At 66.0% G+C, this 57,671-nt stretch carries 53 protein-coding genes and 1 tRNA gene (2 of these 54 only partly in view); 5 read left to right on the top strand and 49 right to left on the bottom strand.

The window, feature by feature from the left end:
• From AUCHE_RS08180 to AUCHE_RS08110, 15 genes are all read right to left on the bottom strand, one after another.
• Positions 1–1,202 carry the 5' portion of an NADH-quinone oxidoreductase subunit M gene (locus AUCHE_RS08180; protein ID WP_006502813.1) on the bottom strand. It extends 388 nt beyond the left edge of the window, so only the first 1,202 of its 1,590 coding nucleotides appear in the window; the start codon lies at positions 1,200–1,202; the stop codon falls past the left edge of the window.
• Positions 1,202–3,154: an NADH-quinone oxidoreductase subunit L gene (nuoL, locus tag AUCHE_RS08175; RefSeq protein WP_006502812.1), complete on the bottom strand. Its 1,953-nt coding sequence runs from the start codon at positions 3,152–3,154 to the stop codon at positions 1,202–1,204. Before nuoL ends, AUCHE_RS08180 begins: the two co-directional genes overlap by 1 nt.
• A gap of 13 nt (positions 3,155–3,167) precedes the next feature.
• Positions 3,168–3,467, bottom strand: a complete 300-nt coding sequence (gene nuoK / locus AUCHE_RS08170; protein WP_006502811.1) for an NADH-quinone oxidoreductase subunit NuoK — start codon at positions 3,465–3,467, stop codon at positions 3,168–3,170.
• Positions 3,464–4,249 (bottom strand): NADH-quinone oxidoreductase subunit J, encoded by a 786-nt coding sequence (locus AUCHE_RS08165; protein WP_006502810.1) that lies wholly within the window; start codon positions 4,247–4,249, stop codon positions 3,464–3,466. The genes nuoK and AUCHE_RS08165 overlap by 4 nt, the downstream gene beginning before the upstream one ends.
• Positions 4,246–4,836, bottom strand: coding sequence for an NADH-quinone oxidoreductase subunit NuoI (gene nuoI, locus AUCHE_RS08160; protein ID WP_081578194.1), 591 nt, complete (start codon positions 4,834–4,836; stop codon positions 4,246–4,248). Before nuoI ends, AUCHE_RS08165 begins: the two co-directional genes overlap by 4 nt.
• Positions 4,837–4,889: 53 nt before the next feature.
• Complete coding sequence (nuoH, locus tag AUCHE_RS08155) at positions 4,890–6,290, bottom strand: NADH-quinone oxidoreductase subunit NuoH (protein WP_052024869.1); 1,401 nt, start codon at positions 6,288–6,290, stop codon at positions 4,890–4,892.
• An 8-nt stretch (positions 6,291–6,298) separates the two neighbouring features.
• Positions 6,299–8,770 (bottom strand): NADH-quinone oxidoreductase subunit G, encoded by a 2,472-nt coding sequence (locus AUCHE_RS08150; RefSeq protein WP_006502807.1) that lies wholly within the window; start codon positions 8,768–8,770, stop codon positions 6,299–6,301.
• Positions 8,767–10,080: an NADH-quinone oxidoreductase subunit NuoF gene (gene nuoF, locus AUCHE_RS08145; protein ID WP_040321843.1), complete on the bottom strand. Its 1,314-nt coding sequence runs from the start codon at positions 10,078–10,080 to the stop codon at positions 8,767–8,769. The genes AUCHE_RS08150 and nuoF overlap by 4 nt, the downstream gene beginning before the upstream one ends.
• Positions 10,077–10,934, bottom strand: coding sequence for an NADH-quinone oxidoreductase subunit NuoE (gene nuoE, locus AUCHE_RS08140; protein WP_006502805.1), 858 nt, complete (start codon positions 10,932–10,934; stop codon positions 10,077–10,079). The genes nuoF and nuoE overlap by 4 nt, the downstream gene beginning before the upstream one ends.
• Entirely contained in the window at positions 10,934–12,289 is a 1,356-nt protein-coding gene (locus AUCHE_RS08135) for an NADH-quinone oxidoreductase subunit D (RefSeq protein ID WP_006502804.1), read from the bottom strand. The genes nuoE and AUCHE_RS08135 overlap by 1 nt, the downstream gene beginning before the upstream one ends.
• On the bottom strand, positions 12,289–13,038 hold the full coding sequence (locus AUCHE_RS08130) for an NADH-quinone oxidoreductase subunit C (protein ID WP_006502803.1): 750 nt from the start codon (positions 13,036–13,038) through the stop codon (positions 12,289–12,291). The genes AUCHE_RS08135 and AUCHE_RS08130 overlap by 1 nt, the downstream gene beginning before the upstream one ends.
• Entirely contained in the window at positions 13,035–13,592 is a 558-nt protein-coding gene (locus tag AUCHE_RS08125; protein WP_006502802.1) for an NADH-quinone oxidoreductase subunit B, read from the bottom strand. Before AUCHE_RS08125 ends, AUCHE_RS08130 begins: the two co-directional genes overlap by 4 nt.
• A 1-nt stretch (position 13,593) precedes the next feature.
• Complete coding sequence (locus tag AUCHE_RS08120) at positions 13,594–13,956, bottom strand: NADH-quinone oxidoreductase subunit A (RefSeq protein ID WP_006502801.1); 363 nt, start codon at positions 13,954–13,956, stop codon at positions 13,594–13,596.
• Positions 13,957–14,100: 144 nt separating this feature from the next.
• Positions 14,101–15,456 carry a geranylgeranyl reductase family protein gene (locus AUCHE_RS08115; RefSeq protein WP_006502800.1) on the bottom strand — a complete coding sequence of 452 codons (1,356 nt, stop codon included), beginning with the start codon at positions 15,454–15,456 and terminating at the stop codon, positions 14,101–14,103.
• 168 nt (positions 15,457–15,624) lie between these two features.
• Positions 15,625–16,317, bottom strand: coding sequence for a demethylmenaquinone methyltransferase (locus tag AUCHE_RS08110; RefSeq protein WP_006502799.1), 693 nt, complete (start codon positions 16,315–16,317; stop codon positions 15,625–15,627).
• 124 nt (positions 16,318–16,441) lie between these two features.
• Here AUCHE_RS08110 and AUCHE_RS08105 point away from each other — a divergent pair, with 124 nt between their 5' ends.
• Positions 16,442–17,821 (top strand): isochorismate synthase, encoded by a 1,380-nt coding sequence (locus AUCHE_RS08105; protein ID WP_006502798.1) that lies wholly within the window; start codon positions 16,442–16,444, stop codon positions 17,819–17,821.
• Positions 17,822–17,864: 43 nt separating this feature from the next.
• Here the strand turns inward: AUCHE_RS08105 and menD are convergent, their stop codons facing one another.
• The 11 genes from menD to glmS form a co-directional block, all read right to left on the bottom strand.
• On the bottom strand, positions 17,865–19,610 hold the full coding sequence (gene menD / locus AUCHE_RS08100; RefSeq protein ID WP_006502797.1) for a 2-succinyl-5-enolpyruvyl-6-hydroxy-3-cyclohexene-1-carboxylic-acid synthase: 1,746 nt from the start codon (positions 19,608–19,610) through the stop codon (positions 17,865–17,867).
• Complete coding sequence (locus tag AUCHE_RS08095) at positions 19,607–20,578, bottom strand: PfkB family carbohydrate kinase (protein WP_074788421.1); 972 nt, start codon at positions 20,576–20,578, stop codon at positions 19,607–19,609. Before AUCHE_RS08095 ends, menD begins: the two co-directional genes overlap by 4 nt.
• A gap of 51 nt (positions 20,579–20,629) precedes the next feature.
• A complete protein-coding gene (gene tsaD, locus AUCHE_RS08090; protein ID WP_006502795.1) occupies positions 20,630–21,715 on the bottom strand; it encodes a tRNA (adenosine(37)-N6)-threonylcarbamoyltransferase complex transferase subunit TsaD in 1,086 nt (361 codons plus the stop codon).
• Entirely contained in the window at positions 21,705–22,226 is a 522-nt protein-coding gene (rimI, locus tag AUCHE_RS08085; protein ID WP_006502794.1) for a ribosomal protein S18-alanine N-acetyltransferase, read from the bottom strand. The genes tsaD and rimI overlap by 11 nt, the downstream gene beginning before the upstream one ends.
• Positions 22,223–22,906 carry a tRNA (adenosine(37)-N6)-threonylcarbamoyltransferase complex dimerization subunit type 1 TsaB gene (gene tsaB, locus AUCHE_RS08080; RefSeq protein ID WP_006502793.1) on the bottom strand — a complete coding sequence of 228 codons (684 nt, stop codon included), beginning with the start codon at positions 22,904–22,906 and terminating at the stop codon, positions 22,223–22,225. Before tsaB ends, rimI begins: the two co-directional genes overlap by 4 nt.
• 65 nt (positions 22,907–22,971) lie before the next feature.
• Entirely contained in the window at positions 22,972–23,496 is a 525-nt protein-coding gene (tsaE, locus tag AUCHE_RS08075) for a tRNA (adenosine(37)-N6)-threonylcarbamoyltransferase complex ATPase subunit type 1 TsaE (RefSeq protein WP_006502792.1), read from the bottom strand.
• Between the two features lie 111 nt (positions 23,497–23,607).
• On the bottom strand, positions 23,608–24,837 hold the full coding sequence (locus AUCHE_RS08070) for an alpha/beta fold hydrolase (RefSeq protein WP_006502791.1): 1,230 nt from the start codon (positions 24,835–24,837) through the stop codon (positions 23,608–23,610).
• Positions 24,834–26,033, bottom strand: a complete 1,200-nt coding sequence (alr, locus tag AUCHE_RS08065) for an alanine racemase (RefSeq protein WP_006502790.1) — start codon at positions 26,031–26,033, stop codon at positions 24,834–24,836. The genes AUCHE_RS08070 and alr overlap by 4 nt, the downstream gene beginning before the upstream one ends.
• A gap of 75 nt (positions 26,034–26,108) precedes the next feature.
• Positions 26,109–27,629, bottom strand: coding sequence for a bifunctional ADP-dependent NAD(P)H-hydrate dehydratase/NAD(P)H-hydrate epimerase (locus AUCHE_RS08060; protein ID WP_006502789.1), 1,521 nt, complete (start codon positions 27,627–27,629; stop codon positions 26,109–26,111).
• A gap of 38 nt (positions 27,630–27,667) precedes the next feature.
• Positions 27,668–28,018, bottom strand: a complete 351-nt coding sequence (locus tag AUCHE_RS08055) for a holo-ACP synthase (RefSeq protein WP_006502788.1) — start codon at positions 28,016–28,018, stop codon at positions 27,668–27,670.
• 106 nt (positions 28,019–28,124) lie between these two features.
• Positions 28,125–29,978 (bottom strand): glutamine--fructose-6-phosphate transaminase (isomerizing), encoded by a 1,854-nt coding sequence (glmS, locus tag AUCHE_RS08050; protein ID WP_006502787.1) that lies wholly within the window; start codon positions 29,976–29,978, stop codon positions 28,125–28,127.
• Between the two features lie 76 nt (positions 29,979–30,054).
• Here glmS and coaA point away from each other — a divergent pair, with 76 nt between their 5' ends.
• The gene (coaA, locus tag AUCHE_RS08045; RefSeq protein ID WP_006502786.1) at positions 30,055–31,008 is read left to right on the top strand and encodes a type I pantothenate kinase; all 954 of its coding nucleotides are present in this window, start codon (positions 30,055–30,057) and stop codon (positions 31,006–31,008) included.
• A gap of 164 nt (positions 31,009–31,172) precedes the next feature.
• Here the strand turns inward: coaA and AUCHE_RS17490 are convergent, their stop codons facing one another.
• The 6 genes from AUCHE_RS17490 to mca form a co-directional block, all read right to left on the bottom strand.
• On the bottom strand, positions 31,173–31,916 hold the full coding sequence (locus AUCHE_RS17490) for an aggregation-promoting factor C-terminal-like domain-containing protein (protein ID WP_006502785.1): 744 nt from the start codon (positions 31,914–31,916) through the stop codon (positions 31,173–31,175).
• Between the two features lie 174 nt (positions 31,917–32,090).
• Positions 32,091–33,404 (bottom strand): PhoH family protein, encoded by a 1,314-nt coding sequence (locus AUCHE_RS08035; protein WP_006502784.1) that lies wholly within the window; start codon positions 33,402–33,404, stop codon positions 32,091–32,093.
• A gap of 179 nt (positions 33,405–33,583) precedes the next feature.
• Positions 33,584–35,245 carry a polyprenol phosphomannose-dependent alpha 1,6 mannosyltransferase MptB gene (gene mptB, locus AUCHE_RS08030; RefSeq protein ID WP_143114784.1) on the bottom strand — a complete coding sequence of 554 codons (1,662 nt, stop codon included), beginning with the start codon at positions 35,243–35,245 and terminating at the stop codon, positions 33,584–33,586.
• Between the two features lie 96 nt (positions 35,246–35,341).
• Complete coding sequence (locus AUCHE_RS08025) at positions 35,342–36,103, bottom strand: isoprenyl transferase (protein WP_006502782.1); 762 nt, start codon at positions 36,101–36,103, stop codon at positions 35,342–35,344.
• 13 nt (positions 36,104–36,116) lie between these two features.
• Positions 36,117–36,404: a hypothetical protein gene (locus AUCHE_RS08020; RefSeq protein ID WP_006502781.1), complete on the bottom strand. Its 288-nt coding sequence runs from the start codon at positions 36,402–36,404 to the stop codon at positions 36,117–36,119.
• Positions 36,401–37,324, bottom strand: a complete 924-nt coding sequence (gene mca / locus AUCHE_RS08015) for a mycothiol conjugate amidase Mca (protein ID WP_040321983.1) — start codon at positions 37,322–37,324, stop codon at positions 36,401–36,403. Before mca ends, AUCHE_RS08020 begins: the two co-directional genes overlap by 4 nt.
• Positions 37,325–37,642: 318 nt before the next feature.
• Here mca and AUCHE_RS08010 point away from each other — a divergent pair, with 318 nt between their 5' ends.
• Entirely contained in the window at positions 37,643–38,017 is a 375-nt protein-coding gene (locus AUCHE_RS08010) for a DUF4307 domain-containing protein (RefSeq protein ID WP_006502779.1), read from the top strand.
• 278 nt (positions 38,018–38,295) lie between these two features.
• On the top strand, positions 38,296–38,787 hold the full coding sequence (gene greA, locus AUCHE_RS08005) for a transcription elongation factor GreA (RefSeq protein ID WP_006502778.1): 492 nt from the start codon (positions 38,296–38,298) through the stop codon (positions 38,785–38,787).
• Positions 38,788–38,789: 2 nt separating this feature from the next.
• Here greA and AUCHE_RS16595 read toward each other — a convergent pair whose 3' ends face one another.
• On the bottom strand, positions 38,790–38,942 hold the full coding sequence (locus tag AUCHE_RS16595; protein ID WP_155889046.1) for a hypothetical protein: 153 nt from the start codon (positions 38,940–38,942) through the stop codon (positions 38,790–38,792).
• On the opposite strand from AUCHE_RS16595, the gene msrA reads away from it, so the two are divergent.
• Positions 38,941–39,633 (top strand): peptide-methionine (S)-S-oxide reductase MsrA, encoded by a 693-nt coding sequence (msrA, locus tag AUCHE_RS08000; RefSeq protein ID WP_006502777.1) that lies wholly within the window; start codon positions 38,941–38,943, stop codon positions 39,631–39,633. The two genes, AUCHE_RS16595 and msrA, sit on opposite strands and share 2 nt — an antisense overlap.
• 43 nt (positions 39,634–39,676) lie before the next feature.
• Here msrA and AUCHE_RS07995 read toward each other — a convergent pair whose 3' ends face one another.
• The 16 genes from AUCHE_RS07995 to AUCHE_RS07920 all read right to left on the bottom strand — a co-directional run.
• Complete coding sequence (locus AUCHE_RS07995) at positions 39,677–40,429, bottom strand: hypothetical protein (protein WP_162137233.1); 753 nt, start codon at positions 40,427–40,429, stop codon at positions 39,677–39,679.
• The gene (locus tag AUCHE_RS07990) at positions 40,426–42,276 is read right to left on the bottom strand and encodes a FlgK family flagellar hook-associated protein (protein WP_006502775.1); all 1,851 of its coding nucleotides are present in this window, start codon (positions 42,274–42,276) and stop codon (positions 40,426–40,428) included. The genes AUCHE_RS07995 and AUCHE_RS07990 overlap by 4 nt, the downstream gene beginning before the upstream one ends.
• 230 nt (positions 42,277–42,506) lie before the next feature.
• Positions 42,507–44,036 (bottom strand): amino acid permease, encoded by a 1,530-nt coding sequence (locus AUCHE_RS07985; RefSeq protein WP_006502774.1) that lies wholly within the window; start codon positions 44,034–44,036, stop codon positions 42,507–42,509.
• Between the two features lie 199 nt (positions 44,037–44,235).
• Positions 44,236–44,601 (bottom strand): hypothetical protein, encoded by a 366-nt coding sequence (locus tag AUCHE_RS07980; RefSeq protein WP_006502773.1) that lies wholly within the window; start codon positions 44,599–44,601, stop codon positions 44,236–44,238.
• Between the two features lie 31 nt (positions 44,602–44,632).
• A complete protein-coding gene (locus AUCHE_RS07975; RefSeq protein WP_006502772.1) occupies positions 44,633–45,472 on the bottom strand; it encodes a Bax inhibitor-1/YccA family protein in 840 nt (279 codons plus the stop codon).
• Between the two features lie 171 nt (positions 45,473–45,643).
• Positions 45,644–45,717: transfer RNA gene (locus AUCHE_RS07970), tRNA-Leu, on the bottom strand.
• A 10-nt stretch (positions 45,718–45,727) separates the two neighbouring features.
• The gene (locus AUCHE_RS07965) at positions 45,728–46,780 is read right to left on the bottom strand and encodes a Ppx/GppA phosphatase family protein (protein WP_006502771.1); all 1,053 of its coding nucleotides are present in this window, start codon (positions 46,778–46,780) and stop codon (positions 45,728–45,730) included.
• Positions 46,777–47,307 (bottom strand): DUF501 domain-containing protein, encoded by a 531-nt coding sequence (locus AUCHE_RS07960; RefSeq protein WP_006502770.1) that lies wholly within the window; start codon positions 47,305–47,307, stop codon positions 46,777–46,779. Before AUCHE_RS07960 ends, AUCHE_RS07965 begins: the two co-directional genes overlap by 4 nt.
• 46 nt (positions 47,308–47,353) lie before the next feature.
• Positions 47,354–48,016 carry an FtsB family cell division protein gene (locus AUCHE_RS15625; RefSeq protein ID WP_006502769.1) on the bottom strand — a complete coding sequence of 221 codons (663 nt, stop codon included), beginning with the start codon at positions 48,014–48,016 and terminating at the stop codon, positions 47,354–47,356.
• Positions 48,017–48,162: 146 nt separating this feature from the next.
• Entirely contained in the window at positions 48,163–49,452 is a 1,290-nt protein-coding gene (gene eno, locus AUCHE_RS07950; RefSeq protein ID WP_006502768.1) for a phosphopyruvate hydratase, read from the bottom strand.
• Positions 49,453–49,661: 209 nt separating this feature from the next.
• A complete protein-coding gene (locus AUCHE_RS07945) occupies positions 49,662–50,309 on the bottom strand; it encodes a MazG family protein (RefSeq protein WP_245706782.1) in 648 nt (215 codons plus the stop codon).
• Positions 50,306–51,025, bottom strand: a complete 720-nt coding sequence (locus tag AUCHE_RS07940; RefSeq protein ID WP_217994359.1) for a hypothetical protein — start codon at positions 51,023–51,025, stop codon at positions 50,306–50,308. The genes AUCHE_RS07945 and AUCHE_RS07940 overlap by 4 nt, the downstream gene beginning before the upstream one ends.
• Positions 51,026–51,239: 214 nt before the next feature.
• Complete coding sequence (locus tag AUCHE_RS07935; protein WP_006502765.1) at positions 51,240–52,250, bottom strand: SDR family NAD(P)-dependent oxidoreductase; 1,011 nt, start codon at positions 52,248–52,250, stop codon at positions 51,240–51,242.
• Positions 52,251–52,307: 57 nt separating this feature from the next.
• Complete coding sequence (gene mfd, locus AUCHE_RS07930; RefSeq protein ID WP_006502764.1) at positions 52,308–55,925, bottom strand: transcription-repair coupling factor; 3,618 nt, start codon at positions 55,923–55,925, stop codon at positions 52,308–52,310.
• 48 nt (positions 55,926–55,973) lie between these two features.
• Positions 55,974–57,161, bottom strand: coding sequence for a glycosyltransferase (locus AUCHE_RS07925; protein WP_040321840.1), 1,188 nt, complete (start codon positions 57,159–57,161; stop codon positions 55,974–55,976).
• Between the two features lie 109 nt (positions 57,162–57,270).
• A protein-coding gene (locus tag AUCHE_RS07920) for a sugar transferase (protein ID WP_407639824.1) crosses the window boundary here: on the bottom strand, positions 57,271–57,671 show its 3' end. Its footprint extends 916 nt past the window's final position; 401 of the gene's 1,317 nt are visible here — the last part of the coding sequence; its start codon lies off the right edge, out of view; its stop codon occupies positions 57,271–57,273.

The raw sequence follows: 57,671 nt of genomic DNA, 5'->3' as shown, positions 1-57,671 counted from the left end.
AAGCTCGACAGACCTGGCAACGCCAAGCCCGACAGCCCAGCCACCAGGAAACATCCGGCAAGGACAGGAGTGACCCGCTGCCAGCCGCCGTAGTCCCGGATCAACGCGCTGCCATGACGTTTCACGAGCATCCCGGCCACCAGGAAAAGCGCCGCCGTGGAGAAGCCGTGATTGAGCATGTACAGGACCGACCCCTGCCCCGCCATCCGGGTGAAGGCGAAGATGCCCAACACGATGAAACCGAAGTGGCTCACCGACGTGAAAGCGACCAGGCGCATCATGTGCTGCTGCCCGATCGCGGCAATCCCACCGTAGATGATCGACAGCAATGCCAAACCGATGACGACCGGGGTCGCCCACTGGCTCGCGTTCGGGAAGAACTGAAGGCAGAAACGGATCATGCCGAAGGTGCCGACCTTGTCGAGGACCCCGACCAACAGGGTGCTGGTCGCCGGGGTCGCCGCCTCAGCTGCGTCGGGCAGCCAGGTGTGCACCGGAACCATCGGCGCCTTGATCGCGAAAGCGATGAAGAAACCGAGGAAGAGCAACCGCTCAGTGTTCGTGTCCATCTGGAGTCCGGTCAGGGAGGACACCAGGAAACCGGTACTGCCTCCCTTGCCCTGCACGTAGAGCCCGATCAACGCTGCCAGCATCACCAGACCGCCGGCCAGCGAGAACAGCAGGAACTTCAACGCCGCCCGACGCCGATCCGCACCCACACCGTAGGAAGCGATGAGGAAGTAGACCGGGATCAGCATGCCTTCGAAGAAGACGTAGAAGAGGAAGACGTCCACGGCCGAGAAGACACCGATCATGAAGGTCTCCAACACCAGGATCCAGGCGAAATAGCCATTGTCCCGGCTACCGTCCTCCGGCATGTCGTCCCAGGCGGCAAGAAGGCAGATCGGAACCAGCAGAGCCGACATCACGATCATGGCCAAGGCCATCCCGTCAGCACCCACCGCATAGCTGACGCCCCACTGCGGGATCCACTCATGTGTCGCCCGCATCTGGAACTGCTCAGAGGAACCCAGATCGTAGGAGCTCGCCGTGGCCACCCCGGAAAGGACCAGGACCAGCAAGGAAATCGCCAAGGACACCGGCCGAGCCAAACGCCGGCCACCCCGAGGAAGGAACGCCACGATGAGCGCACCCACCAGGGGGACGACCATCATGACGGTCAACCAGTCAACGTTCTTCATCACTGCACCACCCAGACGGCACCGAGGAGGACGACGATGCCGACCAGCATCGTCAGGGCGTAGGAACGGACAAACCCGTTCTGGAGTTTGCGCAGGCCGCTACTCGCCGCCAGGACAGCGGCGCCCAGACCCGTCATCGAACGATCGACACCACCGGTGTCCGTGAGCACCGTGGCCCGCACCAGCAGATTGCCCGGCTGCACCAGCGCGACATCGTTGACATCGTCCTGGAAGAAATCGTTCCGGGCGATCTTTGCCGCGAGATGCTCAGCAGGAGCGCCCACCCGTTTCTTCGCGTACTGCATCCACGCGACAGCTGCGCCGGCGAGCACCACCGCGAGAGTTCCGACCTGGATGGCGACCTCAGGGATGACCGGATGCGGGTGTTCGTGGTGTCCCGCCAGCCCCAATGCCGGGCTCAACCAGTCGACAAAACCCAACAAGGACAACGCCAGCCCCAGGAAGGCCGAGCCGAAGGCCAAGACGACCATGGGCACCGTCATCGTCGCAGGAGACTCGTGCGGGTGGTCGTCCTTGGTCCAGCGACGCTCACCGTGGAAAGTCATGAAGAACAGGCGCGACATGTAGAAAGCGGTCAGCCCGGCGACCAACATGGTCAGGCCACCGAAGACCCACGGACGCCACCCCTCGCCGACGAAGGCCGCCTCGATGATCTTGTCCTTGCTCCAGAAGCCGGCGAAGGGCGGAACACCCAGGATGGCCAGCCAGCCGAGCATGAACGTTCCCCAGGTCACCTTCATGACCGTCCGCAACCCGCCGAAGGTCCGCATGTCCACCCGGTTGTTCATCCCGTGCATGACCGAACCTGCGCCGAGGAACATCCCCGCCTTGAAGAAACCGTGAGTGATCAGGTGGAAGATCGCGAAGGCATATCCGACCGGACCGAGCCCCGCCGCCAACATCATGTAACCGATCTGGCTCATCGTGGAGGCCGCCAGCGCCTTCTTGATGTCATCCTTCGCGCAACCGATGATCGCACCCATGGTCAACGTGATGGCTCCGACGACGGTGACCGCCAATTGTGCCTGGGGGGCCAGGTTGTAGATGGAGTGGCTACGCACGACCAGGTAGACGCCCGCAGTGACCATGGTCGCCGCGTGGATCAGCGCCGAGACCGGAGTCGGGCCGGCCATGGCGTCGCCCAACCAGCTCTGCAGCGGGAACTGTGCGGATTTACCACAGGCCGCCAGCAGCAGGAAGAGCCCGATCGCGGTCAACGTCTTCTCATCGGCCTGCGCCGCAGCGCCATGGACCCCAGCGAAATCGACCCGACCGAAGGTGAAGAACATCAGCATGATCGCCAAGCCCAGGCCGAAGTCGCCCACCCGGTTCGCGATGAACGCCTTGTTCGCTGCAGAAGCGTACGGCGGATTCCAGTTCCAGAAGCCGATCAGCAAGTACGACGCCAAGCCGACCCCTTCCCATCCCACGTACAACATGAGATAGGAATCCGCCAGGACCAGCGTCAACATCGCGGCGACGAAGAGGTTCAGATAGGCGAAGAAACGCCGCCTGTCCGGATCGTGTTCCATGTATCCCAGGGAATACACGTGGATCAACGAACCTACGAAGGTCACCAACAGGACGAAACTGATCGACAGCTGGTCGATGAGCATCCCGGCCGACAGGTCCAAAGAGGACGTCCGGATCCAGGTGAACAAATTCAGGTGCTGAGCCCGTTCCCCGGGAGTCTGGCCCAGCATCTGCATCAGGATGGCGGCCCCGACACCGAAACTGCTCCAGGACAACACGGTAGCCAGCAACGGGCCGAATTTGTCGGTGGCCCGGCCACCGACCAAGAGAAGTGCCGCGCCCAACAAAGGCAGCGCCACCAGGAGCCAACCGAACTCAGCGGTGCCGGTGGCAGCCGCTGCTCCCGTCGACGGGGACGAAGCCGCGATCGCATCGACGGCTGAGGGAAAGAATTGCACGCCTTCTCGCTCCTTACAGCTTCAGCAGGTTGGCGTCGTCGACCGAGGCCGAGCGGCGAGCACGGAAGATGGCCATGATGATCGCCAACCCGACGACCACTTCGGCGGCTGCCACGACCATGACGATCAAGGAAATGACCTGACCGTCCAAGGAACCGTGCAGGCGCGAGAAGGTCACGAAGACCAGATTGACCGCGTTGAGCATCAACTCGATGCCCATGAATACGACGATGGCGTTCCTCCGGGTCAGCACGGTGGCCGCACCGATCGAGAAGAGCACCGCCGCGAGGTAGATGTAGCTCATCAGGCTCATCGCTGCGAACCCTCCTCGATCTCCTTGTTCATGCCGTCCACCGCGTCCGTGAACTGCTTCGGTTCCTCGATCTGCTGACGCGCCGTCAGCACACGACTCACCGAGAGCTCACTCGGAGTACCGTCCGGCAGCAGCGCCGGGGTGTCGACCGAGTTGTGCCGGGCGTACACGCCAGGTGCCGGCAGACCGGCCACATAACGGTTCTCCCGGATACGACGGATCGACCATTCACGCTGACTTGCCTTCGGGAGCAGACGTTCCCGATGCGCCAACACCATGGCAGCCATCGCCGCGGTGATGAGCAGAGCACTCGTGATCTCGAAGACCCAGACGTACTGTCCGAAGATCAGCCCGGCCACACCGACCACATTGCCCTGTTTGTTCGCCGCTTCCAGACTCTCGCCGCGTTTCACGAAGGTGGCATCAGTGAGCGTGCTCAACAGCAGGCCGCCGAGCCCGATCGCGAACAACAAGGAGACCCATCGGTGGCCCTTGATGGTGTCGACCATCGATTCGCTGGCCTCGACACCGATCAACATGATGACGAACAGGAAGAGCATCATCACAGCGCCGGTGTACACGAAGACATGGACGACACCGAGGAAGTCGGCACCCTGGGCCAGGTAGACGACGCCCAACATCACCATGACCAAGGCCATGGACATCGCCGCGTAGACCGCCTTCTTGGCGAACAGCAATCCCAGCGAACCGAGCACCATCGGAATCGCGACGACCCAGAAGAACACCGTTTCCCCGGTGGACATGACTGGAGTCTCGGTCATTTCCGGTCACCACCTTTCGTGGTCCCGTCCTTGTCACGAGCACCTACGTACTCACGCTGTGCAGGGGTGGCCTTGTCGACCTTGCCCTGGTAGTAGTCACGTTCCTCCAAGCCCTCCACCATCGGGTGGGGCGGGGAGACCATGTCGTCACCGAGCGGCGCCAGCAGCTGATGCTTCTCGAAGATCAGGGCGGACCGGGAATGGTCGGCCAACTCGTAGAAGTTCGTCATCGTCAACGCCCTGGTCGGGCAGGCCTCGATGCACAACCCGCAGAAGATACAGCGCAGATAGTTGATCTGATAGACCCGACCGTAACGCTCACCCGGTGAGAAACGTCCTTTCCCTCCCTGGTCGATCGGAGTGTCGTCGTTGTCCGCGCCTTCGACGAAGATGGCGTCTGCAGGGCAGGCCCAGGCACACAACTCGCACCCGACGCACTTCTCCAGTCCGTCCGGATGCCGGTTCAGCTGGTGACGACCGTGGTAGCGCGGAGCAGTCGGAGCCTTCACCTCCGGGTACTCCACGGTCGCGACCTTACGGAACTGTGTCTTGAAAGAGACACCGAAACCCGCGACCGGTGCGAACATGTCAGCGAAAAAACCGCCAGGTTTCTCCGCTGCGCTCTCCTTGCGCTCTTCGCTCACTTGTCGTTCTCCTCACGCTCGGCTCGGCCCGGTTCGCCGTTGTCGAGAACCACGGACTTACCCCCGGATCCGGTGGGCACCGCAGCCGCAGCCGACACCGTCGGCCGTGCGGTGCCGGGATTCTCTGCGGTCGGCTCGAGAAGGGTCTGCCCCGGCAACGGCGGCACAGGATAGCCACCGGCGAAGGGGTCGATCTCGGACGGGACCACCGTGGCCACATCCCGTTCGGTCATCGCCCGGTCCCAGGCCATGATCGCCAGGAAGGACACGCCCAGGATCACCACCAGGACGACGATCAGCGATGCATTGAAAGGTCCCACGAAGACATTGCCGAGGAAGCCGATCTGCGCACCCTTGATGAAAGCGGCCGCGATCACCCAGAACAAAGTCACCGGGATCAGGAACTTCCACCCGAACTTCATGAACTGGTCGTACCGGGTGCGAGGCAGAGTGCCCCGCAACCACACGAAGAACCACATGAACACCCACAGCTTCGCGGTGAACCACAACAGACCCCACCATCCGGCGCTGAACTGCCCGTCGGCGATGTAGTGCAGACCGAAGGGTGCCTGGTAACCACCGAGGAAGAGGGTCGTGGCCAGGGCGGCGACGGTGAACATGTTCACGTACTCACCGAGGAAGAACATGCCGAACCGCATACCGGAGTACTCGGTGTGGAAACCGGCGACCAGCTCGCCCTCGCCCTCGGCGAGGTCGAAAGGAAGACGGTTGGTCTCCCCCACCATCGTGATGATGTACACCACGAAGCTCACAGCCAGGGGGAACATGTACCACAGCCGGTCCTGGGCTGCCACGATCTGCCACGAGGTCATCGACCCGGAGTAGAGGAAGACCGCCACCAAGGACAGACCCATCGCAATCTCGTAGCTGATGACCTGCGCCGTCGACCGCAGCCCGCCCAGGAGCGGATAGGTCGACCCGGAGGACCAGCCGGCCAGGACGATGCCATAAGCGCCCACGCCTGCTGCGGCAAGCACCAACAGGGCCGAGACCGGTGTATCCGTGAGCTGCAACGGCGTCCGATATCCGAAGACATCCACCATTCCACCCATCGGGATGATCCCGAAACTGATGAAGGCCACCGACCCAGCGATGATCGGAGCCACCAGGTACATCAGCTTGTCCGCCTGGCGGGGGATGAAAGTCTCTTTCCAGATCAGTTTGAAGGCGTCCGCGATCTCCTGGAATATGCCCCACGGTCCGAAACGGTTAGGTCCGGGACGCTGCTGCATCCGGCCGATGACCCGGCGTTCGAACCAGATCACGATGACGACCTGGATCATCAGATAGGCGAAAATCAACACCGCCTTGATCAGCGACAGCCACCACGGGGTCTGGCTGAAGTCCGGGGCTTCGATCTTCCCCGGCAGGACCATGAGCGCGTTCACGCCGCACCACCCTTCGTGACAGTCACGACGTCGCCGGCATCCGCGCCGAGAATGGCGCGGACACGGGACCCCGCAGAATTCGTCGGCAGCCACACGACGTGGTCCACCATCGGTGTGATCTGCGCCGGGAGGGTGATCGATCCCCTCATCGTGGAGACGGTCACGGCCATGCCGTCCACGATGTCCAGCGCTGCGGCGGTGGCCGCTGACAACCGGACTACCGCCAGCGGCGCCGTCCCGGCCAGATAAGGCTCGCCGTCCTGCATCCGGCCCGCGTCCAGCAGCTGGTGCCAGGTCGCCAGTACCGCCTGTCCCACAGCCAGTGAAGGCACGGGCTGGGGATCGGCGGTCGGCGGTGCCTGACGACGTCCGGACCATACGGGAAGGCTGTCGAGCTCGGCCCGGATCTGCTCTACCGATCGGGTGCCGAGGTAGCCGCCCATCTCGGCTGCGAGCAGGTCGAGAACCCGGTAGTCCGCCATCGCGTTGGAGTTCAAGGCCGCGGTGAAGGGGACAACCCTGCCTTCCCAGTTGAGGAAGGCGCCGGTCTTCTCTGCGACCGGGGCGACCGGAAGAACGACGTCGGCGGACTCCGTGGCCAGGCTGTCCCGGATCTCCAAGGAGACCACGAAAGCCCGTTGCAAAGCTTCGGACACTGTGCCCTGATCAGGAAGGTCACTGATCTCCACGGCGCCGACGACCAGACCACCGAGTTGGCCGACTGCCGCCGCCGTCATCATCGAACCGGCATCGCGGCCCGTGGCCGACGGCACTTCGTCGACCTCCCACAGCTTCTGCAGTTCGGCCCGGGCAGTGTTGTCCCGCAGCGGCCGACCACCTGGGAGCAGATCAGGAAGGCAACCTGCCTCGAGAGCGCCCCGCTCCCCCGCACGACGCGGGATCCAGGCCAGCTTCGCCCCGCAGGACTGCGCCAGCACAGTAGCTGCCGAGAGCGCTCCGGGCACCCCGGCAAGACGCTCACCGACGAGCAGAACTGCTCCTTCGCCGAGAGCATGACCGGCTTCGCTCAGCTCAGGACGTTTCTCCCGCAACGCATGCAGCAGCTCAGTCTCGGTGCCGGGCGCCGCCGGGATGAGAGTGCCGCCCAGCTTGCTCAACCCCCGGGTCGCAAAGGGCGCGATCCCGAAGATCGGCGTTCCCTTCTTCCGCCACGCCTTCCGCAGACGCAGGAAGACCATGGGCGACTCTTCCTCCGGCTCCAGGCCTACGAGAAAGACCGCACTGGCCTGTTCGAGGTCGGCATAGGTCACACCTGTGACGGCGTCGGAACCGGCCACGCAGGCCGCGAGGAAAGAGGCTTCCTCCCCGGAGTGGGGGCGGGCCCGGAAGTCGATGTCATTCGTTTCGAGCACCGTACGGGCGAACTTGCTGTAGGCATAAGAATCCTCGACGGACAGCCGTCCTCCGGTGAGAACACCCACTCCCCCGTTCTTCTTCGCCTTGGCCAAGCCGTCCGCGGCGAAAGCCAGGGCTTCCGGCCAGCTGGCAGGTCGCAGCTCGCCGTTCTCCCTGATCATCGGAGTAGGAACCCGGTTGGGCTGGGTGGCGTAGGTGAACGCCCAGCGACCCTTGTCGCAGTTCCACTCCTCGTTGACCTCCGGGTTGTTGGTCGCCATCCGCCGCAGGACCGTGCCCCGACGGTGGTCGACCCGCAGCCCGCATCCGCCGGCGCAGTGCTCACAGGCGCTCGGTGTAGAGACCAGGTCGAACGGTCGGGAGCGGAACCGGTAAGCCGCTCCGGTCAGTGCACCCACCGGGCAGATCTGCACGGTGTTCCCCGAGAAGTAGCTCTCGAAGGGATCTTCCTGGTAAATGCCGATCTGTTGTTGGGCACCCCGTTCGACCAGCGCGATGAAAGGGTCACCGGCGATCTGGTCGGAGAATCGGGTGCACCGTTGGCAGAGCACGCACCGTTCCCGGTCGAGCAGTACCTGGGTGGAGACGTTGATCGGCTTGGTGAAGGTGCGTTTGACGTCGTCGAACCGGCTCACCGCGTGTCCATGGGACAACGCCTGGTTCTGCAGAGGGCATTCGCCACCCTTGTCACACACCGGGCAGTCCAGCGGGTGGTTGATGAGCAGGAATTCCAGGACACCCTTCTGGGCCTTGTCGGCCGTCTCGGAGGTGTGCTGGGTCTCCACGCTCATCCCCTCGGAGACCGTCGTGGTACAAGCAGCCTGAGGTTTGGGCATCTTGCGCAGCGAACCGTCCGGGCCTGCCGTCGCAACGTCGACCAGACACTGTCGACAGGCTCCTACCGGGTCGAGCAGAGGATGATCACAGAAACGGGGGATCTCAACGCCGAGTTTTTCGGCAGCTCGGATGACCAGCGACCCCTTCGGCACCGACACCGGGACGCCGTCGATGGTCAGGGTGACCATCTCCACAGGGGGCTCCACGTGGACGCTGCCCACGCCGCCGGAGCTCGGACTCTTCTGGACCGTCATCGGGTCACGCTCTCCTTCGCGAACAAGGTGGACGCCTCCGGCGGGAAGAGCACATGGGCCGGGGTGTGATATCCCTGCTCGAACTCTTCACGGAAATGTTTGATCCCGGACTGCACCGGGGTCGCGGCCGCGTCGCCGAGGGCACAGAACGAGCGGCCCATGATCTGGCCCGACACGTCGAGCAGTTTGTCGACATCGCCTTCCTGGCCTCGACCGTCCACAAGACGTTGCAGGACCTGACGCATCCACCAGTTGCCCTCACGGCAAGGGGTGCATTTACCGCAGGACTCATGGGCGTAGAACTCGATCCACCGCGACACCGCCCGCACCACCGAGACCGTCTCATCGAAGACCTGCAGGGCACGCGTACCGAGCATCGACCCAGCAGCTGCCACCGACTCGTAGTCGAGTGGGACGTCCAGATGTTCCTCGGTGAACAGTGGCGTACTGGATCCGCCCGGGGTCCAGAACTTCAGCGTGTGCCCCTTCCGGACGCCACCGGCCATCTCGAGGAGCTCACGCATGGTGACCCCGTAAGGAGCCTCGTACTGGCCGGGACGCTCCACGTGGCCGGACAAACTGAACAGTCCGACCCCCTTGGACTTCTCGGTGCCCAAGGAGGCGAACCAGTCCGCCCCGTGCAAGAAGATCGGCGCGACCTGCGAGATCGTCTCCACGTTGTTCACCACGGTCGGACGGGCGTACAGCCCGGCCACCGCGGGGAACGGCGGTTTCAGTCGGGGCTGCCCCCGACGACCCTCGAGCGAGTCCAGAAGCGCGGTCTCCTCACCGCAGATGTACGCCCCGGCACCGGCGTGCACCGTGATGTCCAGGTCGAACCCGCTCCCCATGATGTCCTTGCCCAGGTATCCGGCGGCATAGGCCTCCTGAACGGCGTGGAGGAGCCGCCGGTAGACGTGGACGACCTCGCCACGCAGGTAGATGAAGGCGTGATTGCACCTGATGGCGTAGCTGGTGATGATCATGCCCTCGATCAGGAAATGCGGGGCATTGAACATGAGCGGGACGTCCTTGCAGGTGCCCGGCTCGGATTCGTCGGCATTGACCACGAGGTAGCGGGGGTTCCCGTCGTCGGGGGGCAGGAATCCCCATTTCATGCCGGTGGGGAATCCGGCGCCGCCACGCCCCCGCAGGCCGGAATCCTTCGCCTGCTGGACGAGGTCCGCCCGGTCGAGTCGGAGGGCTTTGCGCAGTGCCCGGTACCCGTCATGGCGTTCGTAGGTCGCCAGGGTGAACGACTTAGGCTCATCCCAGAACTGGGAGAGCAACGGAGTCAGCTGGGTCATCAGTTCGCCTTTCCGACGTTCCCGGAAGCACCGGGCTTCTCACCCGGAGCATTCGACGGGGTGTCCTGACTTCCGGTGGACCGTGCAGGCTGATGCCCGGGCACGGAGGAGGCGGGATATGCCGTGCCCGTCGCACCGGCCCCTTCGCCGGCCGCTGCGGGGACGTGCCATCCCTTCTCCTTCGCATGGCGCAGCCCACGGACCGTCGCCGGCCCCGCGGTGTCGCCTTCGACCGCCCGTCCGTCGTGGAAACCGGCCAGGACCCGGCTGACCTCCTTGAAGGTGGCCACGGTCGCGGCACCTCGCGTGGGACTGATCACCTTGCCCTCACGCAAGGCGTCGACCATCCGGATCACGGATTCGGGGGTCTGGTTGTCGAAGAACTCCCAGTTGGCCATCACCACCGGTGCGTAATCGCAGCCGGCATTGCACTCGACCCGTTCCAGGGTGATCCGTCCGTCGGTGGTCGTCTCGTCGTGCCCGATCGCGAGATGCTCACTGACCGCGTCCCAGATGGCGTCACCACCCATGACGGCGCACAACGTGTTGGTGCAGACCCCGATGGTGTAGTCCCCGTTGGGGTGCCTTTTGTACTGGGTGTAGAAGGTCGCGACCCCGCTGACCTCGGCTGCGGTCAGCTCGACCGTCTCGGCGCAGAACTCGATGCCGCGAGTGCTCACGTAACCGTCGACGCTCTGCACCAGGTGCAGCAGCGGGAGAAGCGCGGACCTCTTCTGCGGGTAACGTCCGACGACCTCTGCTGCATCGATCCGCAGCTTCGCGAGGATCTCGTCGGGATACGGTTCGGTCGCGACATTGGGCTGGGAGCCGTAGTTGGGCTTGTCACCGTGCGACATCAGCGGTCCACACCTCCCAGTACGGGGTCGATCGAGGCCACGGCGACGACGGTGTCGGCGACGGCGCCGCCCTCCACCATCGCGGCGACGGCCTGCAGGTTGTTGAATGCCGGGTCACGGAAATGAGCCCGGTAGGGCCGGGTGCCGCCGTCGGAGACCAGGTGGCAACCGAGTTCTCCCTTGGGGGATTCGACCGCGATGTAGGCCTGCCCCGGCGGGACCCGGAAGCCCTCGGTGACCAGCTTGAAGTGATGGATCAAGGCTTCCATGGAGGTGCCCATGATCTTCTTGATGTGCTCCAGGCTGTTGCCCTGACCGTCCGGGCCGATGGCCAGCTGCGCAGGCCAGGCGATCTTCTTGTCGGCGACCATGACCGGCTCGCCTTCGCACTTCTCGAGGCGCTCGATCACCTGGTCGATGATCTTCAACGACTCCCAGATCTCCAGGAAACGCACTCTCATCCGCCCGTAGGCATCGGCGCTGTCCCAGGTGGGGACCTCGAAATCGTAGGTCTCGTAACCGCAGTAAGGGGCATTCTTACGAAGGTCGTAAGGCATTCCCGCTGATTTGAGGATCGGCCCGGTGACCCCCAAGGCCATGCAACCGGTGAGATCGAGGTAACCGACGTCCATCATCCGACCCTTGAGGATCGGGTTCTCCAGACAGAGGGCCTCGAGTTCCTTGACACCCTGTTTGAGCAGTGGCCACTGGTCCTCGATGATGGCTTTCCAGTTGCTCGGCAGGTCGTTCGCGACCCCGCCCGGGCGGATGTAGCCGTTGTTCATCCGGAGCCCGGTGGTGGCTTCGATGAGCCGGAAGATCCGCTCTCTCTCCCGGAAACCGATCGTCATGACGGTGGTGGCCCCGAGCTCCATCCCACCGGTGCCCAGGCAGACCAGGTGGCTGGAGATCCTGGTGCATTCCATCATGAGGACACGGATCAGTGTGGCGCGTTCGGGGATCTGGTCCTCGATGCCGAGGAGACGCTCGACCGCCAGACAGTAGGCGGTCTCCTGGAACATCGGTGTCAGGTAGTCCATGCGAGTGCACAGGGTCACGCCCTGGACGAAGGTGCGGTGCTCCATCGTCTTCTCGATACCGGTGTGCAGATAGCCGATCCCGACGCGGGCCTCGGTGACGGTCTCCGCGTCGAGCTCCAGGATCAACCGGAGAACACCGTGTGTGGAGGGATGCTGCGGCCCCATGTTGACGACGATGCGCTCGTCGGAGTGTTCGATGGCCTCGGCTGCCAGCGAGTCCCAGTCACCGCCCTCGGCGTGCAGGTGGTGGTCCCGAGGGCTCTCATCGGTGCCGGCGCCTGCTGTGGCCTGTACTTTCTCATTCGACGTGGTCATCAGTTGTACGACCTCCGCTGATCGGGGGCAGGCACGGTGGCGCCCTTGAACTCCACGGGGATCCCTCCGAGGGGGTAGTCCTTGCGCTGGGGGTGGCCGGGCCAGTCGTCCGGCATCAGGATCCGGGTCAAGGCCGGGTGGTCGTCGAAGACGATGCCGAAGAAGTCCCAGGTCTCCCGTTCGTGCCAGGTCACCGACGGGTAGGTGTCGACGATGCTGGGGATGTGCGGATCGCTGTCCGGGCAGGTCACCTCGATCCGGATACGACGGCTGCCGTGGGTGATCGACAGGAAGTGGTAGACGGCGTGCAGTTCCCGTCCGGTGTCGGCCGGGTAGTGGACTCCGGAGACTCCGCTGCAGATCTCGAAACGCAGTGCAGGTGCGTCGCGCAGCACGCGGGCGACCGAGGGCAGCGCCTCCCGGGAGACGAAGATCGTCATCTCCCCGCGGTCGACGACGACCTTCTCGACGGCGTCCTCGTAGGAGGTCGACTCATCCTTCAACGCCAGTGCGAGCTGGTCGGCCACGTCGTCGAAGAAACTTCCGTACGGACGAGAGGCCTGTCCGGGGAAGAGGATCGGGCTGACGAGCCCTCCGTAGCCGGTCGTGTCCGCGCCTTTGGTGGCGCCGAACATTCCTCGACGTTCGCCCCGGGCCTCGGGGTTGGGGGTCGCCTCGGTGGGCAGGTTCGCCCCGCCGGTCTCCTGCGCCGCAGCCGTCTGCGACTTCACGGTGTTCTTATCGCTCATGCCAACAGACCCTTCTGCTCCACCAGCGGGGTGGCCGACATCGCAGCCTGTTCCGCGGCCCGGGCCGCTTCACGGCGGCGGCCGGGGGTGTACGGGGTGGCCATCATCTGGTCGTGCAGGGTGATGAGCGCATTCAGCAACATCTCGGGCCGGGGCGGACACCCCGGCAGGTAGACGTCGACCGGGACGATGTGGTCGACGCCCTGGACGATCGCGTAGTTGTTGAACATCCCACCGGAACTCGCGCAGACTCCCATGGAGATGACCCACTTCGGCTCGGCCATCTGGTCGTAGACCTGGCGGACCACAGGAGCGAACTTCTGGCTGACCCGACCGGCGACGATCATGCAGTCCGCCTGGCGGGGGGTCGCGGCGAAACGCTCCGAGCCGAACCGGGCGATGTCGTAGTCGGGAGTTCCCGAGGCCATCATCTCGATGGCACAACAGGCCAGGCCGAAGGTTGCCGGCCAGATCGAGGTCTTGAGGAGGAACCCGATGGCCTCGCTGACCTTGGTCGTGTAGACCCCTTGCGGATATTTCTCGATATCGACCATGTCAGTCCCACTCCAATCCGCCACGACGCCACACATAGGCGTAGGCGATGAACACCGTCAGCACGAAGAGCACCATCTCCACGAGAGCGAACAGCCCCAACCGGTCGAAAGCCACTGCAAAGGGGAAGAGGAAGACCGACTCGATGTCGAAAATGATGAAGAGCATGGCCGTGGTGTAGTACTTGACGGGCACACGGCCCCCGGCCTCGGCATGCGGTGAAGGCTGGATCCCGCACTCGTAGGCATCGAGTTTCACCTTGTTGTAGCGACGGGGCCCGACGAAATCGAAGAGCAGGACCGACGCGGCGGCGAACCCGATGCCACACGCGAGGAAGAACAGAATCGGAAGATAGGGGCTGGTCATCTCGACGCGCTCCCCTTTCGGTGGATGTGGCGGCGGTGAATCATCTTGTCCGTCTCGTCTGCAGTTTCTCGCAGGGCGATCGCACCGGAGCGCAGGAACTCCAGCGTTCTCCCCCTAGATATCCTAGTGAATGACACAGGAAGCTCAGGCCGAAGGAGCAATTCGCGACAAGGCTGTGATGAGCCTGTCGTCGATTCCTCCGCCTCGTGGTTGAGCCAGATTGGCCATCGTCTTGAGAAGAACTCTCATCAACGGCGTGATCGGCAAACCGTACTTCACGCACAAACGCATGACCTCAGGTTTTCCGATGAGCGCCGCAAATCCCCGGCCCAAGGAGTAATAACCTCCGAGGTGTTCTTTCATCACCGAGTTGTACGACATGAGCACACGCTCCCGGCCGGCGTCATCAGCCCGGGCCATCGCCTGCACGATGATCTCCGCAGCAGTTCTTCCGGCCTCCATCGCATAGTCGATGCCCTCCCCGTTGAACGGGTTGACCATCCCTCCGGCGTCACCCACCAACAACAGCCCGTCTGCATACAGCGGCTGGCGGTTGAACGCCATCGGCAGAGCCGCGCCCCGGATCGGCTGGACCGCGGTCTCCTCGGTGAAAGACCATTCCGCCGGGAGAGTGGCCACCCAACGACGCATGACGTCCCGATAGTCGACCCGTCCGAAGGCCGGCGACGTGTCGAGCATCCCGAGGCCTACATTGGCCGTCCCGTCGCCGCAGGCGAAGATCCACCCGTACCCGGGCAAGAGGATGTCCTTCCCTGCCGCGCCCGCGCCGGAGAGGCCACGGGAACCTTCGTCCTCCGGGACCCACAGCTCCAGCCACGACTCCATGTACTCGTCGTTCGTCCGCACCGGCGACTCGTAATAGGTCCGGACCGCGACACCCATCGGCCGGTCGTCCCGCTTCGGACGACCCATCGCCATGGACAGCCGTGAGGAGACCCCATCCGCCGCGACCACGACCGGCGCACGGAAGGAGACGGTTTCCCCGGTGGCTCTTCCGTCACGGCCCATGACCTTGGCGGTCACGCCCTGGATCCGGCCGGAGGACTCCTCCCGGATCGCCTCCTGGACATTGACACCTTCCAGGAGCCGCGCTCCCCGTTCCGCGGCGTACCGGGCCAGAATCTCGTCGAGTTCCTGCCGCTTACGGACCATCCCGTAAGGCGGGAAGTAGTCGGTCTCGGGCCAGTCCAGTTCGAAACGCCGCCCGCCACCGACGATACGCAGACCCTTGTTACGGATCCACCCGTCCTCCTCGGCGGTAGGCACGCCCAGCTGGGCCAGTTCACGAACCGCACGCGGGGTCAGCCCGTCCCCGCAGATCTTGTCTCGAGGAAAATGTGCTTTCTCCAGCAGGAGGACATCCAGGCCCGCCATCGCCAGATAGGCAGCGGTCGCGGAGCCACCCGGACCGGCGCCGACCACGATGACATCAGCGGTTTCAGCGGAACCGACAGCCTGCGATGGATGAGAGTCAGTCACGGCGTCCTTCAAGGGTCAGCTCGGGACGGCCCACGGTCGACTTCCGACCGCGGCGTCCCTCACGGATTCACGCGGGGGCAAACGACTTGACCTTACCGGACTCCGGAGCAAGCGAAGCCACAGCGGACCAGCCATATCGAGAACGGTAGAGGCAACAGGGAACGTCCTTCAGCCCCGCACCGCCCGGTGCAGAGCGACGATTCCTCCATTCAGGTTGCGCCACTGCACATCTCGCCAGCCAGCCTCCTGAATTGCCACGGCGAGCTCCTCCTGGCACGGCCACGACTGAATGGATTCGGCCAGATACACATAGGACTCGGGATTCGAGGAAAACCGGGCCGCCATCGCCGGAAGAGCCCCCATCAAGTACTCCTGATACACCCGTCGGAAGAGCGGATTCACCGGTTGTGAGAACTCGTTGACGACCAGACGACCCCCAGGACGGGTCACCCTGGCGAACTCGGCCAAGGCACCCCGAAAGTTCTGCACGTTGCGCAGCCCGTAGGACATGGTGACCGCATCGAAAGACGCATCCGCAAAAGGCAACCGGGTGGCATCGGCCGCGACGAAAGGCAGCTCGGGATGCTGACGCCTACCCTGCCGGAGCATACCGAGGGAGAAATCGGCCGGCACCACCTGCACACCCGCCCGGTAGAAAGGCATCGACGACGTGCCCGTCCCCGCAGCGATGTCCAAGACCCGTTGGCCAGGACGCGCATCGACCGCAGCGACCAGAGCCCGGCGCCACAACCGGGCGATCCCCCCGGTCATCAGATCGTTCATCAGGTCGTAACGGGATGCAACCTGATCGAACATCGACGCTACGTCACGGGGTTGCTTGTCGAGGCTGGCGCGATTCACAGTGGTCATCCTCGCAGAAGACCGAGGCCGCCTGCGCGCACCGGCCACGGTCCCGACCTCCTGCCTGCACCACAGCCCCACCGATGACGAACAGACCCCGGCCAGGGATTATCCTGAACGGGAGATGTACGACACCGCCGCCACCCCCCCTCAGCAGCCGATGCACGAAACCAACCCGGCAGCGCTCTCCTTCCACACCCAACCTCTGCGGAACCCGGTCGACCTCCTGTCGTCCTTGCCCGGACGAAGGGCACCCTCGAAGATCCACGCCTGGACACGTGAAGGAAACGGGAAAGTCGGTTGGGGACAGGTCGCATCGGTCGCCACGAACGGGCCTCGACGATTCAGCGACGCCGAGCACTGGTGGCGTCAGGTGGTCACCCGCGCCGAGGTGACCTCGACCCAGGACAGCGGCCGGGCAACGGAAGAACCACTGGCTTTCGGCTCATTCGCCTTCGCCGACGACTCCGAACACGGCGGACTCCTCACCGTCCCCCAGGTGATCCTCCGCCGTGAGGGTGAACAGTGCCTGTTGACCACGGTGGTCGACACGCTGACCGTCCACACCACCGGCGAGCTCCGGAACGCCCATCGACAACTCGTCGAATCCTTCGTCACCCGCCATCAGGCCACCGACACATCGCGAAGAGCACCGGCCTCTCCTGGGGAGACCGCCTTCTCCGACGGCGCCCACAGCGGACCGAGCTGGCAGGCCGCCGTCGCAGACGCCGTCGAACATATCTCCCGCACCGACCTCGACAAGGTGGTCCTCGCCCGGGATCTGCACGTCGAGACCGAAAATCCGCTCTCCGTCCGATGGCTGCTCCGTCGGCTGGCCGCCGACTACACCCCCACCTGGGTCTTCGCCGTGGACGGACTCGTCGGAGCTACCCCGGAAATGCTCTGCAGATTGGAGAAAGGCCTGGTCACCTCACGGGTACTCGCCGGAACCATCCGACGAACCGGCGACGACGAACGCGACCTGGCCCTCTCGGCATCACTCGCCCGCAGCAGCAAAGACCTCGAAGAACACGAGTACGCGGTCCGTTCCGTCGCCGAATCGTTGACCCCCCACTGCACCTCACTGAACATCCCCGAGACCCCGTTCGTGCTGCACCTGCCCAATGTCATGCACCTCGCCACCGATGTCACCGGCTGGGTCTCCGACAGCGCGACATCGCTCTCGCTGGCCGCCGCGCTGCACCCCTCGGCCGCAGTGTGCGGAACCCCCCGGCAGCTCGCAAGCCAGACCATCACCGAACTCGAGAAGATGGACCGAGGCCGATACAGCGGCCCGGTCGGCTGGATCGACGCCTCCGGGGACGGGGAATGGGGCGTCGCCCTACGATGCGGTGCCCTCGACCCGGAGGACACCCGTCAGATGCGCATCTTCGCCGGCTGCGGCATCGTCGCCGGATCGGACCCTGCTGCAGAGCTCGCCGAATCCGACGCGAAACTGGTACCGATGCGTTCCGCGCTCGCCCCCGGCCCGTTGGCTCCCTGAACCCACTCAGAGGAACGGCTGCCGCCCTCCGATATCACCCTGGTCAACAAGCGGACAGGACTTCTGCGGCAGCTCCCTGAAGACGTCGGCCGACCTCCCGGTGTACCGAACGATCCAAACTCACCCGCACCACACGCACCCCCCGCGGAGGGGCCGACAGCTCAGCCATCAGTGCCGCCCGGTCATGGGCCTCCACCGTGGAGATACCGCTGGCGGCAGCGACAACAGCCAGGTCCGTCCGGACCGGCGTGGCGAACACCCGGTCGAAGAAACGCTCCCGGCCGGCCTCCCCATACTCCAAGGTCGCGAAGATACCCCCGCCGGAATCGTCCGCCACCACGAAGGTGATATCGGGTTCCGGTTCGTCAGGGCCCAGGAGCAGAGCGTTCGCGTCGTGCAGGAAGGTCAGATCACCCATCAGAGCATAGGTCGGAGAGCCTCCGGCCAAGGCCAGGCCGCAGGCCGTGGAGACATTGCCGTCGATGCCGGCCAACCCCCGTGAAGCGAAGACCACCACCTCGTCCGCAGAACGCGCCAGATCGACATCCCTCGCCGCATTCGACGAGCCGACGAACAACCGGGAGCCCGCGGGTAACGCCGAGAGCACCGCCTTAGCCAAGGCCGGCCCGCTCGGCCAGAGCTCCTCCGACTCCAGGAGTGTGCCCACCCGCGCGCCCAGGCGACGCCCAGCCTCTGCCCACGCCGCAGTCCACGAACAGTCCTCGTCGCTCCGGGCCACCCCGTACCCGGACTGCCGGCGGGCCTGCCACGACGCCCAGGGGTGCACCCGGGAGAGCACGTGCCCAGGATCGGGCCAGGCCTGCGAAGCCGCTACCGACTCGACCGGAACCCCCGGAGTGCGCAGCAAACCGGCCAACGAACGCGTCAACGTGAGCCGCCCGAAGACCAAGATCCGCTCCGGAAGATGGGAATCCAGAAACCCCGGGACCGTCACCGCCAGGGGCCCATGGGGAACCACTCCTCGCAAGTGCCTCCGCCCGAAAGGCTCCGCAACCACAGGCCATCCCATGGACTGAGCACCGTCGACCACGTCGAGGCAGGCCTCCGGATCGTTCATATCCCCCAACAGCACGAGTGTCCGTGGCACATCGGGCAGCGGCTCAACGACAGACGACGAAGTGAACGCGCTCTTCGTCTCCGGCCCGGTCGCCGTCCACGGCCGCCCCTCCGGACGTCCGTCGAGATCCTCGGGCCACTGCTCAGACCTCTCCGAGAGATCCGGGAGCAGCGGGTCCCGGAGCGGAACATTGACATGCACCGGGCCAGGCCGCCCTCCGAGATCACCGACAGCAGCCGACCAGGCCCGGTCGAGACATGAACGCCATACGGACTGCTGCCCCGCCCGCATCTCCGGCACACCCAGGTCGTGGGCCCACCGCACAGCGGCGCCGAAAAGCTTCACCTGATCCATCGTCTGGTTGGCGCCCGTGCCCCGCAGCTCCGGCGGACGGTCTGCGCTCAACACCAGCAGCGGAACCCCTGAGCTGTCGGCCTCAAGAACCGCTGGATGCAGATTGGCCACGGCCGTCCCCGACGTGGTCACCACCACTGCCGGCACACGGTTCTCCTTGGCCAGCCCCACAGCCAGGAAGGCCGCACTCCGCTCGTCCACCCGTACATGCAAGGTCAACCGACCTGCGGCATCAGCATCGGCCAAGGCATAGGCGAGAGGCGCCGACCGGGAACCCGGGCAGAGCACAGCGTGCCGCAGACCGAGCCTGATCAGCTCGTCGACCATCACCACGGCGCAGGCCATCGACGGATTCATCCCAGTTCCTCCACGTCCAGGCGCAGATGTGCCCACGGTCTCAGGTTCAACCATGCTGCGCTGCCGGGCTCAGCAGACGCCGAAACAGCGCCCGTCATTCCCGGGTCGTCCGATGTCACGACGAGTTGCCCCGCCGCGGACAATGCACCCTGAGCCGCCTGGGGTCGATCGTCGCCACAGGCGAGGCGCCCGGCGATCGTACCCGCCAATACGGCGTGCCCGCGTTCGTCGGTAACCACCGCCGCGGTCGACAGCCCCTTCGCGACCGGTGCCACAGAGGTCTGGCCGTCCCAGGAGAGACCGTAGCCGGGGAGGGTGACACACAAAGAGCCTGGGAGTTCACCCGCATCAGCCAGCAGAGCCGCTCCGGCCCGGTCCACCACTGCCACGTCGACCAGTCGCAGGTCGATCGGAAAGGGAGACACGGGATAGGGCGCGAGTAAAACCATGATCTGCATGTCACGTTCATAGGCTGCCCGGACCAACCCGTCGGCATCGGGAAGCGCCGACCATTCGATGAGAAGCACATCACCCGGTTCGCAACGCCCCAGGACACGTTCGGTCTGCAACCCCTGCGTCGGCCATCCCGCTCCAGGCAGGATCAACAAGGAAGAATCGGCCGGGTCCTCGGACAGAGCTCCCGTAGAACCCACCTCCGCAGCGCCGGCAGCCGACCGTCGAATCAACCTGGTCGTGGCCCCCTCCAGAGGAAGGACGCCGGTGACATCGACATCGGCGCGGGCCAGATGCTGTCGACAGAGGACACCGGCACGGTCGGTGCCGACGGCCGCCACACATCGCACTGCGGCCCCGGCCGCCGCGGCAGCCACACAAGCCCACGCCGCAGCGCCACCCACGGTCGTCGCGACCCGCTCCGCCACCTCCACCGAGCGGTCCACGACCACCCGGCGCACATGAACGGTCTCCTCGAGACCTATGCCACCGACGACGACAACCTGACCACTCATGACATGCTCCCTCGTCCTGCAGGCCTGCGACGTCCGCGGCTCAGCAGCGCCTCAGACCAGCACCTGCGCGACGGTCATCGAGGAGTCCGCGGTCAGGTCCATCCGCGACGGGCGGTGCCCGCGCATGACCATCTGCGCGCCCAAGGCCGCGATCATGGCCCCGTTGTCCGTACACAGACCCGGGCGGGGGACCCGCAGCCGGATCCCGGCCTCCTGACAACGCTCCTCGGCCAGCGCTCGCAACCTGGAGTTGGCCGCCACCCCGCCGCCGATCTGAAGATCCGTCACCCCATGCTCCCGACAGGCCAGGACGGCCTTCTTCGTCAACACGTCGGTCACCGCCTCCTGGAAACTGGCCGCGACGTCCGCGATCGGTAGCCCCTCCCCGCCGCCTCGCGCCTCCACCCACCGGGCCACGGCCGTCTTCAACCCGGAGAAGCTGAAGTCGTAGCGATGACGCTCCATGTCCCGACCGCTGGTCAACCCGCGAGGGAAAGACACGAACGCCGGATCGCCAGGGCCGGACTGCGGATCCACGCCGGGCACATCGGCCATCCCACGGGCGGCCTTGTCCACCCAGGGCCCGCCGGGGAAAGGCAGCCCGAGGACTCTGGCCACTTTGTCGAAGGCCTCTCCCGCAGCGTCGTCGATGGTGTCCCCCAGGCTGGTGATATCACAGGTCACGTCCTTGACCAGCAGAAGAGAGGAATGCCCTCCGGAAACCAGCAGCGCTACCGTCGGTTCGGGCAGCGGACCGTGCTCCAGGATGTCGACAGCCACGTGACCGGCCAGGTGGTTCACCCCGTAGAGCGGCTTGTCCAGCGACGCTGCCAAGGCCTTCGCCGCTGCCGTCCCCACCATGAGTGCCCCTGCCAGGCCAGGACCGGCGGTCACCGCGATGGCGTCCAGGTCCGACAAACGGACACCGGCCTCACGGCAGGCCCGTTCCAAGGTGGGGACCATGGCCTCCACGTGTGCCCGGCTGGCGACCTCCGGGACGACACCTCCGTAGCGCGCATGCTGTTCGACGCTGCTGGCAACGGCATCGCACAGGAGTGTCTCACCGCGGACGATGCCGACACCGGTCTCGTCGCAGCTGCTCTCGATCCCCAGGACGAGTGGCCCGTCAGACGTCATCGCACAGTTCCTTTCGCATGATGTAGGCGTCCACGTCACCGGGTTGGTAATACCGTCTCCGGACGGACAACCGCATGAATCCTGCCGTTTCGTACAAGCCGATCGCGGCGTCGTTGTCGGCGCGCACCTCGAGCATCAGATATCGCGCACCGGCATGGCGGGCCGTCGACATCAACCAGTCGAGAAGCATCCGACCGTACCCCCGCCCCTGAGCTCGAGGAGCCACGGCCACGGTCATGACATCGGCGACCTCACCACCGAGATCCAGACCTGCATAACCGCAGATCCCTTCCTCGTCCTCGCCCACGACATAGGTCCGCCGCGGACGACCCGCGAGCTCCGACCACCAGGTGTTCTCGCTCCAGGCGTCGTGGTGGAAGAGCTCTGCTTCCATCCCGGCCAGCACCGGGATGTCCTGCCAGCGCATCACCCGCAGGACGGCTCCGACGGATGCTCCAGAACCCGGAGAAGGAAGTGATTGCTCAGCGCGGCCGTCCCCGCCGGCGCTCATCGACCGACCGGGATCACCGGCTTGGCCTGAGCGGGCACCGCGTCAGGGCGGCGAAGGTAGTCGGGATCGGCGGGGCCCAATACCTGTCCGGTCTGAAGACGACGGACCGCGAGATCGGACATCGCGCCGCCGTCCACGTCGAGGACGTCCCATCCCTGCCGGAGAATCTCCGGGTAGAGCAACGGGCCTCGCCCTGCACAGGGCAGCGCCGTGACCTCATCGGGGAGTTCGGACGGGCGCGTCACCGCCGGACCTTCCTGTCGTTCCACCACACCCGAAAGCACCCGGTAGGTGGCCCAGTAGACCTCTTTGCGGCGGGCATCCGTGGCGACGAGGAACTCCTGTCCTTCCTCGACCGAGCCGTCGAGCAACACCCGGTGCGCCAGCGCGTCCAAGCTGCACACCCCCGCAGCCGTGAGCCCCACCGACCAGGCGAAGACCTGCGCGGTCACCAGACCCACCCGTAAGCCGGTGAACGGGCCAGGGCCCGTGCCACCCACGACATGGGTGACATCATCCGGTGTCGCACCCACCCGGCGGAGCACCTCGTTCACCGAAGGAGCGAGCCGTTCGGCGTGTGCTCGAACGTCGATCGTGGATTCACTTGCGACGATGGACCGACCATCGTGCAGACCCACGGTGATGGCACTCGTCGAGGTGTCACAAGCCAGCAGAAGCACGTGTTCCAGGCTAGACCATCCGGCGAATACCCCGGACCAGGATCAGTTCGAACGGTTGTCACCCGTCACCCGACGGCGCCGGCGAATCCCTCCCATCGAGGACCGTGCCCGACCGCCCGGACGGTGCGAGGATCGGAGACCTCCTCCTCGTCCTCCCCTGCACCGCACAGCCCAGGCCCTTCGTCGGCGAGCGCCCGCCTGAGGTCGACCTCCAACCAGCTTTCGGCGAGGGTCTCGGCCATGCCGTGGCCCCATTCGACGACGGTGACGCTGCGGTCGACGGAGGCGTCGAGGTCCAGGTCCTCCAGTTCGAGGGAACCGCCGATCCGGTAGGCGTCGACGTGGACCAGGTCAGGGCCGTCCACCAGGGAGGGGTGGATCCGGGCGATCACGAAGGTGGGGCTGGTGATCGGTCCTCGCACCTGGAGTCCTTCGGCGAGCCCTTGGGTGAGCGTGGTCTTCCCGGCGCCGAGTTCCCCGGTGAGTAGGACGATGTCCCCGGCCTGTAGCACAGAGGCCAGGGCTCGCCCCCAGGACCGGGTGTCTTCTGCGTCGACCAGTGTCCGCCTTGCCGAGACCTCGATGCTCACCGAGTTCCACCTCCGCTGTGTTGTCCGGGTCGCCGGATGTGAGACGACCTGGGCGTGAGGACGGCCTGTTGCGGGCGTCGTCCTGCTCGTGCCGTCAGCTACCGTACGCGTTCAGGACCGGGTCCGTCTGATCCGGTTGTTCGCCTGGCGGGCGGCGCGGCGACGGGCGACGTCGACGACCCGGACGGGGTGGGTGGACTCCGGGGGATCGGTGAGGGGCTGGCCTGCTCGTTCGGCCCGGTTGAGGAGCGCGAGGAGCTGTTCGTTCAGGATGTCCGGGTGTTCGAGCATGATGACGTGTCCGGCGTCCTCGATCACGATGTGTTCGGCACCGGGGAGAAGCCGGACGATCTCGTCGCTGTGCGCGGGCGGGGTCAGTTTGTCGCTGCTTCCGTTGAGCACCAGGGTCTCGATGCCGCGGAAGGTCGCCAGGGCTTCGCTCTTGTCGTGTCGGTCGAAATGGGGCATGAAAGCGGAGATGACCTCCATGCGGGTGGCGAAGATCATGTCGGTGGTGAGTTCGGCGATACTCATCGGGACCGGGGAGCCGAAGGATCCCCAGTCGACGACGAAGTTCATGACGTCCTTGCCTGCCCGGACGGCGCCGTCGACAGCGCCCTGGAAGCTGGCCAGATGCCCGGCTGCGGTGGGGCCGAACAGGTGCACCGCTTTGCCTGCGGCGGCTCCCAGTCCGTAGGAGACGGTGGACAGGCCTCCGGTGCTGGTGGCCACGAAGGCTGCGCCCACCACTCTCTCGCGGACCAGTTCGGGGTAGTCGAGGCCGAGAGCCATCAGGGTCATCCCGCCCATGGAGTGTCCGACCAGGATGAGAGGCCCTTCCGGTACCACTTCGGCGATGACTTTCTCGAGGTCTCTGCCCAGTTGGTCGATGTGGTAGCTGTCGGTCTCCCCGGTTCCGGACAGGCCGTGGCCTCGTTGGTCCCACAGGACGACTCGGTATCCGGCTTCGCGTAGAGCTCTGCGTTGGAAGACCCAGCACCGTCGGGAGAGGCAGTATCCGTGGCTGAAGACCACTGTGGGCCGGGCCGGGCGGTCTCGGTCCGGGCCTCGTGCTTCGTCGATCTCGACGTGCAGGGGGACGCCGTCGCTGGCCAGGACGACGAGCTGCCGGTCCGGTTCGTCGTGGTAGGTGGAGTCCTTGGTCGTGCCTCGCTGTTCGTCGAGAGCCAGGGCGATCCTCCGGTCCCTGCTGAGCCGGTCCGCGGCGACCCCGGCTGCAGCGGTGAGCCCGGCCGCTGTCAGCCCCAGGGTGAGGCCGGTCACCGTGCGTAGGGTGCCCATGCCCATCCGCCAGGGGAGGCGGCTCGCCTCGTCGTTCACGGTGTCTCCTTCTGCACGTATTCTCGCGGCAGCCGGGTACTCATCCTGGTGATGATCTCGTAGCTGATCGTGCCTGCGGCGTCGGCCCAGTCCTGCGCCGAGGGGACGCCGAGGGCCGGGTCGCCGAAGAGGATCACCTCGTCCCCGGCCCGGCAGGGGCTGTCCGGTCCGAGGTCGAGGACGTACTGGTCCATGCAGACCCGGCCTGCGATCTGCATGCGTGTTCCGCCTACCTGAACCGGCCCCGTGCCGGAGGCACTGCGGGGGATGCCGTCGGCGTATCCGACAGGGACGACCCCGATGCGGGTGTCCCGGGCCGGACGGTATTCGTGTCCGTAGCTGACGCCTTGTCCTGCGGGGATCGTCTTCACCAGCGCCAGGTCTGCTGAGCAGGTCATGGCCGGGCGGAGCCCGAAGTGTTCGGGGTCACCTGTCTGAGGCACCGGGGACAGCCCGTAGAGGGCCAACCCTGGCCGGACCATGTCGAAGGCGCAGTCGGGGTCGGTCAGGGTCGCCGCGGAGTTGGCCAGGTGTCGGACCTCGAGGTCGATCCCGGCACGTTCGCAGTCGTCCGCATATCCGCGGAAGGTGTCCTGCTGTGCCCGGACCGTGGGGTGCCCCGGCGCATCGGCGTAGGCGAAGTGGCTCATCAATCCCACGATCGACAGAATTCCTTCGCGTTCCAGTTCGGCGGCGCGAGAAATCAGTGCGGCGACATCGTCCCCGTAGGCGCCGTTGCGGCCCAGTCCGGTGTCGACCTTCAGGTGGACGCGTGCTGTCCTGCCGGCGAGCCGTGCTGCCTGGGCGATCTCTTCCAGGGACCAGGTGTCCGCGGCGGCGAGGTCGATATCGGCCAGGATCGCGTCGTCGAAAGCCGATCCGGGGGTGTGCAGCCAGGACAGGATCCGACCGTTGATCCCCTGCCTACGTAGTTCCAGTGCTTCCCCCAGCAGCGCGGTTCCCAGCCAGGTGGCGCCGCCGGCGAGCGCGGACCGGGCTGCGGGGAGGAGCCCGTGCCCGTATCCGTCGGCTTTCACCACGGCCATCACGTGGGCGTCTCCGCTGCGTCGGCGGAGTTCGCGGGTGTTCTCCTCGATGGCGTCGAGGTCGATGATGAGCCGGGCCGGGCCGACTCGTCGCTCGGTGGTCATCCTGCGGGGCCGACGCTGGGACAGGGTCTCGGCATGCTGAGTCACCTCTCCATCTTGGCGCAGGAAGGCGACAGCTGACTGTTCAGGAGGAGATTCGACAGGTGTCCTCCGGTCGGCGGGTCACTGTCTCGACAGTAGTGCTGCGATGGTCGGGGCAAGTTCTTCGGCGAGGGACCGGGCCCGTATCGGCCCGCCTCTGCTGAGTCTTTCTGCGGCGATGCCGTGGACCAGCGCGGCCAGACTTCCGGCGTCGATCGCGGGCAGACCTGCACTGAGGAGGGTTCCGGCCAGTCCGGCGAGGACGTCTCCTGAACCTGCGGTCGCGGCCCAGGCCGGCGCATCGGATTGGGCTCGTACGGGCAGTCCGGAGGAGGTCGGCGGGACGATATAGGTGATCCGTCCTTTGAGGAGCACGGTGGCGTCGAGGAGATCCGCTGCGCGTCGTGCGTGGGTGACCGGCGCGGATTTGATGTCCTGGCGGTCGACCTGTTCTCCGGCGAGTCGGTGGAGCAGTCGGGCGAGTTCGCCGGCGTGTGGGGTCAGCAGCGTCTTCTCGTGTCCGGTGCGGACGGGCCCGTCCAGAAGTTCCAGCCCTCCGGCGTCGATCACCTGGGGTGTGTCCGTGGACAGGGCGAGACGAGCGTCGTCGACGTGTTTGGCTGCGGCTCTGGACCGGGTGTCCGTGGCGTCGATGCCAGGTCCGACCACCCAGGCGTTCACATGGGTGTCGCGGACGGTGGGGGTGATCACGGCTTCGGGTGCAGCCGCCCGGACCAGGTCCGACGGAGTCTGCGGGCCGATATACCGGACCATCCCGGCTCCGGAGCAGATCGCGCCCAGGACGGTCAGTACGGCAGCTCCGGAGTAGGTGGAGCTCCCCGCCACCACGCCGAGTACGCCACGGGAGTACTTGTCGTCGTCGGGGAGGGGGATCGGCCAGAGTCCGGCGACGTCGTCGTGGTCGAGTCGTTCGGCGGTCGGGATGCTCTGCGGGGTCAAGCCGATGTCGACGACGGTCAGTACTCCGCATCGGGGTTCGGTGGCCAGGACGTGTACTGGTTTGGGAACACCGAAGGTCACGGTCTCGTCCGCCCAGACGCTGGCGGCCTCGACGTGTTCGCCTGCCGGATCTGCACCGCTGGGGAGGTCGACCGCGATGATGTGGGCGTCGCGCGGTGCTGCTTCGAGAATTTCTTCGATCAGGTCGGCGATGATGGGTTGCCATCCGGGACGTCCGCCGATGCCGGTGACCCCGTCGACCAGGATGTCGGCCTCGGCCACGATGGCCAGCACATCGCCGGCCTTGGCTGTCAGGGCGTCGACGATCTGGACGCCGCACCGGCGGGCCGTGTCGAGTGCGGAGGTGTGGACGCCGCGTTCGGAGAGCAGCAAGGCGGCGACACCTGCAGCGGATTCCTTGCGAGCCAGCCGGGCCAGAGCGTACAGGGTGTCGCCTCCGTTGCCGCCCGAGCCGACGAGCCCGACGACACGGGCCGGGCCGGGGCGTCCTTTGACCCGGCTACGCAGAACCTTGCTCAGACCTTTGGCCGCTCGCTGCATCAGCTCTCCCTCGGGGAGGCGCTCCATCAGGGTCGCTTCGGCCGACCGGACGTCCGATACGGACCACGCCTGCAGAACCATGGGTTCCCTTTCGCTGTCGTTGCCCGGGTCGGAGCGCCTCAGTGTTCGGCGACGACGAAGGCCGTCGCGATGCCTGCGTCGTGGGAGAGCGACAGATGAACCCGGGTGACCCCCAGTGCTTCGGCTCGTGCTGCCACGCTACCTCGCATCACCACGGTAGGTGCTCCGTCCGGACCGCGCAGTACCTCGGCGTCCGACCAACTCAGCCCGGCGGGGGCGCCCAAGGCTTTGGCGAGGGCCTCCTTGGCCGCGAATCTGGCGGCCAAGGATTCCAGCGGGAGTTCCGCTTCGGCGTCGGTGAACAGTCGGTGGCGTAGCTCAGGGGTGCGGGAGAGCGCTTTCCCGAGTCGTGCGATCTCGCAGACGTCGATGCCGATCCCCACGATCATCGAGATCGACCCCTGAGCCGGGGGCGCGTTTCGGGCTGGCGGGGAACGACCGACCAGACCGGGCTCGGCCGTTGCCCGGCACGGCCCGACCCGGTCGGCTCCGAACTCATTCGACGGTGACGCTCTTGGCCAGGTTGCGCGGCTGATCGACGTCCAGTCCCTTGGCGGTGGCAAGTTCGCAGGCGAAGACCTGCAGGGGGATGATCGTGAGTAGCGGGGCGAGCAGCGGGCTGGTTGCCGGGACCTCGATGACCTCGTCCGCGAAGGGCAGCACGGCCTGGTCCCCCTGTTCGGCGATGACGAGGGTACGGGCTCCGCGGGCCCGGATCTCCTGGATATTGGAGACGACCTTGTCGTGCAGGTGATGCGGGGTCGAGGGCGACGGCAGCACGATGAACACCGGCTGTCCTGGCTCGATGAGCGCGATCGGCCCGTGCTTCAGCTCGCCCGCGGCGAAGCCTTCGGCGTGGATATAGGCGATCTCCTTGAGCTTCAGCGCTCCTTCGAGCGCGATCGGATAGCCGACGTGCCGCCCCAGGAAGAGCACCGAGCGGGTGTCTGCCATGAAGTGCGCGATCTCACGGACCCGGTCCATTCCACCCAGGACGGTCTCGACCTTGGCGGGGAGCTCGGACAGCTCGGTCATCACCGCTCGGGCGGTGGCATTGTCTCCGCGCAGTTGGGCCAGGTACAGCCCGAAGAGATAGCAGGCGGCGATCTGTGCCGTGAAGGCCTTCGTCGAGGCGACCGCGATCTCCGGACCGGCGTGGGTGTAGAGGGCGGCGTCGCTCTCCCGGGGGATCGTCGCACCGTGTGTATTGCAGATCGACAAGGTGAGCGCGCCGAGTGCCCGGGCGTGCTTGACCGCCATCAAGGTGTCCATCGTCTCGCCGGACTGGCTGATGGAGACCACCAGGGTGGAGTCGTCGATCACCGGGTCGCGGTAGCGGAACTCATGTGCCAGCTCCACCTCGCAGGGGATGCGGGTCCAGTGTTCGATGGCGTATTTCGCGGTCAGCCCGGAGTAGAAGGCTGTTCCGCAGGCGACGATCACGATCTTGGTGACCGCGCGCAGACGATCGGGGTCGATCCGCATCTCGTCGAGGACGAGGTCGCCGTCGGTGTTGGTCCGGCCCAGGAGGGTGTCGGCCAGGGCATGGGGTTGTTCCAGGATCTCCTTCTCCATGAAGGAGCGGTGTCCGCCCTTTTCCGCCTGCGCGGCGTCCCAGGTGACCTCGAACCGTTTTCCTTCGGCAGGTGCGCCGTCGAAGGAGATGACCTTGACGTCCTCCGCAGTGATCGTGACGATCTGGTCCTGGTCGACCTCCATCGCCATACGGGTGTGCCCGATGAAGGCCGCCACGTCGGATCCGAGGAAGTTCTCCCCCTCCCCCAGGCCGATGACCAGTGGGGAGTTCCTGCGGGCGGCGACGACCGTTCCGGGCGAGTCCGCGTGGACGGCCAACAGGGTGAAAGCCCCCTCCAGGCGGTTCACCACGGACTGCATGGCCAGGGTCAGGTCGCTGGTACGGGCGTAGGCCTGCGCCAGCATCTGCGCAGCGACCTCGGTGTCCGTCTCGGAGCGGAAGACGACGCCTTCCTCGAGGAGTTCGGACTTCAGGACGTGGAAGTTCTCGATGATGCCGTTGTGGATCAACGCCAGGCGGTCGTCGTCACCGCCGAGATGCGGGTGGGCGTTCTCGTCGGTGGGCCCGCCGTGGGTCGCCCAGCGGGTGTGCCCGATACCGGCGCGAGCCGCGGGCATCGGCTCGTTCTCGAGCTGAGAACGCAGGTTCACCAGTTTTCCGGACTTCTTCGCCGACACGATGTTTCGATCGGCCACCAGGGCGACTCCAGCGGAGTCGTATCCGCGATACTCGAGCCGAGCCAGGCCCTCCATGATGACTTCGAGCGCCCGCTGGCCGGCCTCCGGCCCGACGTATCCCACGATTCCGCACATGAGGGGGAGTGTAACGGAGCCCGACGCGCCCACTCCTCAGTGCTGGCGTGTCGTGGTCGTGCGGGAGAATGCCCTGGTGTCTCATTCGCATGACTCGATCCCCTCACCGTACGTCGAGCTGGACCGGTCGGCCTGGGCGCGGTTGCGGGAAGCGCATCCGCTACGTCTGACCGATGCCGATGTCGCCCGTATCGCCGGTCTGGGCGAACAGATCGACCTGCGGGAGGTGGAGGACGTCTACCTTCCTCTCTCCCGGCTGCTCAGCTTCTACGTCGAGGGAACGGATTCGCTGCACACGATCACCAGTAACTTCCTCGGCGAGCGCCCGGAGCGGACGCCTTTCGTGATCGGAGTGGCCGGTTCGGTCGCTGTGGGCAAGTCGACCACGGCGCGCCTCCTGCGGGAAATGCTGGCGCGTTGGCCGAGCACGCCCAGGGTGGAGCTGGTGACCACCGACGGTTTCCTCTACCCCAATGCCGAATTGGAGAGGAGGGGTCTTCTCGAACGTAAGGGTTTCCCTGAGAGTTACGACCAGCGGGCCTTGTTGCGTTTCGTCGCTGAGGTGAAGGCCGGTGCCGACGTGGTGACCGCTCCGGTCTACAGCCATCTGGTCTACGACATCGTCCCTGACCGGCGGATCGAGGTGCGCAGGCCGGATGTGCTGATCGTGGAAGGTCTGAATGTCCTGCAGAGCCCCCGGTTGCGGCCGGACGGCCGGTACGGGCTGGCCGTCGCGGATTTCTTCGACTTCTCGGTCTACGTCGATGCCCGGGTAGAGGACATCAAGCGTTGGTACATCAATCGTTTCCTGACCTTGCGACGTACTGCTTTCGCCGATCCGGGCAGCTATTTCCATCGGTATGCCGACCTGTCGGATGCCGAGGCGGTGTCGATGGCGTCGGGGATCTGGGAGGCGATCAACGGACCGAATCTTCGTCAGAACGTGCAGCTCACCCGGGCACGCGCGACCTTGGTGCTCACCAAGGGGGCCGATCACAGCGTGCGGAACGTCCGACTGCGGAAGTTGTGATTCGGGCACGGGGACGTGGGCGTCCGCCACGGCTCGGAGAGCCGTGGCGGACGCGAGATGTCGACACCCGGATCGGAGGGGTATGTCCGGTGTCGGCACCGTCTTGGGTCGGGCTGCGCTCTTGCGCCGCGCCGTGACCGTGTTCCTTCCCCCTGCAGGTAACGCTAGTACCAGTTGTGCGACTGGCTGTGGCCCCACGCCGCACAGGGGCTGCCGTATCGCCCGGAGATGTATCCCAGACCCCAGGTGATCTGGGTGGTGGGGTTCACCTTCCAGTCGGCGCCGGCCGAGGCCATCTTGCTGGCTGGCAGGGACTGGGGAATTCCGTAGGCGCCGGAGGAGGCATTGGTGGCATTGAACTGCCATCTGCTCTCCTTGTTCCACAACTGGTCGAGGCAGGCGAATTCTCCAGGGCCCCAGCCTCGTTGCGCGACAAGTGTTCGGGCGACCGAGCGGGGGTCGGCCTGGGCGCGGGCCAGGGAGGCCGCCTTGGCCGCTTCGGCATCGGCTTTGGCCTTGGCTATCGCTTTGGCCTTGGCTTCTTTCTCTGCGGCGGCGCTCTGGTAGGCCTGTCCGGCCTGGCGTGCGATGCCGATGTGGGCCTGGCCCATCCCCCAGTAGCTGTCACGCACTCGCCCGTTGTCGTAGATGGCCGCGACATTCCGGTTGGGGGGCTGCGCAGGTTCCAGCGGCTCCTCCTGGGAGACGGAGGCGAAGCCCAGTGCCTTGCCGCCACTGGTGTTCGGGGCCGCATGGAGCACCCCTGCACCGATCCCGAAGAGGGTGACGACCCCGGCGCCGGCGACCAGTGGGCCTCGGCGCTGCTTAGCGATACGTTCTGCGGCGCGGCGCCTCGACTGGACGTCGCGGCGACGCATTCCCCGGTGGGATCCCTCGTAGTTCGACACGGGACGACCTCCGCTGTAGAGCAACAGCGATCCGTGGAGATGGACCTTGGCCGCCTGCGCGACCAGTGATTCACATAACCTTTATCGGATCGATACCTTGCCCTAGCCTGCACTAGGTCGAACGATCGACAAAGTCCTTTCCCGTTATCGTCTCGATATCTGAGCGGCGTGATATCAGATCTCTCCGCCCTCCAACAGCCGAGTCACCAAAGCGGCGATCGGGCTACGTTCGCTCCGGGACAAGGTGACGTGCGCGAAAAGAGCGTTCCCCTTGAGCTTCTCGATCACCGCGGCGACACCGTCGTGCCGCCCCACACGCAAGTTGTCCCGCTGCGCCACGTCATGGGTCAACACCACCCGGGAATTCTGCCCGATCCGGGACAGAACGGTCAGCAGAACGTTCCGCTCCAAGGACTGGGCCTCATCGACCACCACGAAGGCATCGTGCAGCGAGCGCCCCCGGATATAGGTCAACGGCAGTACTTCCAACAACCCCCGGTCCAGCACCTCCTCCACGACCTCGTTGCTCACCACGGCGGACAAGGTGTCGAAGACGGCCTGAGCCCAAGGACCCATCTTCTCGCCCTCGCCTCCCGGCAGATAACCGAGCTCCTGTCCTCCTACCGCATACAACGGACGGAAGACGACCACCTTGCGATGCTGGCGTCGCTCCAACACCGCCTCCAGCCCCGCGCACAAGGCCAAGGCGCTCTTGCCCGTACCGGCTCGTCCCCCCAGGCTCATGATCCCGATGTCCGGGTCCAGGAGAAGATCCACTGCGATCCGCTGCTCCGCACTCCGGCCCTGAAGACCGAACACATCCCGTTCACCGCGGACCAGACGCACCGACCCGTCCGCCATCACCCGCCCCAAAGCATGCGTACGCGGTGCGGACAACACCAGCCCCGTATTCACCGGCAACACCTCCGGCAAGGACAACACCGCCCGGCCCGTCTCGTACAGGAGATCGATCTCCTCCGGATCGACCTCGAGCTCGACCAGCCCCGTCCATCCCGAATCGGCCACCAACTCGGCCCGGTACTCCTGGGCGTCCAGACCCATCGCCGACGCCTTGATCCGCATCGGCAGATCCTTGCTGACCACCACCACCGAACGGCCGTCCATCGCCAGGTTACGAGCCACTGCCAGGATCCGGCTGTCGTTGTCCTCCGATCGCAGGCCGTAGGGCAGATGCTCCTTGTTCTGACGGTTCAGCTCCACGTGTACCGTCCCCCCGCACTCCCCCACCGGTACCGGCTGGTCGAGATGACCATGTCGCACCCTCAGATCGTCCAGAAGACGAAGAGCCTGGCGTGCGAAATACCCGAGCTCAGGGTCGTGTCGTTTCGCTTCCAGCTCCACGATCACCAGCACGGGAAGAACCACGTCGTGTTCGGCGAAGCGCAACATCGCCCGCGGATCGGAGAGCAGGACCGAGGTGTCCAGAACGTAGGTCAACCGACCTCGAGTGTTCCCGGAGGACTCCATGAATGAGCTCCTCGACGTGCAGAGTGGGCCAGCACCCGTAAACCGGTGCCGGGGACGGACAGATCCCTCCCACCCTAAGGAGACCGATCGGTCCGCAGGCAGATCACGCAGGTCGGTCGCCGGCTGGTCTCACGGAATTCATCTCGCGGCCACCCACGTCCATCCGGCGCCGGAACAGTTCAGCTCGACGACGTCGGGTGGCGGGGAGAAGGAGGCGAGGCGCTCATCTCGGCGGAACCCTTCTGTTCCGCAGAAGACTCCACCGCCGACATGTCGTTCAACGGGGCCACCGCCCACGGGCTCGGGCCCAACAGGCCGCTGGGTTCGTCCGAGGCCGCCCGCTGCGGGCCACGGAACATGCCCTGAACGCTCCAGATGACCAGGGCCAACGCCGAGACGATCAGGGCTGAACGGTCATTGCTGAAAGCAGCATCGATCATCGAGTAGGTGCACAGGAACAAGGAGACGTAGACCGCAGCCTTGAAGGTCCACCGGTCCATCCGTGTAGCCGCCAACAACGTCCCGCCCCACAACATGTACCAGGGGTGGATCACCGGCCCACACAGACAGAAGATGATCAGGGCCAACGCTGAGGCCATGATCGGCCGGCGAGGCGCCAAACTCCAGGTCAGCCAGAACGCCACCGCAGCGAAACTCACCATCCCGATGCTCTGCATCAAGGGAACCGGCACCATCTGGACCAGCTTCGGCAGACCCATCAGATAGAAGATTCCCTCGAAGATACTCCCCACCAACGTAGGCGGGGAGAGCAGCGAACGGATCGACGCAGGGACGGTCAAGTTCGGGATCCACCCCCAACCCAGACCGGTCGCCAAGGTCATCAGCTCGAAGGAGATCATCCAGATCACACTGCCGACGAACAACCCAATGACATAAGGCTTCTGCTTCACCTCGCCCTGCCGGTACCGAATCGCCAAGGCGACGACCCCGATGATGGCCATCAAAGCGGTCTGCTTGAAACCTGCAGCCGCAGCCAAGGTGACACACCCCAGGACCAGATGCCCCTGGCTGGCCAGCAGCAGGGCCACCACCGTCAAGGCGATCATCATCGCGTCATTGTGCATGCCGCCCACGATGTGCAGCATCACCAACGGGTTGAGCACCGCCAGCCAGATCGCCTGCTGACGGTTCACCCCCACCCGGCCGGCCAGCCTCGGCAAGGCGTAGGCCACCAAGGCCATCGACAGCAGCGCAGGAACACGCATCATCACCGCAGCCACATAGGCGTTATTGCCCACCAGAGCCACGATCAGGTGCTGAAGCTGCAACGCCAGCGGGCCGTAAGGCGCAGGAGTGCCGAACCACATCGGATCGACCTGGTCACCGAAAGGACCGGGAACCGCGATCGGCCCGGACTGATAGGGGTCGATGCCACGCATGACGACCAAACCCTGCGCCGCGTAGCTGTACGCATCCCGGCTGAACAACGGTGGACACAACAGCACCGGAACCGACCAGATGGCCCAGGTGATCGCCGGCGCCGTCTTGCTCCCGGCAACAGGACGCAGACGCAACCAGGTGTCCAACAAGAGGATCACCCCTGCGGAGAGCACCACCGTCGCAGCAAAACGCCCCGGACCGTGCTGCAACCACTGCAGGTGCAACAACTCGACGATCCAGGCGCTCCGGCTGGAACTGTACTGGTCCAACGGCAGGAAAGCCGGAGTCAAAGACCCGGAAGCGATCAACAGCATCGACAGGAACCCGCGCCGGACCAGAGGCAGTGCCCAGGCCTCCGCCACGTCCCGCCGCAGCTTCGACCACAACTGGCCGAGATCGGGACGTGGTCTCCGAAACGCCCTGATACCCACGTCACGCACGACTGTTGTCCTCCGTCCCCGAGCACTGCTCATCATCGGCATGAGCCGAGCCGACGACGACCCCCATGACGTCACCGGTCGGCACCTGTCAATTCTTCAGGTTCCGAAGCGCCGCTCCCGATCCGCGAACGACCGCAACGCCCGTAAGTAGTCCACCCGACGGAAGTCCGGCCAGAAAGCCTCACAGAAATAAAGCTCGCTGTGCGTGCTCTGCCACAACAGGAAACCGCCGATACGTTGTTCTCCCGACGTGCGAATCACCAAGTCCGGATCGGGCTGACCTTTAGTGTACAAGTGGTCCGCGATATCGGTGACGTCCAGTGTCTCGGCCACCTCAGCCAAGGTGCGCCCTTCCTGCTCCGCCTGACGAAGCAGCGAACGCACCGCGTCGGTGATCTCATGACGCCCGCCGTAACCCACCGCGACATTCACCACCAGCCCCTCCACCGCAGCGGTCATCGCCGCGCACTCCCCCAACCTGGCGGCGGTCTCCGCAGGGAGCAGACGTGTGGCACCCACGATATTGACCCGCCACCGACCCGTCGCACACAGATCGGCGACGACCCGCTCGATGATGCCCAACAACGGACGCAATTCCACCTCAGGCCGGGCAAGATTGTCCGTCGACAACAACCACAAGGTGACGACCTCGACGCCGACCTCCTCGCTCCAGGTGAGAAAAGGAAGAATGTTGTCCGCGCCGGCCTGATGGCCCTGCGCCGTGTCAGCACCCTTCTCCCTCGCCCACCGACGGTTGCCGTCGAGCATCACTCCCACATGCCGCGGAACCCGCTCCGGCCGCAGACCCGCCGCCAACCGCCTCTCGTAAGAGGCGTACAACAACCCGCGAAGACCCACCGACTCCCCCGTGTCACTTCCCGGACGGAGCGGCCGGGCTCGACCCGCCGCTGCCCACGCGGGCCCCGTCCTGACCGTCCGTACCCGACCTGCCGCCCTGTCTCGACGACCCCGTGTCCACGTCTCCTGGTCCTTCCTCGTCCTGAGCCACTTCACGCTGGTGACGCAGCTCCTCGTCGTACTTGACGTTCTGCAGGCGTTTATTCATGTTCATCATCAGCAGCCACAGAGCGCAAGCCAAGAGGAAGAACGCCAGGAAACCACCGATACCGCCGGACACAGCCTGGTTGGCGCCGTTCATGAGGCCTCCTTCACGACGTCGTAGACGGGCCGAGCTACCTCACGGGCGATCCGCACAGCGAACTCGTCGGCAGCGACCGGATCACCCAGTCCCGCGAAGAGGTCGTCCTCCCCCACTGCGATCCCGACGTAGCTGATCGCAGCCTCGAAATCTTCGTGAGGCCATACCCTGCGCTCCACGTCCAGCGGCGCCGCGAACCACCACCCGTCCGGGTCGATCTGCGTCGCATGGGCCATCAGCGCAGCATTGCGTTGTTCGAAGTACTCTCCGCAGGCTACTCGCGTTGTGACATCGCGTCGGGGCAACCCGGAACGACGACGCAACCAATCGCCGTACGGACTCACCATCCCCAGACCCTCCAAAGCCTCGTGCAAGGCACGCATCCGCTCCAGGGCGATCGTCTGGTTGTAATACAACTTCAGCGGCTGCCACGGCTCCCCCGCATGGGGGAAGGCCCCCGGATCACCGGCAGCCCGGAAAGCCGAGACGCCCACCAGATGGGTCATGACATGATCCGGATGCGGATAGCCGCCATGCTCGTCATAGGTCGTCACGACATGCGGGCGGAACTCCCTCATCACCCGCACCAAGGCCTCGGTCGTCACCGTCAAGGGCTCGGCAGCGAAACACCCGTGCGGCAGGGGAGGAAGCGGATCCCCTTCCGGATAACCCGAGTCCACGAAACCCAACCAGGTGTGCTCCACCCCCAGGATCTCCTGCGCCCGCGCCATCTCCTGACGTCGGAACTCGGGGAGGTCCCGCAACAGGTCGGCGTCGTGCTGCAACCGCGGGTTCAAGACGTCGCCACGTTCACCGCCGGTGCAGGAGACCACCATGACCCGGGCACCTTGCGCGACATAGCGCGCGGACGTGGCTGCGCCCTTGCTCGATTCGTCGTCGGGATGTGCGTGCACCGCCATGAGGCGCCATTCGGTCCGCTGGGTCACACCGCTCTCTTTCGTCCGGCTGCCATAGTGCCTGAAACCGCCTCGCAGATGTGGTGGTGCGCCGAAGAATATCGATCGCACACGGGCACGGACCGGCCCCCGCAGCTCTCGGCACCATATCTGTGTCGAGCATAGGCCCCCTGACCTTCCGGCGACTCCTACAACCGCCCGCCGCATCCTCGACAGGGCCGCGGACCATCGCCCCCGATCCCGCGAGCGTCTACGCCCTCGTCCGAAATCGAAGGATGACAAGCGCACAGTGCATACCCCTCACCGGAATAGGCTGAGCACGTGCGGATACCTCGCCCTGCCCCCGGTCGCGCCAAGATCTGGGTCGTCGCGACCCTCGGCCTGGTCGTGATGACCGTGGGAGCGGTCTGGTGGGGGCTCGCCGCGACCGTCGGCAAACCGGTCTGGGCGGACGTCGACTGGGAGGTGAAGGACGAACGCACCGTCGTCGTCCGCTACAGCATCACGAAACCCACCGACATGACGGTGCGCTGTCTGGTGGAGGCCCAGGCCGTGGACTACTCGCTCGTCGGCTCCCGGGACGTGGAGATCGGGCCGCAGCGCGAGAAGGAGCGCATCTACGAGACCACCGTCTCCACCACCTCCAAAGCCCTCAGAGGGCGGCTGCGCAACTGTCGCGAGATCCCCACGACCTGACCCGTAGCGAGGCACCGACACCGGTGATCCCGGGAAAAGTGCAGGCGACGCGGCAAAAAGCTGACGTAACACGCCCTCCCAGCGTATAGTTGATGACTTCCACGCACCCGGCGCCAGCCGCCGGGTGCCCTCGCGTCAGGGGCACTCCGGTCCCGTCGCAGACGAGGTGGACGCGCCGGCACACCGCCGAAGGCGTGACCCGTCAGCCACAGGACGGCGGGCTCGGGAGATTCGAACCGGAGCCCTGGACGCAACACCGACGCACAAGGAGTGTGACCGTGTCCGACACTACGACGCCGGCGGCGAGCTATCTGACCCAAGAGGCTTACGACCGCCTCAAAGGAGAGCTCGAACACCTCAGCGGCGAGGGACGCACCGAGATCTCCAAGCGCATCGAAGCAGCCCGAGAAGAGGGCGACCTGCGGGAGAACGGCGGCTACCACGCCGCCAAGGAGGAGCAGGGCAAGATGGAGGCCCGCATCCGTCAGCTCACGCAGCTGCTGGAGAACGCCATCGTCGGCGAGACCCCTCCCGACGACGGCATCGTCGAACCGGGCATGGTCGTGACCATCGACATGTTCGGTGACGAGATGCGATTCCTGCTGGGCAGCCGCGAGATCTCCGGCGAGGACATCGACGTGTACTCCGAGAAGTCCCCGCTCGGTGAGGCCATCATGGGCAAGAAAGCGGGCGACGACGCGACCTACACCGCCCCCAATGGCAAAGAGATCACCGTGAAGATCCTCCAGGCGAAGCCCTACCAGGGCTGACATCACGGCGACCGGGTGCGGTAAGCCCGGGACGGACTGTCGACGAGGGGCGTCACCTGCCAGGGGTGGCGCCCCTCGTCGTACTCGGACACGACTTTCGACAGCCGGGCAAGAATCTGGCGTGCCGCCAACGGGGCATGTGAGACTGACCGCATGTTCGGACTCGGCGCACACACGATGGTGGATCCTCGGACGGCGCTCGCCGGGCGGCCGTACCCGATCCCGGACCTCCCCGACCGGAACGCGGTGACCGGTCTCTCCCTGCAAGGGCCGTGGACGCTGGACGACGGCACGGACGCAGCGGTACTCCATCTGGCCTTCGGCTGTTTCTGGGGCGCCGAACGCATCATGTGGTCCCGGCCGGGAGTGATCACCACGGCGGTGGGATACATGGGCGGTTACACACCTCACCCCACCTACGAGGAGGTGTGCACCGGCCGGACCGGTCACACCGAGTCCGTGCTGGTCGCCTACGACCCGGCCGTCACCGGACCGGAGATGCTCCTCAAGGCCTTCTGGGAGAATCACGACCCGACGCAGGGAATGCGTCAAGGCCATGACGTCGGGACGCAGTACCGGTCGGCGGTCTACTGGACGACACCGGAACAGGAGCAAGCTGCCCGGGAGACATATGACGCCTTCAGAGCCGTCCTGCGTGAGACGGGCAGTGCCCAGCCGATCACGACAGAACTGCTGCCGGCAGGTGGTGATCGGCGCGAGGACGAGACCGTCGCCGGTCCTTTCTACTTCGCCGAGGAGTACCACCAGCAATATCTGCACAAGAACCCCAACGGCTACTGCATGCACGGCCCCAACGGGTTGAGCTGCCCGATCGGTGGACGCTGACGGCAGCCCCGTTCACCGGCCGATGAGGACTCCCCTGGCCGGGTCACCGTCCGGGAGACGTCATCTGCTGCCCCAGCCACTCGCCCTGGTCGTGGAGCTTGGCCAAGACCGCGATCAGTGCCCTTTCCTGCCGGTTCAGGTCGAAGGTCGGCCTGTGGTCGTTCCCGGAACGGTGGGTGTCCGGCGGGGCGTACAGCCCAGTCCGCTCTCCTCCTTGGGCGGCCCGAGCCGCAGCGTAGGCCTCCCAGGTCGGAGTATCCCGATCAACAGCTACCGCGCCGAGAGCCCGGACAGCCATGGTCACCTGTTGGCGGGTCCCGTCCAGGTCACGGTCATAGGCCGCAGACAGCTCCGCCCGGTTCAACGCCGGGTTCCCGTCCCGGTCGAGACGGAGCCCGGGGAAAGCAGGCCGCGGCCCCGGCCGCGCACCACTATCGGCAGCCGCCGACGCCGCCGCGAGTGTGCTGCCGACCGATGACGTCACCGCCGGCGATGATCCGGTCGGGTCGTCCAGGCCCAGAGCCCCGAGGACATTCCCTGCGGTTCCCATGGCGCCGGCTGAGCGCGCGGCCGACAACATCGTGGCAGCCCGATCCACCAGGTCGCCGACCCTGTCCAGGGTGCCGCCGGTCTCCCGCCGGACCCCTACGGTGAACGGCCGCGTCTGGTCAGCTCGATGCACCTCGAGGTCGACCCCGGGGAGAACCTCGGAGACCCTGTTGCCCGCCGTCTCATGCACCTCGGCGGCTTTACCCTCGGCACGGACCTCGACCACCGTGTCCCGGGCCACGTTCAACCGGACCACTCGCCCCAGCACGGAGGATGCACTCGGCGGCTGGCTACCGTTGGTGATCGTGATGTTCTCCCCCGACCGGTCGCCAAGGACTCCAGACGCACCTGGACCGTCCCGCCGCCCAACTGGGCCAAGGAAGCCCGGACACCGAGGCTGGCCTGATTGATCAGAGCGACCAGGTCGGTGGGTGTCGGATAGCTGCCGATGTCGACCAGGGTGGTGTGTTCCTGCGCGGTACCGACCTGTTCCACGATGCCCAGTACACGCTCGCGTCCGTCGCCCAGAGGGGAGTCCGGATGGAAACTCTGTGCGCTGGCCACGACACCGCCCGAAGCCACGGAGACGACCCTGACCTCGGCTTGTCCGGCCGGTGCCTGCGGATCGGCCTGCACGCTGACCAGTCCTGGGGCTCCGTTCAACACCGTGGTCGCCGGGGAGACTGCTCCGGGCTGTCCGAGGGCCTGCGTCACATTCCACAGGCCGTTCAACGAGGAGTTCAGGGGTCCTACGGTGTCCGTCGGGATCAACTGTGGCGGACGCAGGTCCTCCTCGGTGAGGGCGCCGAGCACCAGATCCGATCCACGTGCGGTGGCCGGGATGTCACCGCGGGAGAGCCGGAAGACCAGGTCTTCCACCCCGGCAGCGACCTGAGCGTAGGCTGCGCTGCTCTCCGCAGCCCGGGAGACCTCCCGTAGGGAGCCGGACAGCAGAGCCGATGCCTGGGCTCCACCGGGAACCGGCGGTCCGGCCGGGTCCAGGGCCTGCGCAGCCAGCCGGTCCAGGACGACAGAGGTTCCGGCAGCCAGACCGGGCAGGATCCGGTTCAGTGTGCCCAGTCTGCTCGCGAGCACACCGGAGGTGATCGTGAGATTCCGGCCGTCGACCAGGGTGATCCGGTGGTCGCCCTCGACCCCTCTGGTCTCGACCACCGGTAAGGTCTCGGTCCCGGTCACCAGCGGGCGTCCGTCCACCAAGACGTCCACACCCGCGCCCGCGGAAGGTTGAGCCGTCGCACCGGTCAACCGGGCCAAGGCGACCACGAGCTGTTCCCTGCGCCGGGATAATTCGGGGATCGTCTCGCCGCCGCCCCGGCCCGCTTCAGCGATCCGTCCGTTGACTTGAGCAACGGCGCCAGCCAATTCGTTGATCTCGGCGACCGATCGGGCGAGCGCTTCCTGGGCGGAGACGTTCAGGTCGTCCACGGTCTCCCGCAGTCGTCGGACGTCCTCGACCGCCGCAGCGACTCTCGACCGGGCCTCAGCGGTCGTCGAGGAGCTTCCCGACATCCGCTCCGGGACGCGGTCGTCAACCGGTTCGGTGCGGGTGCGCCCTCTCCGCTCCCTGACATCTTCGGTCCGGTCCTGGGCTGCTCGCGAGGCTTCCTCGACTGCTTGCTGTTGAATGAGTTCAGCGCGGTGCTCGGCTTCCCTGCGGGCACGTCTGAGTCGGCGTTCCTCTTCCGGGGAGCTGACATCCTGCGCAGAGGTGTCCCGCATCGTGGCAGCGGCTCGGGCGTCAGGACGGTCTCGGTTCTCCTCCGGCCAGACGTCGGCCAAGCTCTTGTGGGCTGCCGCAGCGGGCGCGGCGAGCTGCCGGTCGGCGCCGACCAGATCTGCACGTCGGGTCTCCAACAGGCCGGTGACAGCCTGGGCCCTCAGGAAGGTCGGTGAGAGCGGAGGCAACTCCGGCGGGGTGGACGCCGCGGGGGTGGGCGTGGGCAGGCTCGAACCGGCCGGGGCGCGGCCGTCCCCGTCCATCCGGGTGCCGACCCGCAGCGACGGGGAGATCGGGACGACCGGGGGTACCGGGCGGATCCCGACAGGTGGTGTCCACAGGCTTCCGTACGACATGGGCGTGTCTCATCCGTGAGAAGGGACCGCGTGGTCCTGTTGGCTGTCCGATAGCACTGTCGCCGGAGTGGAGGGACTCCTCCAGTACGTCGACCTATCGGACGGATGCCCGCCGAGTTGAGCCATCCCCGTAGACGACCCAGATCTGTTGGTGGAGAAAACGATGCGACGGGCCTGCCTGGCAGGCCCGTCGCATCGGGATGAACCGGTCGTTCTCACCGGCAGGAGGCTCAGGAATGCGTCTTCCTGGCCTTGAGGTCACGCGCGGCGAGCTCCCTGGTGAGGACGCTGTCCTCAGGTCGGCCGCGTCCGGCCTGGTCGGCGAAGAAGAAGCCGAGCAGCAGTACCAGAAGGTACGGTCCACCGATCTGCCATGCGATCGCCAAGTCCGGCAGGAAGGACAGGGAGACACCGACGGCAAGCAGGATCACCAGACCCAGCACCGCCATTTTCGTCCCTCCGATGAGTCGCACGGGCGATTCGGGAAGGCCGAACCTGGCACGGGTGTTCTTGAACGCCAGATAGGTGACGACTGTCAGCAGCCAGGTCATCCACAGTCCGAAGATCAGGACGCCGAAGAGCAGCTTAAAGGCGTCGTCGGGGCGCCACAGCGCGAGGACGGAAGCCACCACCATTCCTACGGATGCCGCAGCGACCGCGACCCGGGGTGAACCGTCCTTGGTGGTGGTGCCGAAGGAGCGCGGTGCCATGCCATCGGTGCCCAGGCTGTGCAGCATCCGTGAGCTGGCGTACAGGCACCCGTTTCCGGCGGAGAGGGCCGCGATGATGAGCACCAGGTTCATGAAGTCCGCTGCACCGGGGATCGCGGCGGCGGAGAGGACCTTGACGAAGGGGCTGGCCTGGAGGCCGCTGCCTTCGGCCGACACCGTCCACGGTTCGAGTGCCACGACGACCGCGATCGCACCGACGTAGAAGATGATCAGACGGAAGATCATGGCTTTGGCCGCGTGGGGGATGTCATGGACCGGGTCTTTGGACTCAGCAGCCGTGACCGAGACGTTCTCGGCCCCGCCGAAGCTGAAGATCGCCATCACTGCCGCTGCCAGGATCCCACCGATGCCGTGAGGGGCGAATCCGCCATGTGCGGTCAGATTGCCCAGACCGGCGGCCGGGCGACCGGGGAGGCCGACGAAGATCATGAAGGTCCCGAGCATGATGAAGACGATGACGGTGACGACCTTGAGGATCGAGAACCAGTACTCGCTGGCCCCGTACAGTTTCACGGTGGCGAGGTTGATCACCACGAGGACCACGCTGCAGATCACTGTGCCTATCCCGGCGTTCAGGTCCGGGAACCATCGCTGGAGATAGGTCGCCGAAGCGGTGACCTCGGCGCCGACGGCGATGCACATGGTGACGGCGACATTCCACCGGGCGACGAAGCCACCGATGGGCCCCAGATAGGCGTGAGCGGAGGCACCGAAGCCACCGGCTACCGGGTGCTGGGTCGTGATCTCGGCGAGCGCCCAGATCACGATCAGCGCGAGGAGGCCGGTGAGGGTATAGGAGACGATGATGCCCGGGCCGGCAGCCTTGATCATCGATCCGGATCCGAGGAAGAGCCCGGTGCCCAGAGCGCCGGACAGCCCGATCATGGAGATCTGACGCGTGGTCAGCCCCTGTTGGAGACCGCCTGCCTCGTCCCGTTCCGTTGCCTCGGTCGATGCTGAGCCAGCACCGGCGCCTTCCGTTTTCGCCGCGGGACGAGCCCCCCGGCGGTTCTTCTTTTTTGTACTCATGTCAGCCTGCTTCGACAGTGGGGTGGTACAGACGCCGGACCAGCGTCGTGTACGGCTTTCCCCAAGCCCTATGGACCGAAGTCCCGGAACCGGGAACACGGTGCCCCGGCCATGGCCATATTGCCCATCGCATCCCACAACCTGGCGTTGGCGTCTCACAAAATGAGAGCGGTTGAAAATATCGGTGAACGGCCAGGCCTTAGCTAAGCACCCTGTCCTCGTCGGCGCCGGATTTTCCGGAAGTCCGCTGTCCGACCTGGCCGGTGACCTGCCGCCGAAGAAGGACGAGCCGTTTGGCGAGAGCGTCCGGACCGTCTGCTCCTCGCAGCGCGGAGAGGTCGTAGGTGACCACCATCACTTGGTCCCACAGGGTCGCCGGCCCGAGATCGGGCAGCTCCTCCTGCGGACGCCCGAGGAGATCTGCGCACTCGTCCGCGCAGGACTGGGCGTAGGACCGTAGTATCGCGACACGAACGAGCGCCTGGGGCAAGGGCAGCGTCCGCCACCATCGTCCCAGGCGCTCGAGTTCGGCCCTGATCGCGTCGTCCACCTGGTGTGCCGCCATGGGCACAGCATCCGCAGAACGACGGCGAAGGTCAATCCCTGAGCTGCGCGATCAGACGCAAAAGCTCCAGGTACAGCCAGACCACGCTGACCATCAGACCGTGAGCCAGCAGCCAGGAGTATTTCTCCGGCATCCCTGCATCGACCGCTTCCTGGATGGACTCGAAGTCCACGGCCAGCGTGTAAGCAGCCAGGCAAACCACCAACAGGGAGACACCGATGCTCAGGGGCGAACCGAAGGTGAGCAGGCCGCCGCTCTTACCGGAGACCAGAGCGAAGACCAGGTTGATCACCATGAAGAGGAGGTAACCCATAATGATCATGCCGACGATGCGACGCGAGCGGGCTGTGACCTTGATGTATCCGGCTTTCCAACCGACGAACATCGCCCCGAAGACGCACAGCGTCGCCAGCACAGCAGTGGAGACCACACCGGGGAACGCCCGCTCGAAGACCCGGCTGATCGCGCCGACGAAAAGACCTTCCAGCACCGCGTAGGTCACGATGAGTGGAATATTGACGGACTTCATGAAAAACATCGCGATGCCGATGCCCAAGGTGCCCACCAAGCCGACCATCCACATCAGCATGCCGATGGCGGGGTTGACGGTCATGGTGAACCAGGAGACGACTGTCGCGACAGCGAGCAAGCCGAAGAGGGTCATCGACTTCATGATCACGTCGTCGACGGTGACCCGCCCGGTCTGCACAGGGCCGGCAGCAGGCTGCTGGTACATCTCATTGAGTTGGTCGGCGCCAGGGGTGCCGTACCCCTGCGTCTGCTGGCCGTAGGAGGACTGCCCAGACCCGAAACCGGCGTAGCGTTTTTCCTCGACCTGCTTTTTCACTTGGTTGAAGACAGGGTTGCTCATGGGGAAGGTGTTCCTCCGAGTCGTCGCGCGCGTTTCGCGCTCCTCAGAAGGGACCAACGTCACAGAAGCGCCGAACGTTCCCTCTCGCCACCCTGATAAAGGTCACAGTTCGGTCACTGAGATAAGGCCTGGAATACGCCGAAGAAAAACCGAAAAGCCTTCCAAGAGAAGTGCCCCCGACGGGACTCGAACCCGCACTCGAGCCATTTTAAGTGGCCTGCCTCTGCCAATTGGGCTACGAGGGCGCCAACCAGCTTAGCCAGTCACCGAGCCGACGCCACGACCGCCCTGGTCGAATCTCCGAGGCGCGCCCCGACCAGCAGGAAACCCCTCATCACCGCTCCGGCCCTCGTCCACCAGAGCATGAACCACCCCGTCCAGGATGTCGTGCACGCTGGTGACCACAGAATCCAGGCCAGCAGCCTCCCCGACCCGCTCCACGATCCCTGCCCACACCAGAGCCCCGGAGACGATCACATCCACTCTCCCCGGATGCATATACGGCAAGGCAGCCCGCTGCTCCCTGGTCATCGACGCCAGCTCCGCACAGGCCGAGAGCACGTCTTCCACCGACATCCGTGACAGATGAACCCGGCTCATATCCGACTCGGCGACGCCCAAGGCATGCGCCGCGATCGTCGTCACCGACCCCGCCGCGCCCACCAAAGTACGCACCCCGGTGAAACCCACCAGGGACTCCACCCGATCCAACACCACCTGAGTCTCCCCACGGATCGCCTTGACCGCAGCCAATCCCGGCGCATCGTCCTGGAGATAACGCTCCGCAAGACGCACACACCCGATATCCGCCGACAAGGCCCTGCGCACCCCGGAGAACCCCCGGACGAATTCCGTGGACCCCCCACCCAGGTCCACGACCAGGTAGTCCCCCGGAAAACCAGCTGCCGCGACCGCCGAGGTCGCCCCCCGGAAGGTCAACGCGGCCTCGGTCTGGCCGTTGACGACCTCCGGCACCACCTGCCAGGGCCGGAGTCGATCAGCGACACCCTGGATGAAAACTGAGGTGTTCCCCGCCCCCCGAGCCGCCGAGGTCGCCACGAAATGAAGCTTCTCGACATCCATCCGGGAACACACACGAGCGTATTCCTCGGTCACCTCCCAGGCCCGTGACATGGCCTGGGGAGTCAACGAAAAGCTCGAATCCACGCCCTCGCCCAACCGGACGACCTCTGCACGTCGCAGCAACTCGTGCACCACAGGACGCCCCAGCCGCCCAGGCACCGAACAATCAGCGACCAGCAGGCGCAGAGAGTTCGTGCCGCAGTCGATCGCGGCGACCCTGGTCACGCAGTTTCCCCGACCGCGCCCCCGCCGCCGGGACAATGGCACTGTTCCCGCCAGGACGGCAGCAGCGCCAGCGCCTCGTCCCCGAACGGATTGACCCCAGGACCTGCAGCCAAGGCGTGCCCGACCAGCACATGCAGGCATTTCACTCGAGACGGCATACCGCCGGCCGAGATCCCTTCGATCTCCGGCACATCGCCGAGACTGCTCCGCCGGGCGAGATAATCCTCGTGTGCCGCCGCATAGCGAGCCGCCAGCTCCTCGTCCTGGGCGAGCCGTTCGGTCATGTCCTTCATCAGACCGGTCGACTCCAGCGTGGAGATGGCCCCCGTCAGTCGAGGACAGGTGACGTAGAAGATCGTCGGGAAGGGCGTCCCGTCAGGCAGCCGCGGAGAAGTGACCAGGACGTCAGGACGCCCGCAGACACAACGATGACCCACTCCTACGACTCCACGCACTTCTCGCCCCAGCTGCTCGGCAGCAACCTTCAGGTCTTCCTCCGAGGCCGGCTCGTAAAGGGCAGCACTCATCTTCGTTTCTCTCCCTGCTCGTTCTCGCCGGACCGGATCGGCCTGTTCAACGACCTTCGCCTGCAGTCGGCTGTCCGTTCGTGGTGGGCACCGGGGACGGTGTCCTCGATGTACTCGGGGCCGTCGACAGACGACGGGCACCGTCCCCACCGGCACCGGGCACAGACTGTTTCGGTGAGGAAGGCGCCATCGGTGTGGTGCTCGGGTTCAAGGTGGGCGTCGGCGGGCGTCCACCTTCCAGACGAGTGCGCCCACCGCGGATACCGTCGGTCAGCTCCACCGATGCCCAGATCTTCGAGAACCACGACATCTGTTCGTCCTGGACCGGCGCCACCAGGGATCCACGGATCTCCCCCTCGCGGGTCTCATCGACGCCCTCCGCCCCGATCACCGTGTAGGCGACCTCGCCCGGCTTGACGAGCTTCAGCCGTTTACGGGCCTGCTGCTCAACATATGCCGGGTCCTCCCAACGACCCTTCTCCTCGGTGAGCTCCCGAACCGTCTGCTCCTGAGAGGCCACCTTCGCACGCATCGCATCCAGTTCGTGCCGCTGTTCGTACCAAGCACGCAGGGTCGGCATCAGCATCAAGGCCAGGAAGAGCAGCACCGCACCGAGCATCGCCAGCCGGCGGGTCGGACCGGTCACCTTGATCAACGCTTCAGGCGTGTTCTTACGGGCGTGGTCCTCCACCGGAGGCGCGGCCTTCACCCGAGGACGTTCGACCTTGGCCGGACGAGTAGGCCCCTCCCCCCTGCTCGGGGAGGAATGACGCGACGAAGCAGGGCGCGCCCCGGGGGCGCGTCGGGATTTGCCCGACGCGCCCCCGGGGCGACTATTGGCTGCAGCCACCTGGGTCAGCCCTGTGCGCCCTTAAAGCGCGGGAAGGCCGATGCGCCCGCGTACACCGCGGCGTCGTCGAGGTCCTCCTCGATACGCAGCAGCTGGTTGTACTTCGCGACGCGCTCGGAACGGGCCGGGGCTCCGGTCTTGATCTGGCCGCAGTTCGTGGCGACGGCCAGGTCGGCGATGGTGGTGTCCTCGGTCTCGCCGGAGCGGTGGCTCATCATGCACTTGTAACCGGCGATCTGAGCCATCGTCACCGCGTCCAGGGTCTCCGTCAACGAACCGATCTGGTTCACCTTGACCAGGAGCGCGTTCGCGGTGTCGGACTCGATGCCCCGGGCGAGACGCTTGGGGTTGGTGACGAACAGGTCGTCGCCCACGAGCTGGACCTTGCTGCCCAGACGCTCGGTGATGGCCTTCCAGCCGTCCCAGTCGTCCTCGTTCAGCGGGTCCTCGATGGACACCAGCGGGTAGGCCTCGACGAGCTCGGCGTAGTAGTCGATCATCTCGGCAGCGGTCTTGGTGCCGCCCTCGAAGGCGTACCCGCCGTCCTTGTAGAACTCGGAGGCCGCGACGTCCAGGGCCACCGCGATGTCCTTACCGAACTCGTACCCGGCTGCCTTGACGGCCTCACCGATCAGGTCGAGCGCAGCGCGGTTGCTCTCCAGGTTGGGCGCGAAACCACCCTCGTCGCCCAGACCGGTGGCCAGGCCCTTGTCGTGCAGGACCTTCTTCAGCGCGTGGTAGACCTCGGCGCCCATGCGCAGCGCTTCCTTGAAGGAGGCCGCACCGATGGGGGCGATCATGAACTCCTGGATGTCGACATTCGAGTCGGCGTGGGAGCCACCGTTGAGGATGTTCATCATCGGGACCGGCAGGACGTGCGCGTTCGGGCCACCCACGTAGCGGTACAGCGGGAGACCGGCCGAGTCGGCCGCGGCCCGAGCCACTGCCAACGACACACCCAGGATCGCGTTCGCGCCCATGGAGCCCTTGTTGTCGGTTCCGTCGACAGCCAGCATCTCGCTGTCGATCAAACGCTGGTCTGCGGCGTCATAGCCGAGCAGACGCGGCTGCAGGTCCTCGATGACGTGCTCGACGGCCTTCTCGACGCCCTTGCCGAGATAGCGCCCCTTGTCCCCGTCGCGCAGTTCGACTGCTTCGAACGCTCCGGTGGAGGCACCGCTGGGGACGGCCGCCCGGGCCATCGTCCCGTCCTCGAGCACGACCTCGACCTCGACGGTCGGGTTGCCACGCGAGTCCAGGATCTCGCGGGCGCCAATTGCCTCAATGCTTGCCACGGACATCTCCTTGCGACGGACCAAATCACTACCGGTCCGAGCCTACCGGCCCCGGCGGGTGAACGGCGCGGCGGGCGCGCTCAGCGGTCATATCGGCCCAGGTACCGGACAGATGGGGACGCCCAGGAGGATTCCGACACCCTTCACAGGCGGATCCTGAGCCCCTTCGCCATCGGGCCGCCGGAGATCCCGGACCGCGCCCCGGGGACCTACGGGGTCGGTTGGGCCGCCGTATCGAGCCCTCGCAAGGTCTCCCGCAATGCGGCCGAGGGGTCGACTCCCGATTCCCGCGCCTCCAGGATCACCTGCAACATCCGTGACCCGATGTCCTCGCCACGCGCCAGGACCCGCACCCGGTCCAGCTGACCGGCTCGGTCCAGGCGCGCCACGACCTTCGTCGCCCGCTCGAATGCAGGCATCCCCACGGGGATACCGTCCAGGACGTCCCGACGCTCGGGTTTCTCCTCGGCCTTCAGCTCGTCCCAGCGTGCCTCCACCTGTTCCGGGGTGCGGGCGTCGCCGTCGGCGAAGACATGCGGGTGACGCCGACGCAACTTGGCCACCACCCCCCGCGCGACATCGTCGACATCGAAGGGGTCGCTTTCGTCTTCCTGGGCCACTCGAGCGTGGAAGACGACCTGCAGGAGCAGGTCACCGAGTTCCTCCCGAAGATGACCGCGGTCGGAGGTGAGAACGGCCTCAGCGAGCTCGTAGGCCTCCTCCACGGCGTACGGAGCCAGCGAGCGATGAGTCTGCCGGGCGTCCCACGGGCACCCGCCCGGGGCACGCAACAGGTCCATCACCTCGACCAGCTCACCCATCCCGGAGAGATCAGGACGGGGAAGCGGTGTTGTCACTGGCCCTCGGCCGGCTTGTTGTCTGCCGGTGCCGGAGCCCCGCCTTTCGGCGCGTCCTCCTTGGGCGCGTCTCCCTTCGGGGCAGGGGCCCCGGGCAAGGTCGCCGGCGGCTCCTTCGGTGCTTCCTGCTCAGGAGGCTGCTGCCCGCCACCCGGCTGCCCACCACCCGGGTGCCCCGGAGGCATGGTGGGATGGCCGGGCGGAAGCTGACCGGCATCGGGCGTCTTCATCCAGTTCGGGGTGGAGGGCACCATGGCGATCCGCTGGCGATCGAATTGGCCGTACTTCGGATTGACCGTGACCTCCGACTTCTGCATGCGCTGCATCGCTGCTTGCCGAACAGGGTTCTGCTTCAGGGAATTCGCCATCTGGATCCCACGGAGCACCTCGATCGTCGAATCGTGCCACCCCTCGATCTTCTGCCCGCCCTGGTCGAATTCCTTCAACTGCTGGCGCACGGTGTCAGCCGAAATCGGAGTGATCTTCAACTCTTCAGCATTGGTCACGATGACTTTGGAGATGATCAACTGCGTCAAGACCTCGGCGGCGACCGGGGACGAGGTCCCCGGCATCCGCTTCACGTCCTCGATGAAGGCCGCGAGATCCGCTTCCTTGATGACGTGGCCGTCGACGATGGCCGCTGCGGACGGGTCCATGTTCCCGCACCCGGCCAGACCTGCCGACATGGCAACGGCGGCAACCGTTGCGATCCCCACACGGGTGAGTCGAGACTTCACTGTGGATCCTTTCCAGCCAAACCACGGGCGCCGGCCACACCGTGTCGCTTCCGGCCGCCTCACCCCGGCACCACAGGCCTTCGGACCATGACGGTCCGAGCAGGTACGGGCGACGGGGCATTTCCATGTCGAGCCTACCGCGTGCCGGGACGAGAGAGTGTCTCCTCCGCGCCCCGCCCGTCCGGCTGCTGAATCATCCCCTCGACGACGAGGCCTGCTCGCCGAAGCGGGAAGCGGCCCGATCGCCTCGTCCGGTCAACCGCTCCAGCCACGGCGCATCGGCCATCGCCCGAGCGGCACGACCGTCGACCGTCCCCGAAGCCGTCGGATCACCGGCCGGCGGACGAGGCAACAACCGCCCACCCAGGCCGAGCATCGTCCCGGTCATCGACGGCAGGGCCCCGGCCACCCGCACCGCGGCCTGCGCCCACGGAGAGAGGACCACCATCCCCCGACCGGCCAACACGCCGTCGGCGATCCGGCCGGCCGCCCGCTCCGCATCCATCGCGACCACCGGAAGACACGCTCCAGGAGCGAACCAGGCGTATTCCTTGGCCTGGTCCCCGGTGAACTGCGCCGCCAGATGCGACCCGGTCCGCATCAGACCCGGGACGATCGTCGTAGCGGTCACCCCCGACCCGTGCAGTTCCGCACGGAGCCCCTCCGTGAAACCCACAGCACCGAACTTGGCCGTGGAATAAGGCAGCAGATGCGGGACCGAGATCTTCCCCCCGATGGAGGTCACCACGCCGAACCGGCCTCGTCGACGGGCTCGCATGCCGGGGAGAACGGCGAACGCCAAGTTGATCGGCCCCCACAACATGATGTCGATGCAGGTGCGGTAGTGCTCCCGGGTCATCGACTCGGCCGGACCGACCTGGATGACACCGGCGACGTGAACGGCTACGTCGATCTCACCGACCTCCGCAGTGACCCGACGCAGCGCCGTGCCCAGACCGTCGACATCGGTGACATCTGCACGATAGGTCTCCAGCCCGTAACCCCAATCGCGCATGCGTTCCCGGGCTTCAGCCAAGGATTCCTCCGACCGCGCCAATCCGACCACGCGGCAACCCCGGGCTGCCAACTCACGACAGACCAGCAGACCCAGCCCGCGGGAGGCACCGACGACCACGGCCACCGGCGACGGTGGGAGCGGACCCGGCCGAGCGAGTGCGGCACTGAACGAAGGCAGTCTCACCATGGCTCGGACCTACCCCGGAGGGAGCATCCCAAACTGGGCGACTTCACGGTACGCCGGTCACCTGGACTTCCCGGTCGGATTTCCGGCGCGGGTCAGATCGTCCAGCAGGACCGTCCGGACGAGCTGCGCCGCCCAGTCCAGCACGGCCTTGTCACGCAGCGGGCGTCCCCCGACCGGCGCAGTGGCCGGCGACGGGACCAGGATGGTACGCAGAGCCGCCTTGACGACGGTCCCCTTGTACAACCGCTGCAAGCGCATGAGTCGACTGTCCGGCAGGTCGACCGGTCCGAAACGGATCTGTCGGCCCTGCACCCCGATATCGGAGATCCCGGCGGCACGGGCGACCGTACGAAGTCTCGCCACCTCCACGAGATTCTCCGCCGGCGGCGGGAGCGGCCCGTAACGGTCCACCAGTTCGGCCACGATCTCGGCCAGTTCGGCCTCATCGGACACCTGGGCCAGTTTTCGGTAGGCCTCCAGGCGTAGTCGTTCACCGGGCACGTACTCGTGGGGCAGGTGCGCGTCGACCGGCAGCTCGATCTTGATCTCCGGCGGTTGTTCGACCCGGTCCGGATCCCGGAAGTCAGCGACCGCCTCCCCCACGAGCCGCACATAGAGGTCGAAACCGACGCCCGCGATGTGACCCGACTGCTCCCCACCCAGGAGGTTCCCGGCTCCACGGATCTCCAGGTCCTTCATCGCCACCGCCATTCCCGCTCCGAGATCGGTGTGACCGGCGATCGTGGCCAGACGATCGTGCGCGGTTTCGGTGAGGGTCTGCCCCGCCGGGTAGAGGAAGTAGGAATAGGCGCGTTCCCGACCTCGTCCGACCCGCCCGCGCAGCTGGTGGAGCTGGGAGAGTCCCAGCACATCGGCCCGGTCCACGATGAGGGTGTTGGCATTGGACACGTCCAAGCCGGTCTCGACGATGGTCGTGCAGACCAGGACGTCGAAGCGACGCTCCCAGAAGTCGACGACGACCTGTTCCAGCCTGGACTCACCCATCTTGCCGTGCGCCGTCCCGATCCGGGCCTCGGGGACCAGTTCCCGCAGCCGGGCCGCCGTCTTCTCGATCGACTGGACCCGGTTGTGCACGAAGAAGACCTGTCCCTCGCGCAGAAGTTCACGACGGATCGCCGCAGTCACCTGTTTCTCGTCGTAGGCACCCACGAAGGTGAGCACCGGGTGCCTCTCCTCCGGAGGGGTCGTCAAGGTCGACATCTCCCGGATGCCGGTCACCGCCATCTCCAGGGTGCGCGGAATGGGTGTGGCGCTCATGGCCAGCACGTCGACATCGGTCCGTAGGGCTTTGAGCTGTTCCTTGTGCTCGACCCCGAAACGTTGTTCCTCGTCGATGACCACGAGTCCCAGACTCTTGAAACGGATCTGCGGGGACAGCAGACGGTGGGTGCCGATGACCAGGTCCACCGAGCCGTCCTGCAGTCCCTCCATCACCGCTTTGGTCTCCGACTCCGTCTGGAAACGGGACAACGCCCTGACCCGCACCGGGAACTGGGCGTACCGTTCGGAGAAGGTCACCAGGTGCTGTTGCACCAGCAGGGTGGTCGGCACCAGGACGGCGACCTGTTTTCCGTCCTGGATCGCTTTGAAAGCGGCACGCACCGCGATCTCCGTCTTGCCGTATCCCACGTCACCGCAGATCAGACGATCCATGGGGACTTCCTTCTCCATGTCCGCCTTGACCTCGTCGATGGAGGACAGCTGGTCGGGGGTCTCGATGTAGGCGAAGGCCTCCTCGAGTTCTCGCTGCCAGGGCGTGTCCGGGGAGAACGCGTGCCCGCGGGTCGCCATCCTTGCCGAGTAGAGCCTGATCAGTTCGCCGGCGATCTCCTTGACATATTTCTTGGCCCGTGACTTCGTCTTGGACCAGTCAGACCCGCCCAGCTTGTTCAGGCTCGGTGCTTCACCGCCGACGTAGCGGGTCACCTGATCGAGTTGGTCGGTCGGGACGAAGAGACGGTCACCGGGTTGCCCACGCTTCGAGGAGGCGTACTCCAACACCAGGTACTCGCGGGTAGCGCCCTGGACGGTGCGCTGGGTCATCTCCACGAAACGACCCACCCCGTGCTGCTCGTGGACCACGAAATCTCCTGGTCGGAGCTGCAGAGGATCGACCTGATTTCGCCGCCGGGAAGGCATCTTCCGCATATCCCGGGTGGACCCGCCGCCACCGGACGAGTTCTGCCCGACCAGATCGGTCTCGGTGACGACGACCAGATCCGCCCCGGGAACGACGAACCCGCGGGTGAGACAGCCCTGCACGAAGAGCACCGTCCCCGGAACCGGTGCCGGACTCCTCTCCTCGCTACAGGACAGGGCAGGCACGGCGTCCTCGGCCAGGACCTCTGCCAGACGCTTACCCAACCCGGGCCCTTCGGTGACCACGACGACCTGCTGCTTTTCCTGGAGCGCCCACCGCTTCAGGTCCGACCGGATGGCCTCGGGATCGCCCCGGTAGGCGGAAGCGTCCTGGCTGACCAGGTTCACCGCGACGGCATCGTCCGCGCCGATGTCCTCGACCAACTCCTCGTCGGAGGCGAACGAGGTGAACGTCCACCACGCCAAACCCCGGTGCAGGGCGTGCTCCCGGGCCCGGGCCAGACTCCAGAAGGACCCCTCACCCAGGACCGAGGCCAGATCGACCGGGACCACCGCGCCCGCAGCGGCCCCCGACCAGCTGGCCTCCAAGAATTCCTGGCTCGTGGCGACCAGGTCGTGAGCCCGGGCTCGGACCCTCTCCGGGTCGGACACCACGACCTTCGCCTCCGGCGGGAGCAGATCGAGGAGGGACTCCATCCCGTCGACCAGCACCGGGCCGAGCGACTCCATCCCCTCCACGGCCACACCCGCAGCGATCTTGCCGAGCATGTCGGCGACACCTGGCAGACGAGGGATCAGTTCCTCCGCCCTGGCCCGGACGGCATCGGTGAGCAGGATCTCCCGGCAGGGCGGCGCCCACAACCCGTGCGGGGCGATCTCGAGCGAACGCTGATCGGCCACCTTGAAAACGCGGATCTCCTCGACCTCGTCACCGAAGAACTCGACCCGCAACGGATGGTTCTCGGTCGGGGGGAAGACGTCGAGGATTCCTCCGCGGACCGCGAACTCCCCCCGCCGTTCCACCAGATCGGTACGGATGTAGGCCGCTGCCGCGAGTGCTTCGACCACCTCGGGCAAGGGCCTGCTGTCACCGGTGTGCAGAGCCACCGGCTCCAGGTCCGCCAGCCCGGTCGCGATGGGCTGTAGAAGAGCCCGCACCGGTGACACCAGCACCCGGATCGGGCCGTACAGCGGATCCGAGGGGTCCGGGTGAGCGAGGCGTCGCAGCACCGCCAGCCGTCGCCCCACGGTGTCGCTGCGTGGACTCAACCGCTCGTGAGGCAGAGTCTCCCAGCTGGGGATATGAGCGACAGTCTCTGGGGGCAAGAAGCATCGCAAGGCCGTGGTCAGATCTTCGGCTTCACGACCGGTCGCGGCGACCAACACAATGGGCTCCGGCCCGGCTTGGTTCTCGGCCAGCGCCGCGACCAGAGCAGGCCTGGCACCCCCGGCGACGGCGATATCGACCAGGGTCTCCCCAGCTCGGGCATGGTCGAGGACACGACGTGCGGATTCGTCGACGGACAGCGCCGTCACGAGAGAGCCAAGGTTCATCGGGATGCCTCCGGAGGCAGTACGGACCGGTCGAACGCCAGGCAAAGCCTAGACGCGGTCGTGGCCGGCCGCCCGTCCGCCCGACAGCTCGTCATAACGAGCCTCGAGCAGGGCTGTCCGATGACAGAGGTCGAACTCCCGCCGTACCCTTTCCTGCCCTTGCTGGCCGAGCCGGATGGCCAGTTCGGGGTCGGAGAGGACCTGAGCCATCGCTTCGCTGAGGGCGGGGATATCACCGGGAGGAACCAGGATCCCACTGATCCCGTCGGCCACCGACTCCAACAGGCCGGCAGCCGCGTAACCCACTTGGGGAGCGCCGGCTCTGGCAGCTTCGAGGAAGGTCAGTCCGAAGGCTTCCCCGGCGCCGTCGTCGTCCAGGGTGGACGGCCCCACGAAGAGACGAGCCCGGGAGAGCGCCTGGGCGACCCGTTCGGGGGCCACCCGCCCCTCGAAGTGGAACCGGGTGTCGGTGATCCGGGCAGCCCGTCGCTCCAGCTCGGCCCGTTGCGGACCTTCTCCGAGGATCCGCACCTCATGGGACCGACGAATGTTCGGTGGTAACGCTTCCACCGCCGAGATCAGGTCCGTTACTCCTTTGCGGGGGGTCAGCCGTCCGACGAAGACGATCTCGCTGCGAGGAGAGTCCGGAGGTGGAAGGTTCTCCGGAACAGGGATGCCCAGGTAATGGACGTGGGTCTTCTCCGGTGGCGCTCCGAGCTCGAGAAGGCGCCCGCGCAGGTAGTTCGAGACCGGAAGCAGCGCGGAGGCGTACTCGAAGACCTCCGGGAGCCTGCGCAGATACCACGATCTGGCGTCGTCGTAGTGAGGGAAGTGCACGACGTCCCAGCCGTGAAAGGTCACCACCAGGGGCAACCCCAACCGTCGGGCGAGGGGCAGCACCTGCGCGGCATCCATCCCGAAATGGGCGTGGATCACGCAGGCGTTCCCTCGTTCGACAGCACGGTCGTAAATGCCTCGGTATCCCAGGCGGGCGGCCAGACGCAAGGCCCACAGCCCTGCAGTGCCGTGGGGGAAGGGCGCGACCTGCGGGCGCACTCCCAGCCTGTCGTCGTCGCGGTAGAGACCCAACGGGATGGGGGCGTACCGCCGCAAGGCGGCCAGGTGATCGGCGATGAAGGTTTCTGAGGGCGCCAACCAGTGCGAACGCCAGACCACCACGCCCGGCCGCGCGGTCGACGATCCGTTCTCCGGCGTCCTCTTCCCCGCGGCGGTCATGTCATCGGCCTCCCTCCTCCGCGAGATTAACGCGAGTTGGCGGCCAGCCGGCGTTGGCTGATCGGCGCGCCTCGGGAAAACCGGCCGACGGCCACGGACGGAGCCCGAGTCAGTAGGCCCCGGAGCTGTGGGTCACCGCCCGGAAGGTACGGAAGAGGATGTGCAGGTCACCGATCGGCGACCAGTTGTCGACATAGCGCAGATCGAGCCGGAGTGATTCCTCCCAGCTGAGATCGCTACGGCCGGATACCTGCCACAGACCGGTCATCCCGGGCCGTACGTGCAGGCGGCGCAACGCATCGGGTTCGTACTGCTCGACCTCGGCCGGCAGCGGAGGGCGCGGACCGACCAGTGACATGTCGCCGAAGAGGACGTTGAACAGCTGCGGGAGCTCGTCGAGCGAATAGCGACGAAGAACCTTGCCGATTCCGGTGATCCGCGGGTCGTCCTTCATCTTGAAGAGCACACCGTTGCCATCGCTCTTGGCCCGCAACGCCTCCAGACGTTTCT

The sequence above is a fragment of the Austwickia chelonae NBRC 105200 genome (assembly GCF_000298175.1).
Lineage (GTDB): Bacteria > Actinomycetota > Actinomycetes > Actinomycetales > Dermatophilaceae > Austwickia > Austwickia chelonae.
This window is presented reverse-complemented; position numbering and strand designations above follow the sequence as displayed.

What these genes read in the sequence shown, in the direction of transcription:
- nuoK (WP_006502811.1), bottom strand. Translation starts at nt 3,467, where the DNA reads ATGAGCCTGATGAGCTACATCTACCTCGCGGCGGTGCTCTTCTCGATC.
- AUCHE_RS08165 (WP_006502810.1), bottom strand. Translation starts at nt 4,249, where the DNA reads ATGACCGAGACTCCAGTCATGTCCACCGGGGAAACGGTGTTCTTCTGG.
- nuoI (WP_081578194.1), bottom strand. Translation starts at nt 4,836, where the DNA reads ATGTTCGCACCGGTCGCGGGTTTCGGTGTCTCTTTCAAGACACAGTTC.
- nuoH (WP_052024869.1), bottom strand. Translation starts at nt 6,290, where the DNA reads ATGGTCCTGCCGGGGAAGATCGAAGCCCCGGACTTCAGCCAGACCCCG.
- AUCHE_RS08150 (WP_006502807.1), bottom strand. Translation starts at nt 8,770, where the DNA reads ATGACGGTCCAGAAGAGTCCGAGCTCCGGCGGCGTGGGCAGCGTCCAC.
- nuoE (WP_006502805.1), bottom strand. Translation starts at nt 10,934, where the DNA reads ATGTCGCACGGTGACAAGCCCAACTACGGCTCCCAGCCCAATGTCGCG.
- AUCHE_RS08135 (WP_006502804.1), bottom strand. Translation starts at nt 12,289, where the DNA reads ATGACCACGTCGAATGAGAAAGTACAGGCCACAGCAGGCGCCGGCACC.
- AUCHE_RS08130 (WP_006502803.1), bottom strand. Translation starts at nt 13,038, where the DNA reads ATGAGCGATAAGAACACCGTGAAGTCGCAGACGGCTGCGGCGCAGGAG.
- AUCHE_RS08125 (WP_006502802.1), bottom strand. Translation starts at nt 13,592, where the DNA reads ATGGTCGATATCGAGAAATATCCGCAAGGGGTCTACACGACCAAGGTC.
- AUCHE_RS08120 (WP_006502801.1), bottom strand. Translation starts at nt 13,956, where the DNA reads ATGACCAGCCCCTATCTTCCGATTCTGTTCTTCCTCGCGTGTGGCATC.
- AUCHE_RS08105 (WP_006502798.1), top strand. Translation starts at nt 16,442, where the DNA reads ATGTACGACACCGCCGCCACCCCCCCTCAGCAGCCGATGCACGAAACC.
- menD (WP_006502797.1), bottom strand. Translation starts at nt 19,610, where the DNA reads ATGAATCCGTCGATGGCCTGCGCCGTGGTGATGGTCGACGAGCTGATC.
- AUCHE_RS08095 (WP_074788421.1), bottom strand. Translation starts at nt 20,578, where the DNA reads ATGAGTGGTCAGGTTGTCGTCGTCGGTGGCATAGGTCTCGAGGAGACC.
- tsaD (WP_006502795.1), bottom strand. Translation starts at nt 21,715, where the DNA reads ATGACGTCTGACGGGCCACTCGTCCTGGGGATCGAGAGCAGCTGCGAC.
- rimI (WP_006502794.1), bottom strand. Translation starts at nt 22,226, where the DNA reads ATGAGCGCCGGCGGGGACGGCCGCGCTGAGCAATCACTTCCTTCTCCG.
- AUCHE_RS08060 (WP_006502789.1), bottom strand. Translation starts at nt 27,629, where the DNA reads ATGGTTCTGCAGGCGTGGTCCGTATCGGACGTCCGGTCGGCCGAAGCG.
- AUCHE_RS08055 (WP_006502788.1), bottom strand. Translation starts at nt 28,018, where the DNA reads ATGATCGTGGGGATCGGCATCGACGTCTGCGAGATCGCACGACTCGGG.
- glmS (WP_006502787.1), bottom strand. Translation starts at nt 29,978, where the DNA reads ATGTGCGGAATCGTGGGATACGTCGGGCCGGAGGCCGGCCAGCGGGCG.
- AUCHE_RS08035 (WP_006502784.1), bottom strand. Translation starts at nt 33,404, where the DNA reads ATGGAGTCCTCCGGGAACACTCGAGGTCGGTTGACCTACGTTCTGGAC.
- AUCHE_RS08020 (WP_006502781.1), bottom strand. Translation starts at nt 36,404, where the DNA reads ATGAACGGCGCCAACCAGGCTGTGTCCGGCGGTATCGGTGGTTTCCTG.
- mca (WP_040321983.1), bottom strand. Translation starts at nt 37,324, where the DNA reads ATGGCGGTGCACGCACATCCCGACGACGAATCGAGCAAGGGCGCAGCC.
- msrA (WP_006502777.1), top strand. Translation starts at nt 38,941, where the DNA reads ATGTTCGGACTCGGCGCACACACGATGGTGGATCCTCGGACGGCGCTC.
- AUCHE_RS16595 (WP_155889046.1), bottom strand. Translation starts at nt 38,942, where the DNA reads ATGCGGTCAGTCTCACATGCCCCGTTGGCGGCACGCCAGATTCTTGCC.
- AUCHE_RS07990 (WP_006502775.1), bottom strand. Translation starts at nt 42,276, where the DNA reads ATGTCGTACGGAAGCCTGTGGACACCACCTGTCGGGATCCGCCCGGTA.
- AUCHE_RS07985 (WP_006502774.1), bottom strand. Translation starts at nt 44,036, where the DNA reads ATGAGTACAAAAAAGAAGAACCGCCGGGGGGCTCGTCCCGCGGCGAAA.
- AUCHE_RS07980 (WP_006502773.1), bottom strand. Translation starts at nt 44,601, where the DNA reads ATGGCGGCACACCAGGTGGACGACGCGATCAGGGCCGAACTCGAGCGC.
- AUCHE_RS07975 (WP_006502772.1), bottom strand. Translation starts at nt 45,472, where the DNA reads ATGAGCAACCCTGTCTTCAACCAAGTGAAAAAGCAGGTCGAGGAAAAA.
- AUCHE_RS07960 (WP_006502770.1), bottom strand. Translation starts at nt 47,307, where the DNA reads ATGAGTGCTGCCCTTTACGAGCCGGCCTCGGAGGAAGACCTGAAGGTT.
- AUCHE_RS07935 (WP_006502765.1), bottom strand. Translation starts at nt 52,250, where the DNA reads ATGGTGAGACTGCCTTCGTTCAGTGCCGCACTCGCTCGGCCGGGTCCG.
- mfd (WP_006502764.1), bottom strand. Translation starts at nt 55,925, where the DNA reads ATGAACCTTGGCTCTCTCGTGACGGCGCTGTCCGTCGACGAATCCGCA.
- AUCHE_RS07925 (WP_040321840.1), bottom strand. Translation starts at nt 57,161, where the DNA reads ATGACCGCCGCGGGGAAGAGGACGCCGGAGAACGGATCGTCGACCGCG.